The organism is Paenibacillus sp. Root52, assembly GCF_001426865.1.
Taxonomy (GTDB): Bacteria; Bacillota; Bacilli; order Paenibacillales; family Paenibacillaceae; genus Paenibacillus.
Genome location: NZ_LMFO01000015.1, coordinates 1 through 57,671, shown reverse-complemented (window position 1 = coordinate 57,671; position 57,671 = coordinate 1). Strand labels below are relative to the sequence as shown.

Genomic DNA, 57,671 nt, shown 5'->3' with positions numbered 1-57,671 from the left:
ATCAACTTAAATCTCTATCCAGGCGAGTGCCTAGGGATTGTTGGTGAAAGTGGTAGTGGTAAGAGCACCCTTGCCAAATGTGTGACACATCTGGAGAGAGTGAGTTCAGGGCAGATCAGGTATCATCAGCAGGATATTACTCGATTGAAGGGAGAGGCACTGAGGCTGCAGCGCAAGCAGATTCAGATGGTTTTTCAAGAGCCGTCGGCGATTTTTAACCCACGCTTGAAGATCGGAGCCTTTATTAGTGAACCTCTGGTGAACTATGGCATATCTAGACGCGGACAGGCTGGCGAAGAAGCACTTCAATTGTTAGAACGAGTAGGGTTACCGGTATCAGCTGCCAGTAAATATCCCCACGAGCTGAGTGGTGGTGAGCAGCAGAGGGTTGTCATCGCCCGTGCCATGGGGGTTCAACCGGATATCATTATCTTTGACGAAGCAACTTCGGCGCTGGATGCCTCCATCCAGCAGCAAATCCTCCAGCTGTTGAAACAGCTTCGTGTGCAGACGAATATCTCCACGATTTTCATCTCTCACGATCTAGCCGTGGTACAGCAGGTAAGTGACCGGATTGCGGTGATGCATCAAGGAGAAGTGGTTGAAGTGGTGGAAAGTTCGCAGTTGAATCATTCGGCTAATCATCCCTATACCCGTAGTCTAATGGCCTCAGTGCTGTCGGTAAGAGAGATCAGGCAGCAAATGCAGGTAGGCGTCCTCCAAGGTATTACAGGATAGAATGGTATTGCATTGGTTGAGCGAGATAGATGGAGCGATAACAAAAGGAACATAACAAAAGGGTTACCTCAACGTCATGTAATGACATCAGGGTAACCCTTCTTTATTGATTAAGTAGCTTCACCAATATTTAAGATTGATTCCAGTTCTCTCCGGTGAGGTATTTCTCGGTGAGGATGGATAACATCTGAATGCCGACTTCATTATGTCCACCTTCTGGAATAATGATATCTGCATATTTTTTGGATGGCTCGATAAAAGCATCATGCATAGGTTTTACGGTTTCGAGGTATTGCTTGTACACGGATTGAATCGTCCGTCCGCGTTCCTCGATATCCCGCAGCACTCTGCGCAGAATCCGTACATCGGAATCCGTGTCTACGAACACCTTAATGTCCATCAAGGCACGTAGCGTTTCATCGATTAGCACATGCAATCCTTCTACAATGACGATATGGTTCGGTGCCAGTTCAACCGTCTCATCGGCAGCACGGTTATCTATGGTGAAGTCATATACGGGAGCATACGCCGCTTGGCCTTTTTTCAACAGGGTGAGATGCTCAATTAACAGATCATTATCAAAAGCAAAGGGATGATCGTAATTGGTTAGTCGACGTTGCTCAGGGGTGAGCTGTGACTGGTCTTTGTAATAATTGTCTTGGGATATAAACGTTACTTTACCTGTTCCCAGACGGTCTATAACGGAGCGAGCTACCGTCGTTTTACCGGATCCGGTTCCTCCGGCGATACCAATGATGAGCATGGTTATTCCATAAACCTCCCTAGAATGGCAGCATGATCATGGATAAAGAGTGTGATATCTGATCTATTCATCACTCTTATCCACATGTCTGTCTGTGAATGCACAATTCCTTTATTGTACCATATGGCACTTCTTTTTTCACCTGAAGCAAGTGACCATGTTTTGCCTACTTGGGAGATTGTGCGCATACTGTCACGAATGGAACAATCCCTCTACTCCTCTACTCTTACGCCCTCAGGTTAATTTAACTCAATTTTCATATCCAACCCTGTGATGAATTGATCGTCCTGAATTTCTTCCGTAAAGTCGTCCTTGATCTCAAAGGGTTTAACCACCAAATATTGAATATCACCAGATGTGCTGGCATAGATACGTTCAGAAGTAAGCTGATTGCCCTCATACAAGCCCTCTCCACTAAGAGCAGTTAGTTGTCGGCCTTGATTATCGTAGATGGCAAAACCGATTTTACGCAATTGCTCCTCTTCTTTTGTCGTGAGCGTGTCTTTGTTGTTTAGTGAGATGCTCGTAGATACGCGTGTAGTGATCGGTGTAACCTCAGCTTCAGTAACAGACACGGTGAATAGTTCATTGGAACGTATGCTATCCGGTTGAACATGTTTAATATCTTGCGTTGATTTTGTAAAAGGAACGTTCAGTTTAAATTCATGGTCAATGCCCTGCAATGTTAATGTGATCTCTGCTTCAAATTGATCAGGTAGTGAGGCAGCGCCTTGATCGGCAGGAATAACCTGTTCGAATAAAAGGGTGTCCGGCTGCGTATTTCCTATGGAACTATAGAAGAGACCGCTATCCTGACTTGCTCCGTTGACTTGGAAAAAGACGTTATCGATTCCGTTACTCAGCTTCACAATATCTTTGCCGTTATCATATTGCCCCTGAACCAAGTTCGGTGCAGTGAAATGAACCAGGAATGCTGCACGAGTGCCGTCGTATACCGTCTCCAGTACTTCCAGCTTCACATCCTCATACGATACTTGGCTGTTCACAGCCTGGGTCAAGCCAGCTTCACCGGCCGTTCTTAGACCCATATCAGCCTCAATCGCACTGAAGAGACTGCCTACTAGCGGAATGTTACGCAAGGAGTCTGCCATGACAGGAGATACAAATCCAGAGGCGAACACCGTCAATCCTAATACTCCAGCTGCAATCGTTGCAGCTACGGTTCGACGCATACCCTCTGGAAGTCGAGTGGAGCGCATCGTTTTTTCTGTTCTATACGTAGAAGGCTCCGGTAATGAGTCCAGTGTGGCGTCAATTCGATTCCGTACGAGTTCAGACATGATGGGGCGCGCTTTCGCTTGATCCTTTAACTCTTGATCGATATTAAATGGGTTTGACATGTATATTGACCTCCCGTAAATTTTTGAATTTCTGATATAACTCCTGTCTTGCCCGAGACAACCTCATCTTGACAGCACTCTCGGAGATATTCAGCGCATCTGCGACCTGACGTAGGGTTAAATCTTCGAAGTAGTGCAATACAATGACCATTCGTTTGGATTCCTCCAGACGATCGACCGCTTCTCTCATATCCACCTCATCATAGGGACTGGAACGTCTCTGATGTGCTTCCGGTACTTCCGCATAGGATGTGGAGAGGGAACGACGGGATAACATGGTGTTGCATTCATTGATGAGTATGCGGAACATCCAGGTTCTGAAATACTGGGCTTCACGCAGCGTGTGCATCGATTTGTAGGCTTTCAGGATCGTTTCCTGAATGGCATCAGCCACATCCTCCTCTTTTCGCAGCATGGATTTTGCCGTATTGTATAGGGAGTTTTCGATTTCTCTAATGAGACTGATAAAGGCATCGCGATCTCCTGCTATAGCCTGATGAACGAGATCGGTTGAATCCATGGATAACAGCTCCTTCCTGGTAGCAGGGATATAAAGACAGCTCCCCGTTTGCTTAACCATGAATTAGACTTGCAGTCAGCATATATGGTCACAATTATTTTCTTATACGGAAAAAAGGGTGCTGTTATATATGACGTACGCATACGGCATGCCCACTTCAACAGCGAAACGATCCAATTTTTCCTAATTTTGAATGATTGACTTTTTTGAAGACAGGCCTATAATAATACATATATACTTAACACGGACTGTTACTGGGAGAGCCAGGCATGACCGAATTCGATTATTTAACTGTAATCGCTTTCGGTCTTTTTTTATTTCAGGCGGGGGGTGAGGGCATTGAAGGTTATTAAAAAGGTAAATAACAACGTGGCAATTGCCATTAATGATAAGAACGAAGAAGTATTCGTTGTAGGTAAGGGTGTAGGGTTTCTGAAAACCCCTTATCAGCTGACGGAGACGGATCTGGTAGAGAAGATTTTCGTGGCACCAAAGAACATCCGTATGTATGACCTGCTGAACAGCATTCCGATTGAAGATATATATCTGGCAGAGGAGATCATCAAGCTAGGCAGTCAGATTTTGAATAAACAATTTAACCCGAACCTGCTTCTCACCCTGTCCGACCATATTAGTTTTGCACTAACCCGGCATCGTGAAGGTGTGCATATCAAGAACCCGTTGAAATGGGAGGTTCGCACCTTATATCCAGATGAGACTCGTGTGGGTGAGGCAGCGCTGAAGCTGATTCAGGAGAAAACGAATGTGGACTTGCCACCGGCTGAGACGACACTGATCGCCCTGCATTTTGTGAATGCACAGGTGGGCTCGGGTGAGATGAGTGATACGACCAAAGTAACGACAGTGACGGGTGAAATTTTATCCGTGATCAAATATGCGCTCAAAATTGACTTTCAGGAAGACTCCATTCATTTCATGAGATTTGCAACACATATAAGGTACTTCATCATGCGACAGATGAGCGGCAAATCGCTGAAGGATGAGAATGAATCACTTTTCCTGATGGTTAAAGAGAAGTTTCCGAAGGAATTGGCTTGTGTTGAGAAAATCGCTGATTTTCTGAGTAACAACTATGGCTGGACCTGCTCTGATGACGAAAAGTTATATCTAATTCTGCATATTCAACGATTAATCTCGAATTAACTAACCGAATAACAACTTATGGACTGTTACTGATTCGATCAGGCATGACCAAGCGTAGGGAATGACGATTCCCCGGCTTGGTCATTTTTTATATACATTTAAAATCATGTTAATTTTCGATGTAGAGGAGAAGGGTCATGAACAACAAAGACTTAGCTAAAAACGTGCTTGATCTTGTTGGTGGGGAACAAAATATCTCGGGTCTGACACATTGTGCAACCCGGTTACGATTTGTATTAAAGGATGATAACAAGGCAGACCTTAAAGCGTTGGATCAGCTCGAGGGTGTGCTTCGCGCGCAGAACTCCGGCGGCCAGGTGCAGATCGTCATTGGTGCCAAAGTGGACGCCGTATACAATGAAGTGAGAAGTTTAACGTCTGACCGCATTGGCGGATCAGAACCATCCGCAGAGAACAGTGGACCGAAGAAAAAACGCAATCCGATCAATGTCGTGCTTGAAACGATCGCGGGTATATTTACGCCTGTATTACCGGCTCTTGTTGGTTGCGGGATGATTAAATGTTTGGCTACCGTTATAGCTGCAATGGGGTATCTAGAAGGTTCCGGCTTTCTGACGATCATTAATATGATCGGTGACTGTATCTTCTACTTCTTGCCATTCTTCCTGGCGGTTAGTGCTGCACATCGCTTCAAAACGAATCCATATCTGGCAGTTGCTCTTGCGGCAGGCCTGATGCATCCAACTATTCTGAACGCAGCATCCCAGATTGCCGAGACCGGTGTGAACAGCATTGATTTCCTCGGTATGCCGATTCTGCTCATGAAATACTCATCATCTGTCATTCCGATCATTCTGGCGGTATGGATTATGAGTTACCTGTATCCACTCGTTAACCGAGTGATTCCTAAGTTCTTGCAGGTCCTGCTTACACCCATGATTGTATTGTTCATTATGGTTCCAGTGGAACTCATCGTGCTTGGCCCAGTAGGATCACATATCGGTGACTGGCTGACCAATGGGATTAACTCACTGTTCTCAACCGCAGGTGTTCTTGCAGGTGCCATTCTCGGGTTCTTCAAACCAATTATGGTTATGTTCGGTATGCACTATGCAATCATGCCCATTCAGGTTCAACAAGTGGCTACACTGGGTGCAACGGTGCTGTTGCCAACTGCACTCGCGGCGAATCTGGCTCAGGCTGGAGCAGCCTTCGGTGTGTTTGTATTGACGAAGAGTAAAACGATGAAATCAGCGGCGGCTTCGAGTGGATTCACCGCTTTGTTCGGGATTACTGAGCCAGCGATCTATGGTGTAACGCTGAAGTACAAACGTCCATTCTTCGCAGGCTGTCTAGCAGCGGGGATAGTCAGTGGTTTCTACAGCCTGGTTCATACCTCAGCTAATGCGATTTCCCTTCCGGGTCTACTGGCATTAGGTACGTACACATCAGATCGTTATATCTATGTCGTGATTGGCTGTATCGCAGCGATTGTTCTCGGTTTTGTGTTTACACTGATGGCTGGCATCAAGGAAAATGTCGAAGGAACTCAATCGAAGCAGCAAGCTACAGATTCGGTGGCAAATATCAGTACTACGGTCGCAACTCCGGCAACTTCCGCACCATCTGTGTCAGAGGCATCCGCTTCTTCAGACATGTTGATCGTAAGTCCCATGACAGGAGAGATCAAACCGATCTCCGAGGTAGAGGATCAGGCTTTTGCACAAGAACTAATGGGTAAAGGCATTGCCGTGATTCCAACAGAGGGTAAAGTTTACGCTCCATTTGATGGTGTTGTTGAAGCACTTTATCGTACCAAACACGCCATTGGTTTGAAGGCGGCGAATGGGGTTGAGATTCTCATTCATATCGGGGTGGATACCGTCAGTCTGAAGGGGAAATATTTTAACGCTCATATTCAACAGGGTCAGGCTATCAAGGCAGGTGATTTGTTGGTGGAATTTGATCCCGAGGGCATTACGGCCGCAGGTTATAACACCATCACGTCTATTGTCGTAACTAATATGCAGCAGTATGGAGATGTTCTAACTACAGCAACCAGTGGTCCAATTCGGGAAAGTGAAGCGCTGATCAAGTTGATCCCATAACATTGTAAATAACTTAACAAAACGTAACAGGAGGAGACTGAAATGACAAATTCCAATTTTCCAAAAGACTTCTTGTGGGGCGGTGCCCTATCGGCCTGTCAGGCTGAAGGTGCATATAACGTAGATGGCAAAACGCTGACCATTCCAGAAGTGATGAAGTTTAATGAGAAGAATGACCGCAAGGTGACTAAGCAGATTCGGGTTAACCGTGAGATGATCGAAGAAGCTAAGAATGACTCGGATGTCGTGAAATATCCGAAGCGCCGGGGGATTGATTTTTACCATAACTTCCGGGAAGATATCGCCTTGTTTGCCGAGATGGGCTTCAAAGTGTTCCGTTATTCCATTGCATGGGCGAGAGTATTTCCTGGTGGTGATGATGCTGCTCCGAACGAAAAGGCGCTAGCATTCTACGATCAGGTCATTGATGAAGTTCTAAAACATGGGATGGAACCTCTGATTACGATTAGCCACTTTGACACACCGATTGTCCTGATGGACAAGTTCGGCGGATGGTATAACCGTAAGTTGGTTGACCTGTATGTGAACTACTGCGACGTGCTGTTCAATCGCTATAAGGGCAAAGTGAAATATTGGGTGACGTTCAACGAGATCAATATGAGTGTTAAAGCTTCGGCCAAGACGCTTGGAATTATTGATTATGATGCTCCTAATTATGAGGAAATGCTGTTCCAAGGCTTGCACCACCAATTTGTAGCCGCGTCCAGAGTGACTAAGATGGCTCATGAGATTGATCCGAATAATCAGATCGGCAGCATGGTGGCTTATTTTACAACGTATCCTTATACCTGTAAGCCGGAGGATGCGCTCCAGATGCAGCAGGATGATCAGATGAAGAACCAGTTCTATCTGGATGTATTAAATAAAGGAGAATATCCTTATTACAGCAAGACGTATTTCAAGAACAAAGGAATTCAGCTCAACATCGAAGACGGCGATCTAGAGGGCATTCGGGCGCATACGGCTGATTTCGTGGGTATGTCGTATTACAATTCGATGATATCCAGCAGTGATACCGAGCAGCTCGAATTAACAGCAGGTAACGTGCACAGTGTGTACAAAAATCCACATCTGCCTGCGAACGAATGGGGCTGGCAGATTGATCCGATTGGTCTTCGCTATACGCTCAATCTGGTCTATGACCGGTATCAGAAGCCTGTCTTCATTCTAGAGAACAGCTCAGGTTTTTACGATAAACTGAATGATGACGGAACGATTAACGATCCATACCGCATTGATTTTCTGAGCAAGCATATCGAACAGATGGGACTCGCTATTGCAGATGGGGTTGAGGTGCTGGGTTACACGATGTGGGGGCCAATCGACATGATTAGTTCAGGTACGTCTGAGATGAGCAAACGGTATGGATTTATCTATGTGGATCAGGACGACTACGGCAACGGTACGCTAAAAAGATATCGGAAGGATTCCTTCTTCTGGTATCAGAATGTGATCCGTACCAACGGAGCAGAACTGTAACCTCCCATGAATATTTTGGGTCGTATTAAGAAAATTCCGGGCGGCTTACTTATCGTTCCTATGATGCTTGCTGCTATAATCAACACGGTGTTCCCATCATTCTTTCAGATTGGCGATCCCACCACAGCACTGTTCACGTCCAAAGGCACCATGGTGCTCATTGGCATGATTTTGCTGGTATCAGGCACACAGTTGAACCTATCACAGCTTCTGGTGACCTTAAAAAGAGCAGGCGTGCTCTGTGCCTCGCGGATTATCATCAGTGTGTTGTTTGGCTGGGCATTCGTACACTTCTTCGGAATCAGTGGCGTTGGCGGCGTATCTGCGGTAGCCTTCATTGCTGTCCTGACCAGCTGTAATCCGGGATTATATCTGGCTTTGATGAACACATACGGAGATGATGTAGATCGTGCCGCGTTTGGCATTCTGAATCTAATCGCTGTTCCGGTTATTCCGGTCATGATATTGAATTCGGCGAGCGGAGTCGGTATAGATCTGCTCAGTGTGCTGGCTACACTGGTACCTTTTCTCATTGGCATTTTGCTTGGTAATCTGGACGCTAATATTCAGAAGATGTTCGCGCCGGGAACACTGATTCTGTTGCCTTTCCTGGGTACAAGCTTCGGGTCCAATATTGATCTTGGCATTGCATTCCAGTCCAGTCTGTCCGGCTTGCTGGTCACGGTGTTGTTTATGCTGATCTGTATGCTTCCGCTCATTGGAGTTGATCGGACAATCTTGAAACGACCGGGTTATGCTGCTGCTGCAACATGCTCGGTTGCTGGACTATCCATGGTTGTACCGTCAATGGCAGCAGAATTCAATCCGGCATATGCACCGTATGTGGACATAGCCATCGCTCAGGTCGCGTTTGCCGTGATCCTGACCTCGTTGACTGTTCCTTATATTGTGAAGCGATTGGCAGGAGCAGGAGTGAAGGCTTCGATAGCGGCGATTAAATCGAGCGATTAAATAAAAGCCAATAATTCAAGTTTATAAAATGAAACAGCACGTTATCCGTCTTGAGAAGACGGGCAACGTGCTGTTTGTCATTGGTTCATCTATATCAACTCATGGGGGAGATGAAGGTAAAGTATCGTTTTAAGACCTCAGATTTACAGGCCCAGCAATTCTTTGACGCTTTCGCCTACAGCTTTGCTGGATTGCGGGTTTTGACTCGTAACTAGGCGGCCGTCAGTAGTAACATAAGAGCTGAATGCAGCAGCTTTTTCGTAACGACCTGCACGTTCTCTCAGTGCATCTTCCAGAAGGAACGGAACGTAGTCGGTTTGTTGCACTAGCGCTTCCTCTTCATTGGTGAAGCCGGATACCGTTTTGTCCTTGATCAACAGCAAGCCATTGGACAGCTTCACGTTAAGCAAGGCTGTGACACCGTGGCACACGCCGGATACAACGCCGCCTTTTTCATAGATTTCACGAGAAAGCTCTTGCAGCTCAGCATTATCTGGGAAATCCCACATCGTACCATGTCCACCTGTGAAGTAGATCGCGTCATAGTCACTAGCTTTCACGTCGCTTGGCTTCAACGTATTTTTTAATTTGTTCATGAATGCTTCGTTCTCATAATAGGCTTTGGTACTTTCATCTAGCGAATCACCCAGACTTTTCGGATCGAGAGGTACATTGCCGCCGAGTGGGCTGACCAGGTCGATCTGAACATTGTCATTATGGTCGAATTCTTCAATAAAGTGAGTTGCTTCGCTCAGCCACAAGCCGGTAGGCTCATCCTTTGTTGCATATTTATCTACATTGGTCAGGACAACTAATATTTTTTTCATAAAGAAAACCTCCAGTGTAATTTGCAGTTATTTAAGTTGTGTAAAATATAATTTTGTAAAATTAATTGACCTAAATATAGCACAACCAAATTTCAAAGTAAACTAAAATGTCCAAAATAGTTTAGTTAGTACAATATATCTATTTCGTCTTCCGTGCTATACTTTATATATCGCCTATTTTGTGCACCGTGAATCAGTTGCTATTGGAGCAATAACAACAGGGATAGGAAATTGAATGTATATAGAGGAGGGCACTCCATGAAACGACTGGAGAACTCGCAGAAATTTTTGACCAAGATGATTCCCGTGCTACGTACAACACCCATCAGTTCGCTTCGAATGGATGACGTGGCCAGACATATGGATATTAGCAAGGCAACATTATATAAATACTTCTCTTCCAAAGAGGAAATTATCCAGAATATTTTGGAGGACTATATCGAAGAAATTCATGATTCCAGAGCTATGATGAAGGATGACTCGATCCCATTCGAACGTCGCTTCCAGATTGCGTATCAACATTCCATCTCGCATGTGTTATATCTGCCTGAATTTTTCTGGAGTGATGTGAGAAAGCTGTATCCTCCTATTTTTGAGGGGTTCTCGACTGCATTACGTCATCATAGTGAGCAGTTATGTCACTTTTTTGAAGAGGGGATGGAGCGTGGAGTATTTAATCGAATTAATCCCATTCTGTACATGATCCAGGATGAGGCAGTCATTCGCCGAGTGGCTGAGCCAACCTTCTCAATTACGTATGATATGACCATTCGTCAGGCGCTGTATGATTTTTATCTAATGAAGAAGAACCAGTTATTGAATCAAGAGCTCATTGCGTCTCTCGATGATCAGCCTGTAAAAGCACATATTCAAGAGTTGATTCAACAGCTATCACGAACGATGTAAGGCCAGGACTTTGGTAACCAATTGGGTTGAAATATATCTGAAAATGTAAGTGCAGGATGGTTACGGGATAGGTTGAACCCAACATTTCAAATTTAAAATGAAATGGATTGTACAACTAGGTCTTTTGATATAGAATATCGAAGAAAACCGTACCATATTGGTACATATTACATATCCAATCGGAGGACAACAGATGAAACGGACTGGCAAATTCTTCACTTCGACAATGGTTGCTGCTATTGCAGCAGTATCGATCGTTGGCTCGGCTTCAGCGAGTGCAATCATTAACTCGAACATCTCGTCGGGCATTAATGCGATCGACATCAGCAAAATGGACATCGAAACTGCGCTGATGATGGTTCAGCAAGAGCGTACTAGATTATTGGATACCCAATTGCAGACGCAAATTCAAGAAGTACAGAATCGGTATCAACAGATTACAGAATTGAACGCGCAATTACAGGCAGCGCAACAAAATGGTGATGAGGCTTTGGCTCAGCAGCTGAAGAACCAAATTGATGCAATAAGCAATACACAGCAAATGGACATGCTTCGTTTGCAATCCTTGTCGAATAAGCGGAATGAAGCTTTTGATCTGATGACCAATTTCGTTAAGAAAATGCAAGATTCCAGATCCTCCATCATCGGTAACATGCGTTAAGCTAGAAGCGTACCAGCAATAATATCTGTAGCTAGATGGGGTAGAGAATTCACAGCTCCGTTTTGGTTATAATCCAAAAGAGCGAAGACGGAATGGAATTCCGTGCTTCGCTCTTTTTTGGGATATATTCACGATGATAAATGCTACCTCTTCACAGGTTTCGTCAAGCTGAAGCTATATAAGTCCTACATTTCATCGTCTGATGTGAAAAGAAATGAACATAGCGATAGGTTATCCTGACCAGTCCCGCCGGCGAGTGAATAGATCTGTCAGCTCATCTGTCGAGAGCTCTGTTATCCAGTTCTCGGAGCTAGTAATGATATTGTCGCTAAGCTGCTGCTTGCTCTCGAGCATCTCGTCGATCCGCTCCTCAAGTGTGCCCAGGGAGATAAACTTGTGCACTTGAACATCCTTGGTCTGACCCATTCGGTAAGCTCGGTCAGTGGCTTGGTTCTCAACGGCAGGGTTCCACCAGCGGTCAAAATGGAATACATGATTGGCCGCCGTCAGATTAAGACCCACACCGCCGGCTTTAATCGAAAGAATAAAGACAGATGGTTGTTCTGCTGCAGGAAGTGTCCGTGACTGAAACTGATCGATCATGCGATCTCGTCCTGTTTTGGAAGTCCCGCCATGCAGATACAACACCGGTTCCTGTAGTTCTTGTTGCAGCACCTGTTGTAGCATCTGCCCCATACCAATGTACTGAGTAAAGATAAGGCAGCGTTCACCCTCTTCTCGCAGTTCACGGACAAGCTCCATCAACCGTTCCAGCTTAGCAGATCGGCTAATGAGCATTGCCATGTCTTGTGGGCTGTACACGTCATACGTTGCACCTGAGTCCTCCGATGTCACGGTCTCTGGAAGAGCTTCCTTGGTCAGCAGTAATGGATGATCACAGAGCTGCTTCAATTGCGTCAGCGCAGAGAGGATCGCACCTTTACGCTTAATGCCTTCCAGCTCTTTCATCTTATCCATCAGGGCTTGAACGGATTGGTCGTATAGAGCACTTTGTTCACCGGTAAGGTGAATGTAGGTTTTCATCTCGTTTTTGTCCGGCAGATCAAGCTGGATATTCGGATCCTTTTTCTTGCGGCGCAGCATGAACGGTTTCACTAATTGCTGTAGATCCTGCATACGCTGCTCATCCTTATCCTTCTCAATGGCACTAATGAACCGGGTCTGGAATGCTCGTGCACTGCCCAGATAACCCGGATTAATAAAGTCATAGATCGACCATAGCTCAGCCAATCGATTCTCGATTGGTGTACCCGTCAGTGCAATGCGGTGCTTCGCAGGGAAACTGCGGACGGCCATAGATTGCTTCGTTTGGGCATTTTTAATATTCTGTGCTTCGTCGAGGCAGATGGATGCCCAGGTATAAGACTGCAACATCTCCTGATCAAGCGTTGCTGTTGCATAGGATGTAATAATGATATCCACCTGCTCTGTAGCTGAGCGGAATGCTTCTTCACTAAGCCGTTTGGCTCCATAATGCAGCATCACGTTTATGGAAGGTGCGAATCGGCTAATCTCTTTCTGCCAGTTGCCCAGTACGGACGTTGGACAGATGAGAAGTGCTGGCGCTTGTCCTGGGGAACGTGGTTCATTTTCCTTCAGATGCAGCAGATATGTGATGAACTGGATCGTCTTACCGAGTCCCATATCATCGGCAAGACAAGCACCGAGTCCGAACCGGCGTAGGAATCCAAGCCATGCAAAGCCTTCTTTTTGATAGGAACGAAGCTCAGCCTGTAGCCCTTCCGGAATAGGTAGGGAAGGTGCACCACCTTGTCCGCCTCCGAGCTGTGCGATCACCCGGTGTAGATGTTCATTCAGTTCTACCTCCAGCTGAATGTTCTCATTCGCCTGAGGTTGCTCTTCTTCCTCAGCTTGCTGTCCTTCCTTCCATTTCTGATTGCGATATTCACGTTGTTCATTGTGCAACAGATGCAGGTGCAGAATATCTTGGAAAGAAAGACCTTGCTCCCGATCCACGCCGCCCATCGCTCTTCGAATCTGCTCAAGTAGAGCAGGGTCTAGAGGAACCCATTCTCCGCGAAAACGAACGAGCCGTTCATTACGAGCCACTAGATCAGCGAATTCCTCTTCCGTCAGATCTGAGTCGCCAATAGCTATGCGCCAGTCAAAATGAATGATGGAGTCCAGTCCGAAGAAGGACTGTCCGCGTTCACTGCCTTCCTCCGGCTTAACCTTCGCACGCAGCTTCGGTTTTTTCTTCCGCGCAGCTTCCCACCAGCCAGGCAGCAATACTTGCCAACCCGACTCCAGCAGTCGCCCGCTGTCAATTGTGAGGAACTGCCACGCCTCTTGATCTCCTAGCGGATCGCTGAGTACATCACGGCTACCACTGACCTCACGGCTAATGCGTGGAAGGTGTGCCCGCAATTGTTCCAGCCACGCGGCAGATCGATCTAGAATGAAGGCTGTCCAGCCCTCAGGCCATTCCCCCTCAAGCCGGCCGCGCGAATCCAGTCGAACTGGAATTAGTGAAGCGGCATCCAGCTTGTTTTGCAGCACCAATCGTAATCGCCATGAAGGCTCATCATCGTCTGGCTCCAGCAATTGCAGAAGTGGCCGGAAGGGTGCGGCATCTGCTTTCCAGCCGATAGAGACGAGCCATGATTGAGCATCCATGCCAAATGTTCGCGGAGGTTCTCCACTTTGCGGGAATAGCTGCGGGAACTCGCGTCTCAGATCTGTGGCTGCTTCCTCCGTGCTGTACCATCGCTGGAATACAGAAGCGGAGTAGGCAGCACCTAGACCTTCGGTATAGCTCTCATCGGTTTGTTCGATGGCTTTGCTCAGCGCGGCCCGGTCCTGTTGCTTCAAGCGGTCTGAATCCCAGATCCATTGCAGTTGCCCCGCGCGATGAGCCGCAAAACTAGGAATATATTTACGATCTTCAATCGTGGAAGCCAGCACTGGAGCAAGCTGAATCAGATGGGCAGCCTGCTCATCCCATCTCCATTCAATATGCAGTAAGGTGTGCATGTCTGCGAAGAAAGGAATCACTTCTTCTGCGGGCAGCACTACAAGTTCAATGTCCTCAAGCTGGCGGATTTCGAGCTCCGTACCATAGAACGAAGGAGCATGCCAAGCGAACAACCGTTGCTTGAGTGATTGACCGGATACAAAGTGGTGGGTATTGAGTGCACCATAGAACAAGGCATCTCCATATCCCGTAAGGGCAACGTGAACTTCAATGGTTTCGGTGTAAGGATGGTTAAGGCTCATGAGATTAATTTACCTTTCCGAAGCTCTTCCTGCAGAGCACGCAGTCTGCTATTACGAACTGCGAGAGCCGTGATAAACTGCTCCCAGCGTTCTTCTTGCTTCAATTTTTTGTATAGTTTCGCCAGTCGCTTTAACAACTTAACCGCTGCTTTATACCCGTCTCTGTTTTTGTGTCCGATATAACGTTCGACGGCTTGATGGTAGAAAGGTAGCAGCAGTTCGGGTGCATCTTTCTCGATGGGTTGAAGTACTGCGACACGGAATTCGAGTGGCTCCGCCCCCGTACTAAGTTGAAAATCGATCCAACGCCGCCACTGGCTGCGACGATGAAGAGCATCCTCATAGGCAGGCCGAGAATGGGGCAACATGCTAACAAGCGTATTCCACATCGTATCTTCTGTTTCGGGAAGCTCCTGAATAACGGTGTCCCACAATCGCATGTAATCATGCAATGGGTCATTGCGCCGATTCGCAAGCAACGGTCCGAGCTCTGCCAGCCAATGTCCGAGCCTATTCCAATCCAGTTGTTCCACCAGGACGTGCAGATAGTGCAGTACATGCTCTGGTGGAATGCCATAGGCTGAGCTTCCGCTCGTTAAGATCTGCCAAGCTTCGGAATCCCGTTTCAGGTGAAAGTATATCCAGCCCTGTGCCAACACCAAAGGGAGTGGAAGCGTGGAGGGTCTTCTATTAGATGTGCTGGTTCCTGTGCCTGAACTGCTAGGGTTCATATTCAGCACACTTCCAGTGGTTGTTTTAGTAGAAACGGAGTCATCACTTAATTTATGTTCAATGTCGCGTAGAGCTGTTAGTTCGGCTTCTAGCTCGTCTTGTCGGTGTAGAAGAGGCACAAGCCAGTTTAACCACAAGTCGCGATAAATGGATGTAAATGCCATGATGCTGGACGTTTCGGACATCATCTGCTTCCGAAGATAGGTCACCGTTTCCTCAAGCCGTTTCCAATGCTCTGCGTATTGCTCGTCATTCAGATTGGATAGGTCAAGTGGGCTATTTAGCTCTTGTTCTATGCTTCTCTGAAGGGCATCTACAGCAAGCTGCGCAGGATAACTAAGGTATACAGGCGAATTGGTGTTCGGATTACGGCCAGGAATACAGAAGCGCATAAGGTACATATGCACGTGTAGGTCGAAGATTTGATCCATGCCTAAAGATAGCTTGGGTTTGATGGCATAGAGCTCATCGGTTGCAGCCTGTATATAGCTTGTACTTGCTGTTCCTGTTCCCAGGCGGTTGAGACAGCTCCGAAACAGCTTATGCCATTCCGGAATAGGTAGCTGAGCAAGATCCATAGCTTGTTCCTTCATTTGGCTATATGAGTTGTCTGGGATTTCAAGCTCCTGTACATGAGTTTCAGAATCCGAGCGTACCGATGATATAGCAGAGGTAGGCTTCACCGATTGTTTCAGAGCAGTGCTCGAATGGGCGTTCACAATGGCATGGACAGGACGCCCTATGCTTTCAGCGTAACTCATAAGAACAGCGATCATATGTTTACAAGGGGAGTGTACCGGGCAAGGGCAGTAGCTTGTAGGTAAGGACTGCATACTCAGCAGCACTTCATATTCCTCTGTACCTTGTACCATCGCATGGATGCCTTGCTGCGCCGTAAATGTTATTGCTCCAACACGTTTCTGTTTATAATATTGGAATCCGCGCATAATGGTCAGGTTATCGAAATGATCCGCAATTTCACGAATCAATTGTTGCCACTGTGCATCATCCATGATCATTTCATTGGGTATGTTCATCATTCCATCTCCTGGAGAAATCATAGGTTCATCATTCAACGCGTTCTGACGTTAAAGGTGTGAATTTAATGTATATATCATATCAGTTATAGGACAATCCGTGCAGGAGTTCTGTGAATGAAACAAATTTTTGGTGGACTTATGTCTCCATGAAGACAAGTTCATCGTAGCCATATGTATGCGAAATGTGCGTGTATTGTGTATGCTTAGGGTATGTATTCTACTGAGGAACCATGCAAGAACAGGCGAGACCTAACATTAAAATCAGGCAGGAGAGAGTTTATGAAAATACTTACCTTAAACGCCCACGCTTGGGCAGAAGAAGATCAACTGAACAAGATCAGCCAACTGGCTGATTTTATTAATACACATCAATTCGACATCATCTCCATGCAGGAGGTCAACCAATCGATTCAGGAAGAGGCGTTAACTACGGCAGAGCTGGAACACTACTTTGCCACAGATTCAGACACGGTAGTCAAAAAAGACAATTATGCTTATGTGCTACTAACACAATTATCTGAAAAGTATTACTGGACCTGGGTTCCTACCCATGTCGGATTCCGCAGATATGATGAAGGACTGGCGATTCTAAGCCGAACGCCAATTACACAGGCATTTGGGGAATATGTATCCCACATGCGGGATTACAACAACTACCGAACACGCAAAATCGTCGGAATCCAGACGGTGGCGGATGGTGAAGAGGCATGGTTCGTGAATGGACATTATAACTGGTGGGATGACGAGCAGGAGCCTTTCAAGGGGCAATGGGATCTAACCGAGAGCAAACTTGCGCCGTATATGAAAGAACCTTTATATATGATGGGAGATTTTAATAATGTAGCCGAGATACGTGGACAAGGGTATGACTATATGATGAGTCATGGCTGGCATGATCTCTATACGACAGCAGCGCAGAAGGATGATGGCGCAACCGTTGTCAAAGCCATTGCTGGATGGGCGAATAACAGTCAGCCACTGCGCATTGATTATATTTTCTCGAATCGTCCTGTTCAGGCGAAGTCTTCAACGGTTGTTCTTAATGGCAAGAATGGGCCTGTTGTATCTGACCACTATGGTGTGGCTGTCGAAATTGAAATGAATACCTAAATTGAATCAAGCGAAAGCCTCCGCTGACTTCCAAATAAGGAATGAGGGCGGAGGCTTTTTGGTATTTAAACATATGTACGTAACCTTCAAGAAAATCCTACATGTCGGAACTCGGGTTATTCGAGCGACAACATCTTATGCACGAACGTTTTGAGATTGGCACTGGTGTGGCTCAGCTTATCAATACTTTCCATGAACTCACTTACGAGCTGTGCTTGATCTACCGTTGCTGTCGTAATCTGACCAATCTCTTGTTCCATATGTTTCATGGACTGCTGAACACTACCGAGGGAGGTTTCAATATCAGCCGCCGCTTGTTTCGTATGATCGGACAGTTTGCGTACTTCGCTCGCAACAACTCCGAAGCCACTCCCCAGATCACCTACGCGAGCAGCTTCAATCATAGCATTCAAGCCGAGCAGGTTCGTTTGTTCAGATACTTCACGAATCACGTTGGTTACTTTGGTTACACTGACCGAGTTCTCTACCGCTTGCTTGGAGTTGCGCAGAATTTCTTCTGATGTCGCGGATAGTTCTTCTGAGTGTGCTGCGATCTGTTGAATGCCACCAACGAGGGCGTTAATCGTGCTTTCATTTTCAGTAATTAGTGACTCTAGCGTAATGTGGTTATCCAGTGCATAGTTTACACCGAGGATACCTACAACCTGATCATTCTCTTTAATGGGAATGAGAATCGCGTCGAACGGTCTACCTTGCAGATCACCAGGCATCCGTGCCACGGTACGTGTATCTTTGTTAACTAACATTTTGAAATTCTTATAATCATCATGCAGCTCATCGCCGACTTTCACACCAATATCCAGACTTTTTGCTTCGGAAAAGTATAAAACTTTCTCATGATCATTAATAGAGATGGATACATCATCACGAAACATTTGACTGACAAAAGGCATTGCATTTACCAAAGATTCAAGCATATTCAAATTTCATCTTTCCTTTCCAATACAAAAAGTGGAATTTCCAGTCTAATACCTATATCGGCAAGGCATTCCTTTTTTTAAACCATTGTTTAAATATTTATAGAAAGTAATATTGTAAGCGCAAACAAAAATCTGTAGCCATGAGCAAACATGTCAGGTATACTGGGGTTAATATTCAACTACCACCAAACGAAAAAGCAATCTAATGTATCCATAATCAAGGGGATATCCTACTTAGGTTAAGCGCTATACTTAGCGTGTTATTCCCCTAGCATACTTATTATTTTACTCCATGGGAGAGGAAAGTGGGCATTTCATGACAACCTATTTCAGTGAACCACAGAGCATGTACTATCGTTTCGGGGATGATCAGGATCAGGTATTGAAGGTGCTGGCTGAGCGATATATCGGAGCCAATGCCCAAGCTGATTTCGTATATCGTTTATTTCAGAAGTCGGGCATTATGCAGAATGACAAAGGCTTGTATGATCTGAATTTAGGTAAACGCTTTCCAGAAGCTGAGAAAGGGCAGACGGTTTACGCTGCAGCGCTCGTCTGGGGAGATGAAGACCGTAATCTGGATGTGCTGATCCGGTGTTATGGCCCCGTACGGTTTTATTTTAATGATCAACTCGTGTACCGCTCTACCGTTATAGATGAAATTACCCCAGACGCAACGGTGAAATTGGGAATTGATATTAAACCAGGTTGGAATACGTTGTTGTTACAAATGAGCTGCACTCCTGCTGGTTTTGGGTGTCAATTCGGATCTGACGAGGGTAAGGTTCGGATTCTGAATGTACTTTCTCCTTTTGAAGAAAGACTGGGGCAGGCAGGCTGGGTATATTCCAATCTCTCTAACCAAGATATCTCGTTAACACTCCATCCATCCGGTGGTGGGCAAACTGCGCTGAATTTAATAGGAAAAGAACAGGATACGGGGCTGACGTGGTTCCCTAACCCAGAGTGGTCTGAAGCACAACAAGCTGTGCCTACTCTGGAGCGTATATATGGACATCTCCCAGGCCATAAGGTATATGCAAGAACTCATCTGAACAACAGCGATGTGACAGGAGCGAAGGTTCAATTATCTGGAACCTGCTCTGGTCCGATTCAAGTGTGGTACCAAGGTGAGGAAGTGATCCGGCTCTCCGAAGCAGGTTCATTTACGGAGGAAGTGGATGCTTCCTTTGGACGGAGCGAATTGTTGGTGTGCAGTGAATGTAGCGATGCTGAGACGCCATGGCAATTTACATTAACTGCCTCGGTAAATGGCAAAGAATTAAAGTTCGAACTGCCGCAGCGCGTACACGGTGTATCTGGAGAATCATGGTTATATGCTGGGCCGTTCAAGGCTGGAGCTGAACCAGCGGCGCAGGATATGAACCGATTCGATCGGGTCTATGCTACGGGAACAACGGAGCCATCGCCATCCCATCCTTCATCAGAGGAGAAGACGTATTGGCGGCTGGATCTTCCAGATGCTTGGGTACGTCCGTACTATGAGAATGCGATGCTTAGCAATAAGTGGACGGTAGGTAGCGTGACCAACTATGGGCGTTGGGATTATCCACTTGGTGTAACCGTGTATGGCTTGTTACAGGCTGGCCGTCATTTACGGCGACCGGATATTACGCGGTATGCGGCTGAACATGTTCGGACATGTACTCGGATGTATGAATATTCGTTGTGGGATCGGGAGCAGTACGGATTCCCGGCAGTGAACCAACAGCTGGTGATGCTCAAGATGTTGGACAATTGTGGTTCGTTTGGCTCAGCTATGCTGGAAGCATATTCAGAGCATCAGGAGCCGACAGCTTTGCCGATTGCTGCACGGATTGCTGATTTTATGTTATCTCGATTGGAACGCCAAGAGGATGGTGCTTTTTACCGCGAGTGTACTGGGGAATATGCCGAGAACACGATGTGGGCGGACGATCTGTATATGAGTACACCGTTTCTGGTTCGTTATGCCCGCTTGACGGGAAATACAGCAGCTCTGGATGAGGCGGCGAGACAGTTCTTGTTATACCGAAAGTATCTATTTATGTCTGATTACAAAATCATGTCCCATGTCTATGACTTCAAATATGGGCAAGCCACACGAGTACCGTGGGGGCGGGGAAATGGTTGGACACTATTCTCGTTAACGGAGGTGCTGGAGGCTCTTCCTGAAGGGCATGCGGATTGCCCAGCTTTGATTGATTTTTATAATGAACTATGTGAGGGGTATGCTGCACTTCAAGATCCGAGCGGGTTATGGCACCAGGTATTGAATGATGCAGATACGTATCTGGAGGCATCGTGTACAGCTATGTTTACCTACGGATTTTCCCGGGGTGTTCGATTCGGATGGTTCCGTCATCCTGAACGTTATATTGTGGCGGCGGAGCAGGCATGGAGTGGGTTAACGAAGTATGCGATTGACCGTCAAGGTAATGTACATGGGGTATGTAGTGGATCGAGATACGCATTCACAGCAGAGTATTACAACAAGGATCTCCTGACAGTCACCAACGACAACCATGGTATTGGAATTATGATGCTTGCGGGTACAGAGTTAGCGCGAATGAAAGAGCATTTGAGTCAATCTGCTGCGAGTCAGACGAAGACCGCACTGCATTCCTAGTTTGTTGATGTGATACGTCCTATGCATCTATGCTTGTTATCTCAGTTTATGCGCTCCGTGTAGCTGTATATGTTCTGTGTAGCCTGGTTACGGATTCTCTATTGGAGATCGGTGATCGGGCTATTTTTATAAAATAATTGACAAATTGTTCCATGAGTTGATATGATGCTTCCAACACGATTTAGATTTATAAATCGATTTAAACGCTGATTTAATTACTATATAGATTGACTAGACATTTACACAAGAACGAAGAGGACGGAAATAACGTGAAGAAGCGGAGCGTTCGCCTTTATCCCCGGATTTCCCCCTTTGGAAAAGAGAATCAGAAAAATCTGGGGATAACAGCGATCGGAAGGTTGTTCTGTCATCGGAGTGGTCAGTGTGAATCTTTTTAGTTCAATTTATATAGTTTAATTACTGCTTTTCACATTATGAAGGTTATAGAGGTGAACGACCATGTCAGACGAAGCATTGCAGCCGATGGATATCACATTGGAGCAACAGAAGATTATTTCGCATCCGTTCCGGGTTGAGATCATTATTTTGTTATCCGAGCAGCCGATGACGTCCAAGCAGGTGGCAGACCGGTTGGATAAAGACCCTGGTACAACGTATTATCACATCCAGCAATTGTTTAAGCATGAGATTTTGGAGCTGGTACATACGGAGGTTTCGAGAGGAATTGTTGAGAAATTTTACAGAGCCAAAGCGACGTTGTTTCGAGTCAATGATTCAGAACTTAAGGTGAAGCAACAATTTCGGGCTAAGCGTGATAACTACATCATGCTGTCCGAGGCAGAATTGGCTGCTTTAAGTGACGAAATCTCAGAATTGTTCTACAAATATACACAGCAGTCACTCACGTCTAAGCAAGATAGAACGGCGTACCAGATCAGTTTCGAAGCAAAAGAGTATGATGAGGGGGAGATCACTTGAGTACGCGTTTGTTCAATCGGAATTTTAATATTCTATTGTCTGGTATGTTCGTCAAAGGCATTGGAACGGGTGTGTACGAGGTGGCTGGCATGCTGCTTGTCCTTGCGATCAGCGGCAATGTATTTTATTCAGGATTAGCCTATTTCGCTATCAGTGCTGCGGATTGCTTGGGCTTCCTGATTGCCCCTTTTGCCAATTACGTATCGTACAAAAAAAGTCTCGTGTTCTGTGAATTTCTAAAGTCAGCCTTATTGTTCTCGATTCCGCTCTTTGCTGTGTTGTTTGGATTGAACGTATTTTATTGCATTCTCGTATTGTTCATCGTAGCGATGATCTCACAGTTTACCTACCCCGTAGAATCTACAGTCATCCCCAGTATCGTACCTCAGGATAGCCTGGTACAGGCTAACTCATATCTGAACACACTCCGGGAAAGTATGAACATCGTATTTCTCGCTGTTGCGGGCATCGTGGTTGCATTCATCGGCCCCGTGCAAGCGATTCTTATTACGGCTATATGCCATTTGTGTACGTCCTTAATCTATACCCTGTATCGCTTTGATTTTCAAAATACCGATGAGAAGGAGCAGCCGGAGATCAGTAAATGGCTCCAAAATTACAAACAAGACTTTATGGCTGGAATCCGTTATATCACAGGTTCATCGATTATCCCTCATCTGGTCGTTGCTTGCTTCTTTGTTAACTTTTTCATTGCTGCGATGTTCGCCACACTTCCGGCATTTGCCCTGATGCAAGGTGGGAGTGAATCCTACTATGGGTATTATATGGCGGCAATGTCCGTAGGACTGTTATGTGGAGCGGTCATTACACCGCGTGTTGGTAAATTCCCTTTTGGTAAGCTCACCGTGCTCTGCGGCGTATCTTCAGGGTTATTATGGGTCGGTGCAAGCCTGTTGCCGGTAATCCCATCTATTGCACTCTATGGCGCAGGATTTGTAACGATTGGAATTTTCAATGTACTGATGTTCTCCGCAATTCAAAGACAGATTGAAACCTCAATGATTGGTAGAGTCATTACCGTTGTATCCAGTGCCGCAGCGTTTAGTATGCCGATTGGAGCTTTGGTGGGTGGAGCGATTGGTTCGATAAGCCCTCTGTATTCCATTTTACTTGGTGGCATTGCCATGGTGATCTTTGGTGTGTATTGGCTCGTTAGCGGTGTGCTTCGGAGGTTACCGTCCATTGATCAGCTGGAATTATCAGAAACAGCAGCTATTCCAACCTCGTATCATGAACCTGTGAAGGATGCACATGCCTAATCAAGTTTACCTTCATTTATCTTCTTGGTACCAAAGCGGGATGCTCTGAACACGAATGATAAGTCAATTGCGAGTAATATGTAAAATTAAGTAATCAATAATATAAAATTGTAATTTTCTATTTCAATTATAGCAAAATATGGTTACAATAGTCCTTAAAGATATATTTGTATATTATTTCAAATAAATCTTATAGAGTGCATCGTTGATGTTTGATGTACTCTGGTGTGCGTATGAAAGTAATTGTGAATGCACTTATGAATGCACAAGGGAATTTTCGATGTTTCTGTAGAGTAGTCGTAGTCTTCGATGCTAAGTAGTCATGAATCACATAACTAGGTATGGTGAAGGGGAGAGATGTTTTTGTACACTCAACGTGAAATGCCAGATAAAACCGCTCAGCACAGAAGACACTATCAGGAAGTCGAATTATGGGAGAACGTCGAAGAGAAGGACTGGAATGATTGGATATGGCAACTGACCAATACAATCAAAACTGTGGATCAACTCAAGAAAGTTATTCGTCTAACACCGGATGAAGAAGATGGTGTTCGGATTTCCGCTCAGACGATTCCACTCAATATTACGCCTTATTATGCTATGTTAATGGATCCAGATAACCCCGATTGCCCTATTCGTAAGCAGAGTGTTCCGATATCCCAAGAGATGAAGATGATGAGTTACGACCTCGAAGATCCTCTTGCGGAAGATGATGATTCACCGGTTCCAGGGCTAACCCATCGTTATCCTGACCGGGTTCTATTCCTCATTACCAATCAATGCTCGATGTATTGCCGTTATTGCACGCGAAGACGATTCTCTGGTCAGATCGGCATGGGAGTTCCCAAGAAACAGATGGAAGATGCGATCGCTTATATTCGTAATACACCAGCTGTACGCGATGTGCTTCTATCTGGAGGCGACGGATTGCTGGTCAATGACAAAATTCTAGAGTACATCATCAGTGAGCTACGCAAAATTCCACATGTCGAGATCATTCGAATCGGCACGAGAGCCCCAGTTGTATTTCCACAGCGCATTACCGAGAATCTGTGCAACATGCTTAAGAAATACCATCCTATCTGGCTTAACACCCACTTTAATACACCTATTGAAATTACAGAGGAAGCCAGAAGAGCCTGTGAGATGTTAGCAGATGCAGGTGTTCCATTAGGCAATCAGTCGGTATTACTCAAAGGAATCAATGATAGCAGCCATATTATGAAGAAACTAAATCTGGACCTCGTTAAGATGCGAGTTCGTCCTTACTATATGTATCAATGCGACTTATCGGAGGGAATTGGTCATTTTCGGACAACGATCTCCAAAGGAATTGAGATTATGGAATCGCTCAGAGGGCATACTTCGGGTTATTCCGTACCTACCTTTGTGGTGGATGCTCCAGGCGGTGGTGGTAAAATTCCGGTTCAGCCTAACTACATCGTTTCTCAATCACCTGGCAAAACCATTCTACGGAACTTTGAAGGCGTAATTACAGCGTATCCTGAACCTCGCAACTATGAAGAGGGGACTGCAGATCGTTACTTCGATGCTTATTATGGCAATTCAGTTGCCTATCGAACCACAGGTGTCTCTAACTTTTACCACGGGGATGAACAGGAGAGTCTCGTTCCAGATGAGCTGGAGAGATATTCCAAGAGGGAAGCCTTTAGGAACAGTGGAGCTGAGACCTTGAAGGATAAACGGGAAAATCGTGATCGACTTAAGGAGAAGAAGATGAATAAAGATCTTCGTCCATCAGGCGAACATATCCTTGCTGATTAATGTCGGTAAATTTCAATGAGACAGGCACCTCCATTCATGCAATGGATCATCATAGTCAAGGGAGAGGATAGAGTTGATTTATTCTGAACGGAGCATCTCCTTTCTGGATGTGGATCATTCATTAATACAAGAGCTGCGGGGGATATGCCGGGCACAGGATACCTCTATGAGCATGATGATACTAGCAGCTGTACAAGTTCTCTTACATCGATATTCCGGTAAGGATGAGGTGGATATCGCCCTCGTTTTCCCGCGGGATGAAGCAACGGAGCATACCTCGCATTCTGGAGACGATTTGAAGGATGCAATTTCGGTAAACACCGTTTTTACACCGGCGCTTCCCTTTTCGAAGCTATTAACTCAAATTCATGATCAATTTAGAAAGATTGCTGAACAAGCTAGCCTTTGTCTGGAGTCATGGACAGAGGGGATGGCTACAACGGAGAAGTCTTCAGACAATTGGACGATGCGAATATTTTTTAACATAGAGGATGCGCTAGGGTTAGTCAGAAAAGAGGAGAAGCAAGAAGTTCAAGCTAATACGCTACCATCGCTTGAAGATTCGTTCTCCACTGAGCTGATATGGAGTGTGACAGGGGCTTCATGTAACGTCCAGCTATTAAGTCATGATATCACGGTTGATGAGGACAAGATAAGCGGTATGCGTGAGCATCTTGTATCGTTGCTTGCTCAGATTGCTGAGCAGCCTGACCTGGATGTAGATACAGTATCTTTTCTGACCCCATACGAGAAAGAACAGCTATTATCGGAGTGGTGTGCGCCGCACCTTGAGTTTCCTCAGGAGCAATGTGTGCATGAGCTTTTCGACCTTCAAGCCCAGAGCACACCGGATGCGATAGCGGTGGAATCATTGGATGCCCGCATGAGCTATCGTGAGCTTGCAGAGGCATCTAACCGGCTAGCGAATTATTTGGAGACCAGGGGTGTGGTTCCCGGCGATCATGTTGGCATATATATGAGTCGATCCGTACATATGGCTGTGGCCAAGCTGGCTGTTCTGAAATGTGGTGGAGCCTATGTACCACTTGATATCAGTTACCCTGTAAGTCGGCTGGAATATATGGCTGGGCAAGCTGAGCTAGGATTTTTAATTATAGATGAGGCAGACCTCGAACTGGGAAGTGACGTAACCAAGATTCATTTAGGGACAGAACAGGACAGCATTGCTTCTCAAGCTATGACCTACCAACAGAGGGCACACGCTGATCTGCTTGCTTATGTTATTTTCACGTCGGGATCAACCGGATTTCCTAAGGGTGTGGCGATTCGTCACCGCTCATTGACCGGTTATCTGTACTCCATTATTCATGCATTGGACATATCATCAGCGGATCGAGTTTTACAATTTGCACCGATTAGTTTTGATGCCACGATTGAAGAGATCTTTCCGTTCTGGCTGAGTGGTGCAACGGTTGTATTTGTCCCTGATCCATATCGCTATCCAGATTCAGCTTTTACAACATATATCATCGAACAGCACATCAGCGTATTAAGCTTACCTACTGCGTTCTGGCATAGTTGGGTTGAGGACTGCGGAGAGTTCGGATTTCCTTTGCCTGATAACCTGCGCATGGTGCTGCTTAATGCCGAACAACCTTCTATGCTCATTTACGAAAAGTGGCTTCAGCTAGCCGGAGATCAGATCCGGTTGATCAATACGTATGGTCCCACAGAGGCAACGGTTACGACCACATTGTTTGACATGAGCCAGATGAAAGAGGAATATGGCCGCATTCCAGCAGGATACGCTATTCCTAACGCTCGGATGTATGTGCTTGATGAGCGCCAGCAACTCATGCCACCGGGGTTTGCCGGGGAGCTTTATATCGGCGGAGAGGGCGTGGCGTATGGATACTTGCAACAACCTGATCTGAATCGTTCTGTTTTTCTGGACAACCCTTTTGAACCGGGGGCTCGCATGTACAAGACCGGTGATCTAGTACGTTATCATCATGATGGCTGTCTAGAGATCGTAGGTCGTATCGATAATCAGGTCAAAATTCGGGGATTCCGCATCGAGCTGGGTGAGATTGAAGCTTTATTATCCCAGCATCCTTTATTGAAGAATAACGTAGCGATGGTTCACGAATTTTCGCCGGATGACAAAAGAATTGTGCTCTACTATGTTCCCAAAATGCCCCATACCGGTGCAGTGAGTACAGAAGAACTATATGCTTTTTTAAAAGATCGCTTACCAGAGTATATGATGCCTTCCTTCTGGATTGAGCTAGATAGTATCCCATTGTTGCCTAATGGCAAGCTGGATCGAAAGTCACTGCCATGGCCTGAGAGAAAGCATGAGGATTCCTCGGATCTAGACCTCTCGGAGTATCAGCCTACGGAGCGACAGGTGCTTGCCATATGGTCTGATGTCCTTGGACTGAGTGAGATTGGGCTACATGATCCGTTCTTCATGCTTGGAGGGCATTCTCTATTAGCTACAAGAATTATTTCTCGTATTCGACAGTCCTATCCTATTGATATGACGATCGCAGAGTTCTTTGAGCGACCAACCATTGCGGGCTTATCAGCGCTTATTGATGGCAGACTGCTGAACGGTAATGAATCGGAGTTACGACCAGCGCTGCTACCCCAATCTAATTTAGCGAAGCCAGAGCCTTCTTTTGCCCAAAAGCGCTTCTGGTTCACACATCAGCTTCATCAGGATTCCTACAGTGATCATATGCCCTATGTATGGGATGTAAAAGGTTCGCTGAATCTGGATGCACTGGAACGAGCAATTCATCAGATCCTATCACGGCATCAAATCCTTCGAAGTAAGTATCCGAATATCGGCGGAGAACCTGGTTATGCAACTGTACCTATATCTGCTGACGATTCAATTCTTACGTATGAAGATAAAATTGTTACTCATAGTGAAGCCCTACAATGGATGAAGCAGGAGGTAAAGCGTCCTTTCGATTTGACCTTAGGACAATTAGTTCATATACGTTTGTTCCGACTGGGGGAAGAGGAGTACCTGCTGTTCCTCAATATGCATCATATCGTATCCGATGAATGGTCCGTTCAGTTGTTTGTTAGGGAACTAGGTTTGCTGTACGGAGATTACCTGCTGGGCCGTCCTACGTCGCTTGAACCGTTAAAGGTGCAGTATGAAGACTATGCCCAGATTCAGAAGCAATGGTTAAGTGGCGATGTTCTTCGCAGACATGAGGAATATTGGGTGAAGCAGTTAGCTGATCTGACGCCTTTATCCCTGCCTACAGATAGAAGTAAGTCTAAGCAGCAGAATAAGCGAAGTGGGAAAACACTTGCATTTCATATAGAAGATTCATTAAACAACGATTTGAAGCGTATATGTGAAACGGTAGAAACGACTTTGTATATGACGCTGTTATCTGCTTTCAATGTACTGTTGTATCGCTATACCTATCAGGAAGATATAGCGGTCGGTTCTCCCATTACGAATCGAAACTGGCCTGAGACCGAAGAGCTCATCGGACTTTTTGTGAATACACTTGTTCTCCGCACACATGTGTCGCCAGAGCAGTCATTCTTGGATTTGTTAGAGCAGGCGAAGAAGGTATCCATTGAGGCTTATGCCCATCAGGAGTATCCATTCGAGCAACTAGTTGAGAAGCTGCAACCGGAACGGAAGAGAGAGACCTCACCGCTCTTTCAAGTGTTTTTTGCACTTCATAACACGCCGGACGAAAAGGTGATTATGCCTAATCTGAATATGGAATTATACGAGATGGATTTTGGCATTGCTCAATTTGATCTATCCCTCACATTTAAGGAAACCGAGCACGGATTAACAGGGGAATGGGTGTACGATACGGATCTGTTCCATGAAGCAACCATTGTAAGAATGAAGGATCATCTCGTAACACTGCTGGAGGCCGTTGTTGCACAACCTCAGCTTCAATTGAAAGATATTTCGATTCAGTCAGAGGCAGAGCATCAGCTTATGATTCAGGAGTGGAATCAGACGGAACGGAGCTTCCCGGGAAGAGTTGCATTGCCGGAATTGGTCAGTTTGCAGGCTATGCAGACGCCAGCTCAAACGGCGCTTACCTTTGGAGAAGACAGTATATCCTATCAGCAATTAGAGAGCTGGAGTAATAAGCTAGCATTTCGATTGCTTGAGCATGTGCAGCCAGGTGACTGTGTCGCTCTGTATATGGAACGTTCCATGGAGATGATGGTTGGCATACTTGGCATTATGAAATCAGGTTGTGCTTATGTTCCTATTGATCCTGCTCTCCCGGCAGATCGGATTAGCTATATGTTAAGCGACAGTGGAGCCAGTCTCGTGTTATGTGATAGTTCGATGCAGGTTCCACAGGATTACGTAGGTCACATCATGTCAGTGCCGCCTATGGAAACGAATCAAAAGGATGAGGAACGTCTTTCATTCACGAACCTGCAAGATTTGGCTTATATCATGTATACCTCGGGTTCGACAGGCAGACCTAAGGGTGTGGAAATCACTCATGAAGCACTTGTTAACTTTGCACATAGCATGATCCGACTGCTTGATTTCAAGGCTGGAGATCGCATTGCAGCGCTAACGACCGTATCATTTGACATATTTGCTCTAGAGGCACTCGTGCCCCTTATTGTTGGAATGGAAGTAGCTCTAGCTTCAGGTAGAGAGCAGACGGATGTTCATGCGCTGAACCAGTTCCTAGCGCGTACGTCACCAGACTGGATGCAACTTACGCCTTCACGTCTGCAACAGATATGGGTGGATGAGCAGATGGAACAACGGTTAAGTGGAATGACCGGAATTTTGCTAGGCGGGGAAGCACTACCGATGGCTCTGCTGCAACAATTACAAAGTCGATTCCAAGGTAAAATCTTCAACCTTTATGGTCCTACAGAAACCACAGTCTGGTCACTTTCTCGTGATCTGACACATGCAGATACCGTAGATTTGGGTCGGCCGATTGATAATACAGAACTGTATATTCTTGATCCGTATTTGAATCCGGTTCCGATTGGAGTAGCTGGGGAGCTGCATATCGGAGGAAAAGGGCTTGCACGAGGGTATCACAACTTGGAACAGCTCACATCCGAGAAGTTTATAGCGCATCCCTATAGATCGGGAGAACGTGTCTACAAGACGGGTGACCTAGCCAAATATCGTGCAGACGGACATATAGAATACTTGGGGAGAGCCGATTATCAGGTGAAAGTTAGGGGATTCCGCATCGAGCTACATGAGATCGAGCAGTACATGCACCAGCATGCTGCAGTGGATTCCATGGTGGTCACTGTGAACGAAGCGGTGCCTCGGGACAAACAGCTCGTAGGTTATTTTGTAGTCAAAAGTGGATTGCAGGTTACGGTGTCTGAGCTAAGAGAGTTCGCACGTCAATCACTGCCTTACTATATGATCCCCACACTTTGGGTCGAACTGGAGTCTATGCCGCTCTCGCCAAGTGGCAAAATCAATCGTAAAGCATTGCCGGAACCTGATGACTCACATGTTACGCCTTCGAATGATTATGTTGAACCAACCACAGATTTGGAGGCAGTGCTATGCCAGATATGTGCTAATGTGCTGTCACTGGAACAAGTGGGAATCCATGATCACTTTTTTGAGATCGGCGGACATTCGTTGAAGCTTACACAATTCCTGTTCCAGGTAGAGCAGGCTTGCCATATCTCGATTCCGCTGGGTGATATTTTTGACCATCCTACCGTCCATGAACTGGCAACATATATCGAGGAAACGCACCCTGACTGGCAATTGACGTCAAAACCGCTCACAGCAATCCAACGCGAGGAAACTGCGGATATCGTTGTGGATGCATTAACCGAGAAGGAAGTCGAGGAATTACTCGCAGCTCTATTAGAGGAGGATCAGCATCTTGGATAAAATTGAAACCTCAATGGAACAAAAGAGAGAGCTACTCAAAGCGCTTTTGCAAAAGAAAGGGGAGAAGAAGTACTTCCCACTTTCATATACACAGCAGCGAATCTGGTTCATACATCAATTCGACCCTGTGAATGTCGGTTATAACATTTCATTAAACTGGCGTATTCGTGGTTCATTGGATTGGCAGGTGCTTGAGCGGTGTTTTCAGGTGATTGTGGATCGCCATGATTCGCTCCGCGCTACGTTTCACAATATGAATGGTCAAGTCGTTCAATCGATTCAGCCTCAGCCACAGTTCAAGCTGGAACGATTATCTCTAGATAAGGAACAAGAGATTGAACAGGCTATCATGGAGCGTGTGGAGCAGGAGAAGAATCGTGTCTTCGATCTTGGACAAGGTCCGTTGTTCAGGGCTGCTGTTCTACCGGTTGGCGAGAATGATCATGTACTACTCATCAATATGCATCACATCATATCCGATGGCTGGTCGATCCGTCTGCTGTCCGAGGAGTTAACAACGCTATACTCCGCGATGGCAAAGGGAAGTTCGTATACACTTGCACCGCTCGATATCAAATACAGTGATTATGTGGTCTGGCAACGAGACTGGCTACAGAGTGAGCAGGCAAGTGAACAGATGAAGTTCTGGAAGGAGCGGTTGGACGGTGTACAGATGTTGCAGCTTCCAACTGACCTCCCCCGTCCTTCTGTGCAGACGTATCGGGGAGATCACGCTAGATTTACCCTGTCATCTACACTGGAGAGGTCTCTCCAGCACTACAGTCGTGAGCACAAAGTGACACTCTACATGATTTTTCTATCTGCGTTCAAAACCCTAATGTACCGTTACAGCCAGCAGGAAGACATTGCTGTGGGTACACCTATTGCCAATCGGGTACGACAGGAAGTCACACCTCTCATTGGATCGTTTGTGAATACACTCGTTCTGCGAACGCCGCTTCAAGGAAACACAAGTTTTGCTGAAGTGGTGCAGCAAGTGAAGAACGAGGCAATGTTAGCTTATAAAAATCAGGATTTACCGTTCGAGAAGCTGGTCGAGGAGCTTCATCCCGATCGAGATCCGGGTATATCGCCACTGTTTCAAGTGTTGTTCACGATGGAAGAGAACGATGATGTCACCCTACAGTTGGACAAGCTTGAGGTGGGTGCAATAGAGGTGAATTGGAGAACGTCTTTGTTCGATCTGTCACTGACGATGGAGCAGAATCAGGACGGACTTCGTGGCTTATTCGAATATAATACCGACCTGTTTCATGAGGAAACGGTGGCTCGCATGGTAGGTCATTTCCAGCGACTTCTGGAACAGGCTATGGCTAATCCAGAGCAGACGTTGGATCAGTTTGAGCTATTGTCTGCCCCAGAACGCCAGCAGCTACTGGTCGATTGGAATGAGACAGAGCGAGCCTATAATTGGAGCTGTCTTGTACACCAGCTGGTAGAAGAGCAAGCGGCTAAAGCGCCCGAAGCACTCGCTGCAACGGACGCGGATCGACAGATTACGTATGGTGAGCTGAATGAACGGGCGAATGTCTTGGCGCATAATCTCCGTAAGCGGGGAGCACGTCCGGGGAGTTATGTAGGGGTCTGCACGGAACGTTCGGTTGACTGGTTGGTTGGCATGCTTGGGGTGTTCAAATCAGGAGCCTGCTATGTGCCGCTAGATCCGACCTATCCAGAGGAAAGACTGGCATATATGATGGCAGATGCCAATGTTCCGCTGTTGGTGACCCATTCGAAAATACTGACCCGGTTGACCGTAGAGCCAGCGGTTCAGGTGGTCTGTTTGGATCAGGAATCAGATTGGGGGACGTTGGATAGGGGCGAGAACGGTGAGCGCAGAGCTAATCCGGAGCCATGGGCGACTGCGCAAGATCCAGCCTATGTGATCTATACATCGGGTTCTACAGGACAGCCTAAGGGTGCAATCCTTCGTCATCAAGGCTTGCTGAACGTTGTTCTGTGGCACCAAGCTCGATTTGGAACAAGCCCAGCAGACCGCGGGGCTCAGATCGCGCGGATGGGCTTCGATGCTTCCTTGCTAGAGACTTGGCCGCTGCTCTGCTCCGGAGGCAGTGTGCACCTGATGGAGCAAGAGATCGTGCTGAACCCTGAGGGATTGCAACACTGGTTGCTGGATCACCAGATCACCCTGAGCTGCTTCCTGCCTCCTGTGGTGGCAGAGCAACTGCTGCCGCTCAACTGGCCGAAGGATGGGGCATTGCGAGCACTGCTCGCAGGGGGTGAACGACTGCAGATGCGTCCACCAGCGCATCTCACCTTTGATTACGTGAATATCTATGGGCCAACGGAATGTACGATTCTCAGCACCGTGTCTACGGTGGAGGCGGAGGATGGTAGCTTTAGCCCTCCATCGATTGGTGGAGCACTTCCGAATACGCAATTGTACGTATTGGACGCCCACCAAAATCCAGTACCTCGCGGGGTACCAGGAGAGTTGTACATTGGCGGTGTTGGGGTCGCTATCGGGTACTTGAACCGGGAGGAGCTGAATGCCGAGAAGTTTGTGGCACATCCGTTTCGGTCAGGGGAGCGTTTGTATCGAACGGGTGACTTAGTGAAATACAACCCGGATGCCACCTTGAGCTACATCGGTCGTGCGGATCATCAGGTGAAAATCCGAGGATTCCGCATCGAATTAGGTGAGATCGAGTCGGTGTTAGTGGGTCACCCAGCAGTGCATAGCGTCATTGTACAGGCACGGGAAATCGGCGAAACAGGGAAGCAATTAGTTGCCTACATTGCGACGCAGCCGGAAGCCTCCCGTGGGAAAAGCAATGCTGTACTTGTCAATGAGCTGCGTGAATATATGAAGCCGAAGCTGCCGCAATTCATGTTGAACGGCAAGGTGGATCGGAAAGCCCTGCCTGAACCAACGCCGAGTGAGCTGTATAGCGCACAGGACTATGTGGCTCCGCGTCATCCGGTGGAAGAGATACTGGCGGGAATCTGGTCAGACGTGCTGGGGTTACAGCGAATTGGTGCGCATGATCATTTCTTCGAGCTCGGGGGTCATTCCCTCTTAGCCACCCAGATCGTATCTAGGGTGAAAAAGCTGTTTGGCATTGAGTATCCACTTGCTCAAGTCTTTCAACGTCCGATGCTCTCTCAGATGGCGAAGTCCATTCGTGAGATTCAGGAAATTCAGGAAGAACGAATTGCTCCTGAAGAGATTGTTAGGGTTTCTCGGGAGCGGGAGTTGCCATTGTCCTATGCACAACAACGGATGTGGTTCTTTGAACAGATGTATCCAGGCAATCGCAGTTATCATATCCCTTCCCTTTGGCGGATTCATGGTCAGTTGCGACCAGATCTGCTTGAGAATAGCTTAGCGAAATTGATACAGCGGCATGAATCGCTCCGTACCTGTTTTTTATCTGGATCAAACGGTGATCCGATGCAGCACATTTTACCGACATTACCTTCTGTGTTTACTTATCTGGATTGGCAGGATCATTCTAACCCGCTTGAACAGGCACTTCACAGGATTGATGAAGATCGCGATCAAGCCTTTTCACTGCAGGGAGGCCCGCTGCTGGGCGCATTGTTAATACAGATTGCACCGCAAGAATATCTGTTTAGTGTGAGGATGCACCATATTATATCGGATGGCTGGTCTATGAGTATTTTTGCCCGGGAATTGGGTGAAATATATTCGGCTTTGAATGATTCGGATGTATCCGGTGGGTCGAGTAATGCAGTAGAACGGGTGCTGCCAGAGCTACCTATTCAATATGCTGACTTCGCGGTGTGGCAACGAAAGTGGATTGCGGATGGAATATTAGAACAACAGATGCAGTACTGGAGGCAGCAATTGCAGGGGGTATCTGTACTGCAGTTGCCGACAGATTACCCGCGTCCTGCTGTACAGACATTTGAGGGAGCGGCGGAGCGTTTCACGCTAGCACCTTCTCTACTTCAATCCTTGCAGCAGCTAAGCCGCCGTGAAGGAGTCACGTTATACATGCTGTTGCTGTCTGCGTGGAATGTGCTCTTATACCGTTATAGCCAGCAAGAGGATATTACGGTGGGTACACCGATTGCGAATCGAAACCAGGAGGCAACGGAGGGGCTGATCGGTTTCTTTGCGAATACACTCGTGATGCGTGCACATCTGTCGGATGATTTACGTTTTCGAGAGTTGTTGTCCCAGGTGAAGGAAATGGCACTGGGAGCCTACATGCATCAAGATGTACCGTTTGAGAAGCTTGTAAGCGAACTCCAGCCTGATCGGGAACCGAGCTACACCCCGCTGTTCCAAGTATTTTTTGCATTACAGAATGCACCTGGAGACGATATCCGACTTCCGAACATGAAGGTAACTTCGGTAGAGCAGGCAAGCACAACTGCATTATTCGACCTGTCTCTGATTATGGAGGAAAGCGGCGAAGGTATATCGGGAGAATTGATCTACAATACAGGATTGTTTGATCAGCAGAGCATCCAGCGGATGGTAGGGCATCTACACATTTTACTGGAAGGTATCTCAAGTGCTCCGGAACAGGTTATTAGCCAGCTACCTTTGTTATCCAAGGAAGAAGAGAATCTTCTGTTAGTGGAATGGAATCAAACTGAGCGGGATTATTCCCTTGAGCAATGTGTACATGAACTATTCGAGATACATGCGGCGAGTGCACCAGATCAACTGGCAGTAGCTTACTTGAATGAGCAGTTAAGTTATGGAGAGATGAATCGTAAAGCGAATCAACTGGCTCATGAGCTTCGTAGACGAGGCGTTGTTCCTGGTACCAATGTAGGTGTCTATATTGATCGTTCTCCTGAATGGCTGACTGCGATGGTTGCTGTATTCAAATCTGGAGGATGTTACGTTCCACTCGATCCGAGTTATCCCGAAGGAAGACTGGAATATATGATGCAGGATGCTCGTGTTCCACTACTGATTACACAGTCTGGTCTGATGAATCGTTTGCAATGGACGGCAGAAACGATCTGTATTGATCAGGAGGAAACGTGGCTCAGGAGTGGTAATGACAACAATCCTTCAATAACGACAACGCCGGACGATGCAGCCTATATCATCTACACATCAGGCTCTACAGGCCTGCCCAAAGGTGTTGTGCTCAAGCATCGCGGTCTCCTCAATGTTGCACGTTGGCATCACGAACGGTATGGCGTAATCCCGCGTGATCGCGCCGCACAAGCTGCGCGGATGGGCTTCGACGCCTCGATTCTAGAGGTCTGGCCATTCCTAAGCGCTGGGGCGAGTATTCATATTTTGGAGCAGGATATCGTTGCGGATGCAGAGGCGATTCGAGAGCGGATTAATGCCGAAGGTATTACCCGTTGCTTCTTATCTCCTATTATTGCAGAACAGCTCTTGGATCAACGCTGGCCGTCCCATGGATCACTGCGCACGATGATGACTGGTGGGGATCGGCTTCAGGTTCAACCGCCAGCCGGTCTGCCCTTTGAATATACAAACCATTATGGCCCAACAGAATATACCATTCTCTGTACAGCAGGAACGGTAGCTCCGAAGAAGGCAGATACACTAAATGTGGCCCCTTCCATCGGGAGTGTTCTGCCCAATACCGAGTTATACGTGCTGGATCGCCAGCGTAATCTAGTACCGGTTGGTGTACCGGGTGAGTTGTATATCGGTGGTGTAGGGCTGGCCTTTGGTTATCTCAACCGCGAAGAGCTAACAGCAGAGGCATTTATTCCACATCCGTTCAAGGCTGGAGAAGAGCGTCTGTATCGAACGGGAGATCTGGTTCGTTATCGAACAGATGCTACATTGGAATTTGCTGGGCGAGCAGATCACCAGGTGAAGCTTCGTGGCTTCCGAATTGAACTGGGTGAGGTTGAGTCCGTGTTGGCAGGGCATCCAGCCGTGAATTCTGCCATCGTGCAGGTAAGAGAGACTGCAGGTACAGGCAGACAATTGGTCGCTTATTTTACATTACAGGGTGAGCAGGAGCAGATGGTGTCAGAGCTTCGGAACTATATGAAGCAAAAGCTGCCACAGTATATGATCCCAGCCGCTTGGGTTCATCTTGATGAGTTGCCTCTTACACCGAATGGAAAGGTAGACCGCAAAGCATTACCTGAACCGAATACACAAGAGAATGACAATAAGGAGAATCATGTAACGCCTCGTACACCTGTCGAAGAAGTGCTGTGCGAGATCTGGAGTGAGGTTCTGGGAGTTACACAGATCGGTGTGGAAGATAATTTCTTCGAACTGGGCGGTGATTCTATTGTCAGTATCCAGATGATTTTCAAAGCGAATGAGCGTGGCATTGCTCTCAAAAATCAGCAGGTCTTCCTCTACCCTACCATCGCCGAACTTGCTGTTCGAGCTGGGGAGGTACGGAGCTTAAATGAAGATCAGGGATCGGTTACTGGAACAGCGCCGTTAACTTCGATCCAGGAATGGTTTTTTGCACAACAACATGCGAGTCCGAATCACTGGAACCAGTCCGTGGTGATCAAGGTCGGAGAGCCATTGCAGCTGGATATTCTGCACCAGACGCTAGAGCTGCTGGAATCCCATCACGATGCATTGCGTATGACGTTCAGCTTGGATGACCGACAACAAGTATGGACACAGACCTGCCGTGACTCGGGTACCGAGGTACAACTTACGATTCGAGATTTATCTCATGTACAGGATACGGATATTCAAACGACCGTAACGTCTGAATTGAATCAGATTCAGTCCAGCCTGGATATTGAAGCAGGCTCATTGTGGCATTCCCTTTACATGCGTATGGGTTCCACGCGGCCAGATCTACTAGCGATCGTCATTCACCATCTGGTCGTGGACAGTGTATCGTGGAGAATTTTGATGGAGGATCTGGAGAATATCTACACGAAGCTGGTATCTCAGCAGAAAGTTCGTCTTCCGTTAAAAACGACGTCGTACCTGAAATGGTCAGAGCGACTGGCTGACTATGCAAGCCATAACATTCCCGAACAAGTTGAGCAGTATTGGACACATGTCAGTGAGCAGGTTAAGCGTCATGAATTCCAGCTTAAATTAGACGATGCACAAGGTAGCAATCAGGTAGCAGATACAGCAGTTGTCCTCAGAACGTTGAAGTTGGAGACAACTACTATATTGCGAGAAGAAGTTACTCGGCAGTTGCATGTTCAGGTTAATGAGGTTTTATTTGCTGCTTTTGCCAGCACGTTAGCGAATTGGAGTGCAAGCGACTACGTATGGATTCATCTTGAAGGGCATGGCCGTGAAGAGATCGCCGAGGATCTGAACCTAAACCGTACGATTGGATGGTTTACCAGCATGTATCCTGTGTACGTGAATCTCAGTGGTGTTCATCAAGTAGACGGACTGATCAAGCATGTTCAGGAGCAACTCCTCCGTATTCCGAACAAAGGCATGGATTATGGTATTTTGCGCTACTTGAAGCGCCATCCGGTGTTAACTCAGAATGCTGTAGCACCCATAGCCAGCTTTAATTATCTGGGTCAATATCAGACGTCTGGCAAATATTCCGGATTCGAGGAAACGGAAGAGTATACGAGCCTTGACTGGGGTTCAGATAATGAACGAGGTCATTTGATTGATGTGGTGTGCTGGATTTCAGGTGGAGAACTTCATTTGAAATGGATGTATAGCAGTCGTCAGTTTTCACAGAGTAGCGTGGAAAGGGCAGCAGATTATTTTAATGAAGTGATTCAAGAGGCCGTGGCACTAGTCCAACATACCGGAATGGTCAATAAGCTGTCCCAAGTGCTCCAAGATAACCAATTATCCGAATTCGAACTGGAGAGTATTGCAAACGAACTAGAGGAGGAGTACTGACCGTGAAGAACAAAGATGTTGTCGATATCTATCCTCTGTCGCCGATCCAACAGGGAATGCTGTTCCATTCCCTGTACGATCAGGGTATACAGGCTAACGATACGTACCTTACTCAGATCAATCTTGAAGTGGAGGGTTCACTGAACCTGGACATGATGGAGGAAGCTTGGAACATTTTGATTGAGCGGCACTCGGTTTTCAGAACCCGATTTCTATGGAATAGCACAGCAGAACCTTTGCAGGCTGTATATCGCCAGGCACGGATCACACTTGAACGGCATGATTGGCAAGCGCTTGAAACTTCAAACAGAGAAGCTACTCTGGCACGTTTTCTTACCGAGGATCAGGAGCGAGGTATTGATCTAAAAAAGGTTCCTTTAATGCGTGTATCCCTCATTCAGTGGGAAGAAGAACGCTACAATATGGTGTGGATGTGCCACCATCTGTTATTTGACGGGTGGAGCTTCTCGGTAGTACAGGCAGAGTTGCTTCACATATATCAATCATTGGTACGTGGGCAACAGATGCAGTTACCAGAGGTGCGTCCTTATAGAGACTTCATTCAGTGGCTTCGAAATCAGGATGCTGGGGCGGCTGAATCGTTCTGGAAACAGGAGTTACAGGGCTTTGATTCACCAACTCAGCTCGGAATGAAGCTGGGCGGAAGTGTGGAAGAAGAGACTTCATCCGCTCAGCATGACTTAATCATTCCGGAGGAGTACACTACTGCGATCAAAAAACTAGCTACAGAGAGCCGTATCACGGTGAACACCGTGCTTCAAGGTGCCTGGGCTCTTATGCTGAGCCGGTACAGCCAGGAATCGGACGTGCTGTTTGGAGTAACTAGTTCAGGACGTGGAGCAGAGCTTGAAGGTGCTGAGCATATGGTAGGCCTCTTCATTAATACGTTACCATTACGTATCCAAGTAGATGGAGAGCAGGTTGTCCGTGATTGGCTCCAATCTGTCCATCGTAGACAGTCGACTATTAGACAGTATGAGCATACCTCTCTCGTAGATATTCGTAATTGGAGCGCCGTACCGCAGGATCAACCGTTATTCGAGACATTGTTTGTTTTTGAGAATTATCCTACACCGATTGACGACCAGCCAGGTGAGGAATTGGTAAGGATTACGGAAATCAAGGCTGCGGAGAAAACGAACTTCCCGATCACCGTATCTCTCTCACCAGCAGAGTCGGAGTTACATATGAAGGTGATGTATAAAAGCGACCGATTTGATGCCGAATGGATCGAGCGTTTATCCGGTCATTTCATGGAACTGCTGCGCCAAATGGCGGCAACGCCGGATCGTTCACTTGCTCAGTTAGGCATGGTGACTGCTGCAGAACGCCAGCTGCTACTGGTCGATTGGAATGAGACGGATCAAGCCTATGATTGGAGCTGTCTTGTGCACCAGCTGGTAGAAGAGCAAGCAGCTAAAGCGCCCGAAGCACTCGCTGCAACGGACAAGGATCGGCAGATCACGTATGGTGAGCTGAATGAAAAGGCGAATGTCTTGGCGCACACTCTCCGTAATCGGGGTGCACGTCCGGGGAGTTATGTGGGAGTCTGCACGGATCGTTCCGTTGACTGGTTAGTTGGCATGCTGGGGGTGTTCAAATCAGGAGCCTGCTATGTGCCGCTAGACCCGACCTATCCAGAGGAACGACTGGCTTACATGATGGCAGATGCCAATGTTCCGCTGTTGGTGACCCATTCGCAAGTACTAACTCGGCTAACCGTAGAGCCAGCGGTTCAGGTGGTCTGTTTGGATCGAGAATCAGATTGGGGGACGTTGGATAGCAACGAGAACGGTGAAATCAGTGAGTACAGAGCTAATCCGGAGCCGTGGGCAACTGCGCAAGATCCAGCCTATGTGATCTATACGTCGGGTTCTACAGGACAGCCTAAGGGTGCAATCCTTCGTCATCAAGGCTTGCTGAACGTTGTTCTGTGGCACCAAGGTCGGTTTGGGACAAGCCCGGCAGACCGTGGTGCTCAGATCGCCCGGATGGGCTTCGATGCTTCCTTGCTGGAAACCTGGCCGCTGCTCTGCTCCGGAGGCAGTGTGCATCTGATGGAGCAAGAGATCGTGCTGGACCCCGAGGGATTGCAACACTGGTTGCTGGATCACCAGATCACCTTGAGCTGCTTCCTGCCTCCAGTGGTCGCAGAGCAACTGCTGCCGCTTACCTGGCCGCAGGATGGGGCATTGCGAGCACTGCTCGCAGGGGGTGAACGACTGCAAATGCGTCCACCAGCGCATCTCACCTTTGATTACGTGAACATCTATGGGCCAACGGAATGTACGATTCTCAGCACTGTTTCTACGGTAGAGGCGGAGGATGGTAGCTTTACCCCTCCATCGATTGGTGGAGCACTTCCGAATACGCAATTGTACGTATTGGACGCCCACCAAAACCCAGTACCTCGCGGGGTACCAGGAGAGTTGTACATTGGCGGTGTTGGGGTCGCTATCGGGTACTTGAACCGGGAGGAGCTGAACGCCGAGAAATTCGTGGCACATCCGTTCCGTTCTGGGGAGCGCTTGTATCGAACGGGTGACTTGGTGAAATACAACCCGGATGCCACCTTGAGCTACATCGGTCGTGCGGATCATCAGGTGAAAATCCGGGGATTCCGCATCGAATTAGGTGAGATCGAGTCGGTGTTAGTGGGTCATCCGGCGGTGCATAGCGTCATTGTACAGGCACGGGAGATCGGCGAAACAGGGAAGCAACTGGTCGCCTACATTGCAACTCAGCCGGAAGCCTCCCGTGGCAAAGCCAATGCTGTCCTTGTCAATGAGCTGCGCGAATATATGAAGCCGAAGCTGCCACAATTCATGTTGCCTAACGGCAAGGTGGATCGGAAAGCCCTGCCTGAACCAACGCCGAGTGAGCTGTATAGCGCACAGGACTATGTGGCTCCGCGTCATCCGGTGGAAGAGATGCTGGCAGGAATCTGGTCAGACGTGCTGGGGTTACAGCGAATTGGTGCGCATGATCATTTCTTCGAGCTTGGCGGTCATTCGCTTCTAGCCACCCAGATCGTATCTCGGGTGAAAAAGCTGTTTGGCATTGAGTATCCACTTGCTCAAGTCTTCCAACGTCCGGTGCTCTCTCAGATGGCGAAGCGGATTCAGGAGCTCCGCAGTACCGAAGGTGGGCAGGATGTTGCTGCGACATCCAGTATGGTGGATGTCACACGTGAACAGAATGTACCGTTATCCTTTGCACAGCAGCGGATGTGGTTCTTCGAGCAAATGTATCCAGGGAACCGAAATTATCATATCCCTTCCCTCTGGCGTCTGAATGGTTCTGTTCAACGGGAGGTACTGGAGCGTAGCATCCATGATCTGATCCAAAGGCATGAGTCACTACGAACCTACTTTCTTTCGGGAGAAGGAAACGAACCGCTACAAGTGGTGCAGCCTGAGATCCCATCGGTGCTGACCTATATGGATCTGCAAAATCACCCGGATGCTCTCCAACAAGCAATGAATTGGATTACAGATGAAGGAGACCGGGAGTTCTCGCTGCGTCAGGGACCGTTGCTGCGTGCAGCTTTAATTCAGCTAGCGCCTCAAGAGTACGTGCTGGGGGTGACTATGCACCATATCATCTCCGATGGATGGTCTATGGGTGTCTTTATCCGTGAGTTGAGTGCATTATACACAGCTCATTTGCTCGGAGAGGCTGCGCCACTTGCAGAACTTCCGATTCAATATGCAGATTATGCGATCTGGCAGCGGAAGTGGCTTGGTGAAGGTGTGATGGATCGCCAACTGGACTATTGGAGGCAACAGCTACAGGATGTATCCGTTCTTCAATTGCCAACGGATTATCCTCGTCCGGCTGCTCAGACATTTGAAGGGGCAACGGAACGATTCCATATTGCAGAGCCCCTCCTGGCTGAACTTAAGAAGCTGAGTCGCCGTGAAGGCACGACGTTATATATGACACTTTTATCTGCATGGAAGATTCTACTGCACCGGTACACCCAACAGGAGGATATTGCCGTGGGTACGCCGATAGCCAACCGGAATCAGGAGGAGACAGAAGGGTTGATTGGCTTCTTCGCCAACACACTTGTACTCCGATCTCAATTTGCAGGTAACATAAGCTTCCGCCAATTGTTAACCCAAGTGAAGGAAACGGCGCTACAGGCTTATATGCATCAGGATGTTCCTTTTGAGAAGCTTGTTGAAGAATTGCAGCCTGATCGAGATACCGGTCATACGCCATTATTTCAAGTACTCTTTACTTTGCAAAATACGCCTGCAGATGAATTCAGTATTCCTGATGTTCAAGTGCATTCCATTGAGCTTCAGGGGAATACAGCACTGTTTGATCTTTCTCTTATTATGGAGGAGAAGGAGCAAGGGCTGGGTGGTGACCTGATCTATAATACGGCTTTGTTTGCTGGCGCAGGAATGAAGCGACTCGTACAGCATTTTCACATTTTGTTAGAAGGAATTGTGGCGAATCCGGATCAAGCAATGAATGAGCTTCCACTTCTATCCAAGGAAGAACAGCATCAGCTCATTGTTGAATGGAATCAGAACCAACGTGATTATTCCTGGGAACGTTGCGTCCACGAACTGTTTGAAGCACAAGCCGCTACAGCACCTGATGCGCTTGCCGTGTCGGATGGAGACGAGCAGCTACGTTATGGGGAATTAAACCACAAGGCGAATCAACTGGCTCATGAGCTGCGTAACAGAGGTGCTAGACGGGGAATGAATGTCGGCGTTTGCATGGAGCGTTCTACAGACTGGCTGATTGCCATGATCGCTGTATTCAAATCTGGTGCATGCTATGTACCGCTGGATCCAACCTATCCAGAGGATCGGCTTCGTTTCATCATGGAGGATGCCCAGGTAGGGATACTGATTACAGGAACGACCCTGATGGATCAGCCTTCGGCAACTGTATCTGAAGTCATCTACGTAGATCAAAGTGAGCCATGGATGCAGGGGAATCAAGGAAATCCTGTGCCAGCGTCCACTGCCGATGACATTGCTTATATTATTTATACCTCAGGTTCAACGGGCAAACCGAAGGGAGCTATGCTGAAACACAAAGGGTTGCTAAATGTGATCTTCTGGCATCACGAACGCTTCGGTATTACACCTGCGGATCGAAGTGCGCAGGTTTCACGGATGGGTTTTGATGCTTCGTTGCTGGAGGTGTGGCCGTTCCTCACCGCGGGTGCCAGTGTTCATCTGATGGAGCAGGAAGTTGTTATGGATGCACAGGTATTACAACAGTGGTTTCTGTCCAAAGGCATCACGATAGGTTGTTTTTTGCCACCGGTTATTGCCGAGCAATTGCTTGATTTAACGTGGCCTCAGGACGGTGTATTCCGGTCTATTATGGTTGGTGGAGACCGTCTTCAGCTTCGTCCACCTGCAGATCTTCCGTTCGAATATATCAATATTTATGGGCCAACCGAGTGTACTATCTTTAGTACCGAAGGGCGTGTGGCTAGTCGAGAGACCAATAATCAAGCTCCATCCATTGGGTGGGGATTGCCGAATATCACGTTATATGTGTTAGATCCACAGCGTAATCCGGTTCCGATTGGTGTTCCTGGAGAGTTATACATTGGTGGAGTTGGTGTTGCTGCCGGTTATCTGAACCGTGAAGCGTTAACTGCCGAGAAGTTTATTCCGCATCCATTCCAGATTGGAGAAAGACTGTACCGGACAGGTGATCTGGTGAAATTGAATGAAGATGCTTCCCTTGAATTTGTCAGCCGGGTAGATCATCAGGTGCAGCTTCGAGGGTTCCGGATAGAGCTTGGGGAGATTGAGTCTGTTATATCTAGCCATTCGTCCGTGCAGGCAGCTCTCGTATTGGTGAAAGAAACCAAGCAGCATGGTTCGCAATTGGTCGCTTATTTGACGGGAAGGGATACTCAGGTTCCTGTTATTGAGGATATAAGAGATCATGTAAAACGCAAGCTTCCGCACTTTATGATTCCATCGGCATGGGTGGTAATGGATGAGTTCCCATTGACTCCGAACCGGAAGTTAGATCGCAAAGCATTACCTGATCCAGTTGGTGATGAGGCTTATGGCGTGAAGGAATACGTCGCTCCCCAGAGCCCGTTGGAACAGGTGATTGCCGAAATTTGGACAGAGGTATTAGGTGTATCCAGAATAGGGATTCATGATGACTTCTTTGCACTTGGGGGACATTCGCTTCTTGCTGTACAGATGATCTCCAGATTGAATGCCAGACAGGGCACTGACGCCAAGTTAGCCGATTTATTTGGTCAGCCGATTCTACAAGCGTTCGCAGGTAAGGTAGAGCAACAACCTTCTGCCTCCAGCACACTTACTCCAATCAAACGCATATCACGGAAAGCCCAAACTGTTCAGCCTTAAAGTGTATGTTCGAAAAGTCCGCCAAAGCGGACTTTTTGAATAACCTTCTAAACCTAGCGACAGGAGGAACTGTATTGAATACACATCTGAGTGATGAAGTGCATGATGATGTCTACGTCTTTCCACTATCCTTTGCCCAGCAGAGACTATGGTTTATTCAACAGCTCGACCCGGATAGCTCCGCTTATCATATGAATTCGTTATGGAGACTAGAAGGAGAGCTTGACCTAGATGTGCTACAACGCAGTGTTCAAGAATTGGTCGATAGGCATGAATCACTAAGGACGTTTTTTCGAGAAGAAGAAGGAACGGCTGTCCAATGTGTGGCGGAACGACTTCACGCTTGTGTCGATGTCATTGAATTGGCTCATGCGGATGAGCAGGCTGCTGTGGACTGGATATCGAGAAGAGCGGCTGATCCTTACGAGATGTCGGAGGGGCCACTGTTCAGAGCGGTGCTTATCCCATTGGAGCCTAAGCAGTTCGTTTTCTCAATAATGATGCATCATATCATCTCTGATGGCTGGTCTATGAATGTACTATTGAATGAATTGAGGATTATATATAGTTCGTTCCTTCATCATCAGCCTTCACCGCTCCCTGATCTACCCTTACAGTATGTGGACTATACGATGTGGCAACGTGAATTATTAGAAGGAACATTATTAGACACCCAGTTGGACTATTGGAAAAATAAGCTCAAGGGAGCCGAAGTGCTTCAGCTTCCAACCGATGCACCTAAACTTCCTTTTCAGTCTGCCCGTGGCGGAAAACTGGAATTTACCGTTGATTCATCTCTGATTCAATCGCTAAGACAAATAGCTCAACAAGAAGGCGCAACGCTATATATGGCTATGTTGACAGCCTTTAAGCTACTACTTCAGCGGTATAGTGGGCAAGTTGATATTTCGGTGGGTACAGTGAGTGCGAATCGGAATCGGGAGGAACTCGAAGGGGTATTCGGCTTTTTTGCCAATACACTTGTTATTCGTTCGCTACTCTCTGCGGACACCAGTTTCAGAGCGCATTTGCGGCAGGTGAAGCAGAATACGATTGAGGCTTATGCCCATCAGGATGTTCCTTTTGAGAAAATAGTAGAGGCACTGCAGCCGGATCGTTCTATGACCGATAATGCGCTGTTTCAGGTTTTTTTCAGCATGGCATCCTTTGCCGAGGCTTCGATTGATATGGCAGGCGTAGCGTTGGTTGAGCTTGAACCGGAGGTCGATACGGTTTCCTTTGATCTGACGTTAAGCCTGCAGGAGCAGGGCGATTGTGTAAAAGGCACTTTTTTATATCATGCTGATCTATTTAAAGAGGCGACCGTAGGTAGAATGGCTGATAGTTTTGGCGTGTTGTTACAGAGTATTGTTCATTCGCCTAATGAGGCAGTCGGTCATCTCCCTATACTATCTGAGCATGAATTGCATAAGCAGCTTGTGGAATGGAATGATACGGAGCGTGATGTGCCAGAGATCAGCATTCATGAGTTGTGGCAGCAAAAGGTGAACGAAACTCCGGATGCACTAGCCGTGACGTGTGGTGCAGTGCAACTAACCTATATTCAATTGAATCAGCAAGCCAATCAATTGGCGAGGTATATGCAGGAACGTGGTGTGCGTGAACATGCTCTTGTAGGGATATGTCTCGACAAATCTGTGCAGATGGTTGTATCCATTCTGGCTGTTCTCAAAGCGGGTGCAGCTTATGTGCCTATAGATCCTAGTTACCCTCCAGAGCGATTGTCTTACATGCTTCAGGACGCTAGTCCACATACGATGGTGATCAACAGTGCTGGTCTGGAGCATCTATCAATGGATTCGATGAACGTCATTTGTCTGGACCGTGAGTACGAGCAGATTAGTCTGGAGTCTACCAAGGATATAGAATCTACGGTGGCTTCCGACAGCATGGCGTATGTGATCTATACCTCAGGTTCAACAGGGAAACCGAAGGGTGTAATGATTGCTCATCGGGGTGTTGTTAATCTAGCGCTCGAAAATATCGAAACCTTCGCAGTGACACCTGCGGATCATGTTATGCAGTTTGCATCATTCAGCTTCGACGGATCGGTGTTCGAGACGATGACGGCTCTACTGTCTGGGGCAAGTCTTCATATCTATCAGCGGGGTGAAGATCTGGGAGCATTTTTGCAAAGACAGCATATTACATTCGGGGCATTCCCACCCTCTGTTCTTGCCACATTGGAGGAAGAAGAGGTTGCGAATCTACGTGTGATGATTGTAGCTGGGGAGAAGTGTCCCGCAGAGCTGATTGAAAAATATAACCAACATAACCGGATGTATAATTCATATGGTCCGTCTGAATCAACTGTAGCAGCCACTGTATATCAATACCGAGTGGAACAGCCGGATTCCATCGGACGACCGATTACCAATAGTCGTGTATATATATTGGATCAGTATCTTCAACCTGTGCCTGTAGGTGTGCAGGGTGAGATCTATATCGCTGGTCGGGGACTAGCTCTTGGGTATCTGAATAAACCTGATTTAACCGCTGAACGTTTCGTAGAGTCCCGCTTTCATACGAATGAGCGGTTGTACAAGACAGGTGATCTGGGGCGTTATTATACGGATGGAAGTATTCAATTCTTAGGAAGAACCGATTATCAGGTGAAAATTCGTGGATTTCGGATTGAACTCGGTGAGGTGGAAGCAACGCTCGCAGAGCATCCCCATGTGGATGAGGTGTTGGTGGATGCGCGAGCCAACCATCTGGGAGATCAGACATTGGTTGCTTACCTGGTGCTTAAAGAAAATTATGCGTGGGATTATGGACCGCTGGAGAAGTATGTACAGGAGCGATTACCTGTTCATATGGTGCCAAGCCATTGGGTGTTTGTGCCAGGATTTCCGCTCACACCGAATAATAAAATTGACCGTAAAGCATTGGCCGACCCTGTATGGGAAGATGAAGCTACGATGGATACAGAGCTAACCCAAGAAGAGGCGCGGTTACGTGACTTATGGGTGGAGGTACTCGGGTCAGGCAACCCGATTGGGTCGAATAGTAATTTCTTTAAGTTAGGCGGGCATTCCTTGAAAGCCATGCAGCTGATTAGCAAAATCAATAAATCGTATGGTGTGCAACTGGCAGTGAAGCAGCTATTCATGTACCCAACATTGTCTCAATTGGCAGTCAGTATTCAGAAAGGGATCATCCACGAAACGAATCAGATTCGTATTCCTTTGCAGGCAGGAAGAGGGGAGAAAACCCTCTTTGTGATCCACCCCCAAGGTGGGGATGTGCTTGGTTATCTGGATCTGGTACGTCAATTGGAGGATGATGTAACGGTCTATGGCCTACAGGCTCGGGGGTATAACTCGGAAGAGACACCTTTAACGACAATTGAAGATATGGCTCAAGCCTATCTGCAAGAAATGGATCAGGTTCAATCCCGTGGACCGTATCATATCTTAGGTTGGTCATTCGGCGGTTACATTGCAGTAGAGATCTCCCGACTGCTGGAACAACGAGGGGATGAAGTGGCACTACTGGGTATCGTCGATGTCCCTGCTGAAGCGATAAAAGCAGGAGCAGACTCTCGATCCACCTCAGTTCCATCGCTCAGCATGTGTGCGGCAACACAACTTGGATTGACCATGGAAATGCTGGATGGCGAGGTCGAGGAACATGATCTGGAGCAGATCCATGCACTTGCCAAGAAGTGGAACAGGCTTCCGCCAGGTTTGACAATGGAGCAGATGACACGCAATGCACGGATTATGGTTGTGAACCAGAGAGCGATTGAGAAGTATATATTGAAAGGCAAACTACGGACTGATATTCATCTATGGTATGCTTCGCAGCCGACAGACACGCATCAGGTTATTCATCCCTCGGGGTGGCATGGTTTGAGTCTAGGCAAGGTGTACGCACAGGAAGTGGCGTGTAATCATTTTACGATTGTAACCAACCCGTATGTCCATGTTATCGCGGAAAGACTGAATCACTTTGTTATGATGGTGCACTCGTGAGCACTAGGTAGGTTAGGATACTCAGAATCCTGTAAGGTATCTTAGATATTATTGAATATACTAGATAAATAGAGATTTCTGAGATAATAGATCCCTAGTCACCTATGTAATCTATGTTTATCTTTTAATTTCACTAAGTCACCTAAGTCACCTAAATTAACTGAATTACCTGAATTATCTCAATTACCAGAGATATTCATAGCCCCTTAGTATTTTCTACGGCGGCTGTGGGTATCTTTGGTTTTCTATTTTCGGTTACCTATCTCTTGAAAATATTTTGAACCTATTGATTAAATGAACCTGCTATAATACCATATCCATGAAGATTAACCTCCGCCTAAATACTCATGCTGATCTTATCAGAGATGCAGAAGCTCATGTGTGATTTGAAATTCCACTTGGTGTAACAACCCCTTACTTTTTTGACAGGAAAGCTTACTTTTGTTTATGTCATGTGCGGCAATGGATCGTTACAATAGGTTTTGTAAGCGATTTCATAAATGCAAAAAGGGGAGGAATTTCATTCATGATGATTACGAAAAAGTGGGTAACCCTGTTCTGCCTGTCCCTGTTATTGTTCGCTACAGCCTGTTCTGGAGGGTCTTCCGGTACAACGGCTTCTTCTGATGAAGGAGGCAAAGGAGACACCTCAGGTAAGATTGAACTTCGTATGACCTGGTGGGGATCACAGACCAGACATGATCTAACAACCAAAGTGATCAAATTGTTTGAAGAGAAGCATCCGGGCATCACCATTAAACCTGAATATTCAGGCTGGGATGGTTATTTTGATAAGCTGACCACGCAGGTAGCCGGTTCTAACGCCCCAGATATCGTACAGATGGATTACGCGTTTCTGACGGATTTTGCTCGGCGTGGTGCCTTGCTTGACCTGACTCCGTATGCAGAGAGCCAAGAGCTACGGACTAAGGATCATGATCAGAGTATGATCACAGCCGGATCGATTGATGATAAATTGTACGCAATTACCCTAGGAGTCAACGCACCGGGTGTCATTTATGACGCTACTGTATTCCAAGAGTTAGGTATTGAAGAGCCTCAGGAGAGTTGGACATGGAAGGACTTTGAAGATATTGCGACTAAGATTGCTGCAGCTAAAGGGGATGGATTCTACGGTTCAGCAGATATTTCTGGAGCAACGAATATGTTTGAGGTATTTATCCGGCAAACGGGAAAAGGATTGTTTGACGGAGGCACAATCACAGCGACGAATGAGGAGTTACAGCAGTGGTTTGAGATGTGGGCTGCCCTACGTGAGAGTGGAGGCGCAACTTCTGCGGAGGTGACGGCTTCCACGACGAATGCACTGGAGACACGACCGATTTCACTCGGAACAGCGGCAATGGATTTTGCATGGTCTAACCAATTGCTGACGTTCCAGCAGGTGAACAAAAATCAGGATCACAAACTCGCCATCCAAGTACTTCCTCACGGTGTGAATGAAAAGCAAATCGGCGAATATCTGAAACCAGGTCAATTTCTCTCCGGTTATGCCAAAACGAAACATCCAAAGGAAGTCGCTATGTTCATTGACTTTATGGTAAATGACCCGGAGGCAACGGCAATTCTAGGCTCAGAACGTGGTGTGCCAGTCAACGCAAGCATTCGTGAGCAGATGCAGCCAACTTTGCCAGAAGCAGAACAAGCTATTTTCCAATTCATTGATACCGTATCGAAGCATTCCAGTGAGATTGACCCGCCATACCCGCAAGGATTTGCTGAGGTGGACACAAGCTTCAAGAGCACAAGCGAGCAGATCGCCTTTGGTCAGGGCAGCATGCAGGATGTCATTGCCCAGTTTATTGAAGGTGCCAAAGCTACGCTTGGATCGAGTCAATAACGAGTGAAGCTGTTCCAGACTTTCTAATTCTGCGGGGAGGTTGCGATAAGATGACTACATCACAGGTCAGTCAAGCTCGAATCGAGAATGTAGCCACCCGGCGAGTGAAACGAAGATACGCGCATAACGGAGCTGCCCTTCTGTTTCTCGCCCCATGGCTTGTTGGACTGTTATTTCTGACCCTAGGTCCCATGCTGGTATCGTTGTATATTTCGTTTACCGATTATAGTATCCTGGCCGCCCCTTCCTGGGTCGGTCTGGACAACTACATGACGATGTTTACATCAGATAAGCTGTTTATCCAGTCGCTCAAGGTCACGTTTACGTATGTTGCCGTATCGGTACCGGTCAAGCTTATTTTCGCATTACTTGTTGCCATGCTGCTCAACAAAGGCATACGTGGACTCGGCATTTACCGAACAGTGTATTACATCCCGACGCTGCTTGGAGGCAGTGTGGCGATTGCCATGTTATGGCGCAAAATGCTAGGCGGCGATGGGTTGCTTAACGGTGTGCTTGCCATGGTGGGCATTAAAGCCCCGGATTGGGTTGCTAATCCGAAGTATGCTCTATATTCAATCGTACTGTTATCCGTATGGCAGTTCGGTTCATCCATGATTATTTTCTTGGCAGGCTTGAAGCAGATTCCACCTGAATATGATGAAGCTTCAGCAGTGGACGGTGCAGGGCCTTTACGGAGATTCTTCTATATAACACTGCCGATTCTATCACCTGTCATCTTCTTCAATCTTGTCATGCAACTCATCACATCCTTTCAGTCATTCACACAGGCCTTCGTTATTAGTAACGGTAGTGGAGGACCGGTGAATTCAACATTAATGTACTCTCTGTACTTATACAAAAAAGGATTCTCCTTTTTTCAAATGGGCTATGCTTCCGCAATGGCATGGGTGTTGGTTGTTCTGATTGGGATATTTACATTGCTGGTATTCCGCAGCAGCAAGCTGTGGGTGCACTATGAGGATGGTGGGAAATCATGATCGGACAACGTACTTCTGTTACTTGGGTGATTGCCAAACATGTGCTGATCTCAGGCATCGCTTTTGTTATGTTGTACCCCATCCTCTGGATGCTGGGCAGTTCGTTCAAGCCAGGACATATGATTTTTACGGAAACCTGGTTTTGGCCGAAGGAATGGAACTGGCAAAATTATATGACTGGATGGTCTGGAATTCAGGGCAATCCATTCTCGCGCTTTTTGACCAACTCCATCGTGCTGTCGCTGGGTGCTGTGCTCGGGAATGTGATCTCCTGCTCCATGGCAGCATATGCTTTTGCCCGGCTGAACTTTCGTTTCAAAGCGATCTGCTTCGGCTTGATGCTCATGACGATTATGTTGCCGCATCATGTCACGCTGATCCCACAATATATCCTTTTTAATCACCTGGAGTGGGTGAATACGTATCTACCTCTCGTTGTGCCCAAATGGCTGGCAACGGATGCGTTCTTCATTTTCCTCATGGTTCAGTTCTTCCGGGGGCTTCCCAAAGAGCTGGATGAGGCGGCAACTATTGATGGATGTGGCCCTGTGAGAATATACACCAAGATCATTATTCCACTTGCGTTTCCAGCACTGGTCACCACGATGATATTTACATTCTTATGGACATGGGACGACTTCTTCAGTCAGTTGATCTATCTAAGTGATGTAAGTAAATACACGGTGCCACTAGGTCTGCGTCTGTTCCTGGATTCCAGTTCCCAATCGGATTGGGGTCCGATGTTTGCCATGTCAGTGCTATCACTAGTGCCGTGTTTTATCGTATTTATCGTGTGCCAGAAGTACTTCGTGGAAGGAATCGCAACCTCCGGGCTTAAAGGGTAACTCCAAGACGAAAGAGTGATTCCATGAGGAAACGAGCATTATCCAGATGGTTTAATCAGAAGCTGCAACAAAGCAAGCTCTCCACGTTGATGGTGACTTGCTTTATTGCATTTAACCTGTTGCTGGTGTCTGTCATCGTGTGGTTGGCATATCAATCCTTCTCCGCAGTCACGTTTACCGAGATTAGCAAGGCGCGGTTAGCGCTTCTTAATGAGAGCACCCGTCGAGGATTTGATTTTATAACAGGGGTGACGGGCACTGCATACTCACTTACCAGCAACAGGGAGCTGTCTGCTCTCTTGGAGACGTCTGGCAAAGGACGATTGACCCAAATTCATCAGCGTCGCGAAGTCTCCAAAATACTGGATCACACGGTTGTCGTTAGCGAGGGCATTACGTCGGTAGAGTTGTACACGGATGCCTTTAACGGTGTGGCGATAACAACTGAGGATCGGATCTACCCAGTGAATACGATTTCTGATTCCGAATGGTTTGTGGCGCTGGAGCAAGCTGATGGAGCCTGGGTGCCGCTTAGGGAAAATGAATCTGGCCACTCGTTGATCGGGTATGCTCAGCGGATCTTTAACAGCCGTGGTAACACTGTAGCTTATGTTCTTATTCGGTTAAGTCGTGCCGATATTGTGCGCCGATTCGCAGATATGCCCATGGTGTTGGATGGCCAGGTACTGCTGGTCGATACCGCGGGTAATGTGATTATGCATATGGGTGATTCTGCACCTGAGGACCAGGCTTCTTCCACAGTATCTGCACAGAACGTTATACCGTTAGTCGACAGTGCCTGGATTCAAGAGTATGCCGAGCGTGGAGATGACGGATTCGAAGTTGTATCCGGGCAATCTGGTAGCGCGCAGCTTGTACTGTATTCCCGCCCAGCGATGCTTCAATGGCGTCTGGTACAGACCATCCCTGTTCATATGCTGTTATCTCCAGTTAGAGAGGCAGGGTGGAAAGTGCTTGCGATTGCAGTGACAGGTCTGCTGTGTTCAGCGATACTTGCATGTTTATTCGTGCGGCGTATAGTTCACCCGATTCGTCAATTGATCAAACGAATGCGGCAATTAGAGAAGGGTGACTTTGAGACCCGGGTACAGCTCTCATTTACGGAGGAATATGCTCATTTAGCATATGGTTTTAACCATATGGCATCCCAACTGACAACGCTGATGGAGCAGGTGAGGGAAGAGAGTCGTGCCAAACGGGCAGCACAGACAGGTTTACTTGAAGCACAGATCAAACCTCATTTTCTGTACAATACACTCGATATGATCCATTGGCGTGCACTTGATTATGAAGCGAAGGATATCAGTCGTATGATTGTACAGCTTAGCAAGCTGCTGCGAATCGGACTGAGTGGAGGGCGGTTGTTTATTCACGTGCGAGATGAACTAGAACATGCCCGTTGTTATGTTAGCATTCAGTCAGAACGATTACCGTTCTCCATCGATTATCAGGAAAGGATCGACCCGCGGGTTAGAGGTTATTACATTCCGAAGATTATTTTGCAGCCCTTTATTGAGAATGCCGTGATCCACGGACATCCTAAGGAAGACATGCTGCGAATTCGAGTGCATATTCATGAAGAGATTGGAGACGAAGGAACCCGGGTTCCATCAGGTATCGTAATTCGCATTTTAGATAATGGGCAAGGCTTGCCGGAAGGTTGGAGGATGGAAGATACGTCTGGAATAGGCGTACACAATGTACATCAGCGAATCCAGCTTTACTGCGGGGCGCATTACGGGGTTCGTATAGGTGCTGGTGAGCTCGGTGGAGTCGAAGTGATCATTACGTTGCCGCGCATCGAAATCGAAGAGCAGCTAAATCAGTGGTTGGGTGGTGAAAACAAATGAAGACGATCATGCTCGTAGACGATGACCCTCATATTATCAAAGCCTTAACAGAACACATTCATTGGTCTTCCCTCGGTCTTCGTATTGCCGGAACAGCTTCCAACGGGTTAGATGCGCTGGAACTATTTCATTGTCTGCATCCTGATCTAGTGATGACGGATGTGTATCTGCCTGGAATGACAGGGCTTGAGGTGACGCAAGCGTTGCGGAAAGAACACCCTCATCTGCCGATTATCATTCTGAGCGGATACGATGAATTCGAGAACGCCCGAGCAGCTATGCGCTGGGGAGTGAATCACTTTTTGCTAAAGCCTGCAGAGGTAGAGGAGATTGAGTCTGTGCTGCGTGATGTATTGCTGGAGCAGGATGTACGGGAGCGGCATGAGCGGCTAGAGCGGACATACAAACAGGAGATAGGAAGAGTGCTTCCCTATTTGCGCAAACACTTTCTGCATGAATTGTTAACGACGCGGTATCGAGCAGACGAGCTGCCAGATGAACGTATAAGTTATGTAGGGATTCGTAAGGGCTCCCCAGTACGCGCCATCAGCCTACAACTTAATCGACCTGGATTTCTAACGCGGATGAAAGAGCGGGATTGGCAGTTGCTACGCTACGGGGCAGCAGACATTATTCAGGAGACCATCAAGGCACAGATCCCGCATATGCCTGATTGTCAGGTAGAAATTGTAGACTATTCCGATCGTTTATTTGTGCTACTGTTATTTGCCGAGAATGATGACCATGAACAGGTTCAATCCCTCGTGGAGCAGATGATCGATCAGATTTTCACGTACCTCAAGCTAGAATTGAGTGCTGGAATTGGTAGTGTGAAGGGTCACTTGTGCGAGGTGATGGATTCTTATCTAGAGAGTAGAGAGGCGCTGGAAGCAGCAGAATTTCAGGGAGGCAGCCGTGTATATCGTTATCAATCGTCAGAGGCAGCAGAAACTAGTGTGACGGATTATTCGCTTTTGTTGCGACAATGGAATGAAGCGTGGGTGGATATCCGGCCTGATCTGGCAGAAGAGGTATGGCATCATATCCGTAGTTTGCTGAATGGAGGGAGTTGTAATGGGATTCAGGATGTGCAGGTTGTGGCCGTGAGTTTGTTTGATACGCTGATTCATAGTTGGAATCGACATTATCCGATGCTAACACCTCCGCTCGCCATGAGTGATTTTTTGCAAGAAATTCAATACAAGTATGCTCTGCAGAACCTGATAAGCTGGCTAGACGACATTATTCATAATTGGCTAGAGCAGACAAGGAAAGAGATGGGCGAGAAGAAGAGTAATAAACTCGTAGAACAGGTCAAACGATACGTGGAATTGCATTACGTTGAAGAGATCAGCTTTGAAGCGATCGCTAAGGGTCTGTTTGTGCATCCTAAATATCTGAGCCAGTTATTTAAAAGGGTGAGTGGAGAAAACTTTGTGAGTTATCTGAACGGGTATCGAGTCCAGAAGGCAATGGAACTGTTGCAGTCGGGGAATTACATGGTGTATGAAGTTAGTGAGATGACGGGATTCCGGAATGCGACGTATTTTAGCCAGGTGTTCAAAATGCTCACAGGTAAGAGTCCATCAGAAATTGGCTAGCGTGTACAAATAACGAATGTGAATGCAGTGGAGAGGAAGGGTTAGTTTTTATGCTTCTTGAACAGCAGGTATTTAACGTAAAAGGAATGAACTATTCGATCAGATCGGCAGAGGAAAAAGATGCTGGTGAATTATCCTCACTTCGTGTGCAGATTGATGGCGAAACCGAGAATATGGATCGCGAGCAGGGTGAAGCGTACATTGATGAGGCAGGATTTGCGGGTATCATCCGAGTGGATGCACAGAAGCCAAGAAACTTATTTCTCGTGGCTGTGGTACAAGGTCGAATTGTAGGCTATGCGAGATGTGAGGGAGTGGGCTTAAAACGCTTTGCTCATAAGGTTGAATTCGGCGTATGTGTTGCGAGGGAATTCTGGGGGTACGGGATAGGGAAGAAGCTATTGGAGATATCTATTCATTGGGCAGATACGGCGGGTGTCGAGAAAATGACGTTGAACGTGTTAGGTACGAACGAAAAAGCAGTAGAACTTTATAAGAAAGTAGGTTTTGAAGTCGAAGGAATTATGAGGAGAGATCGAATGCATACAGACGGGCAGTTCTATGACACTATTGTAATGGGTAGGTTTAGATCTCGAGCGTAAGAGTAGGTGTGTTGAAAATGAGAAGCTAACAGGATGTGTGTATAGGAAGCAATAGAAAACGAAGTCTAGTAGGGTCTATTATAGTACTCAGTAAAGTGTATTGAAGTAGAGCGGTCTAGTGGAGTCATAGATTAGCTCGACCTGGTCTAGCTTAGTCCAGATTAATGTGAGAAAAGTGTGCTTCTTCTATTATTCTCTCTATTACCTCTATAATGAGGATTACATGGTGAATATGTTGTAGTCACTAAGTAGAGACATATTAGTGGATTGAGTTGATAGGTTCTATTACGAAGATTATATTAAAATAGAGATTGATAATGTTGTTGAAGGGTAATACGTTAGAACACTCTTAAATAAATAGTAGGCTTATATCTACTAATATAGGCTGAACGAGAGATGTTTAGGTACATGCGATCTATGATCTAGTTGAGAGTAAGCGAAGTGGAACTAAACTCAAAACTCAAAAGATAAATAAATTTGAAAAAAGAGTTGCATTAATTAAACCAGCATGGTATATTCTAATTCCGGCCAAGAAAACACGAGAAACACGGTGCGGCAAGCAAACAAAATAAGCTTCGAAAGAAACTTAAAAAAAGAGCTTGCAA

At 46.9% G+C, this 57,671-nt stretch carries 29 protein-coding genes (1 of these 29 running past the window's edge); 22 read left to right on the top strand and 7 right to left on the bottom strand.

Going from position 1 to position 57,671, the window contains the following annotated elements:
- Positions 1 to 738, top strand: the 3' portion of a protein-coding gene (locus tag ASD24_RS15645) for an ABC transporter ATP-binding protein (RefSeq protein ID WP_056697339.1). It extends 93 nt beyond the left edge of the window; 738 of the gene's 831 nt are visible here — the last part of the coding sequence; its start codon lies off the left edge, out of view; the stop codon is at positions 736 to 738.
- Between the two features lie 130 nt (positions 739 to 868).
- On the opposite strand, the gene udk is transcribed toward ASD24_RS15645, so the two are convergent.
- From udk to ASD24_RS15625, 3 genes are all read right to left on the bottom strand, one after another.
- Complete coding sequence (gene udk, locus ASD24_RS15640; RefSeq protein WP_056697338.1) at positions 869 to 1,501, bottom strand: uridine kinase; 633 nt, start codon at positions 1,499 to 1,501, stop codon at positions 869 to 871.
- Positions 1,502 to 1,740: 239 nt separating this feature from the next.
- Positions 1,741 to 2,862, bottom strand: a complete 1,122-nt coding sequence (locus ASD24_RS15630; protein WP_056697330.1) for a DUF4179 domain-containing protein — start codon at positions 2,860 to 2,862, stop codon at positions 1,741 to 1,743.
- A complete protein-coding gene (locus tag ASD24_RS15625; RefSeq protein ID WP_056697328.1) occupies positions 2,846 to 3,382 on the bottom strand; it encodes a sigma-70 family RNA polymerase sigma factor in 537 nt (178 codons plus the stop codon). The genes ASD24_RS15630 and ASD24_RS15625 overlap by 17 nt, the downstream gene beginning before the upstream one ends.
- 330 nt (positions 3,383 to 3,712) lie before the next feature.
- Here ASD24_RS15625 and ASD24_RS15620 point away from each other — a divergent pair, with 330 nt between their 5' ends.
- The 4 genes from ASD24_RS15620 (at position 3,713) to ASD24_RS15605 (ending at position 9,087) form a co-directional block, all read left to right on the top strand.
- Positions 3,713 to 4,546 carry a PRD domain-containing protein gene (locus ASD24_RS15620; protein WP_235540609.1) on the top strand — a complete coding sequence of 278 codons (834 nt, stop codon included), beginning with the start codon at positions 3,713 to 3,715 and terminating at the stop codon, positions 4,544 to 4,546.
- 137 nt (positions 4,547 to 4,683) lie between these two features.
- Positions 4,684 to 6,615 carry a beta-glucoside-specific PTS transporter subunit IIABC gene (locus ASD24_RS15615; RefSeq protein WP_056697325.1) on the top strand — a complete coding sequence of 644 codons (1,932 nt, stop codon included), beginning with the start codon at positions 4,684 to 4,686 and terminating at the stop codon, positions 6,613 to 6,615.
- Positions 6,616 to 6,657: 42 nt separating this feature from the next.
- Positions 6,658 to 8,115 carry a glycoside hydrolase family 1 protein gene (locus ASD24_RS15610; RefSeq protein ID WP_056697323.1) on the top strand — a complete coding sequence of 486 codons (1,458 nt, stop codon included), beginning with the start codon at positions 6,658 to 6,660 and terminating at the stop codon, positions 8,113 to 8,115.
- Positions 8,116 to 8,121: 6 nt separating this feature from the next.
- Positions 8,122 to 9,087, top strand: a complete 966-nt coding sequence (locus tag ASD24_RS15605; RefSeq protein WP_056697321.1) for a 2-keto-3-deoxygluconate permease — start codon at positions 8,122 to 8,124, stop codon at positions 9,085 to 9,087.
- A 143-nt stretch (positions 9,088 to 9,230) separates the two neighbouring features.
- Here ASD24_RS15605 and ASD24_RS15600 read toward each other — a convergent pair whose 3' ends face one another.
- Positions 9,231 to 9,914, bottom strand: a complete 684-nt coding sequence (locus ASD24_RS15600) for a type 1 glutamine amidotransferase domain-containing protein (protein WP_056697318.1) — start codon at positions 9,912 to 9,914, stop codon at positions 9,231 to 9,233.
- Between the two features lie 258 nt (positions 9,915 to 10,172).
- Here ASD24_RS15600 and ASD24_RS15595 point away from each other — a divergent pair, with 258 nt between their 5' ends.
- The gene (locus ASD24_RS15595) at positions 10,173 to 10,820 is read left to right on the top strand and encodes a TetR/AcrR family transcriptional regulator (protein WP_056697316.1); all 648 of its coding nucleotides are present in this window, start codon (positions 10,173 to 10,175) and stop codon (positions 10,818 to 10,820) included.
- A 193-nt stretch (positions 10,821 to 11,013) separates the two neighbouring features.
- Complete coding sequence (locus ASD24_RS15590) at positions 11,014 to 11,481, top strand: hypothetical protein (protein WP_082560432.1); 468 nt, start codon at positions 11,014 to 11,016, stop codon at positions 11,479 to 11,481.
- A gap of 231 nt (positions 11,482 to 11,712) precedes the next feature.
- On the opposite strand, the gene ASD24_RS15585 is transcribed toward ASD24_RS15590, so the two are convergent.
- Together ASD24_RS15585 and ASD24_RS15580 are read right to left on the bottom strand one after the other, a co-directional pair.
- Positions 11,713 to 14,739 (bottom strand): DEAD/DEAH box helicase, encoded by a 3,027-nt coding sequence (locus tag ASD24_RS15585; protein ID WP_056697306.1) that lies wholly within the window; start codon positions 14,737 to 14,739, stop codon positions 11,713 to 11,715.
- A complete protein-coding gene (locus ASD24_RS15580) occupies positions 14,736 to 16,508 on the bottom strand; it encodes an SWIM zinc finger family protein (RefSeq protein ID WP_056697303.1) in 1,773 nt (590 codons plus the stop codon). The genes ASD24_RS15585 and ASD24_RS15580 overlap by 4 nt, the downstream gene beginning before the upstream one ends.
- Positions 16,509 to 16,790: 282 nt before the next feature.
- Between ASD24_RS15580 and ASD24_RS15575 the strand changes: the two genes are divergently transcribed.
- The gene (locus ASD24_RS15575; RefSeq protein ID WP_056697301.1) at positions 16,791 to 17,621 is read left to right on the top strand and encodes an endonuclease/exonuclease/phosphatase family protein; all 831 of its coding nucleotides are present in this window, start codon (positions 16,791 to 16,793) and stop codon (positions 17,619 to 17,621) included.
- Positions 17,622 to 17,737: 116 nt separating this feature from the next.
- Here ASD24_RS15575 and ASD24_RS15570 read toward each other — a convergent pair whose 3' ends face one another.
- Positions 17,738 to 18,559, bottom strand: coding sequence for a methyl-accepting chemotaxis protein (locus ASD24_RS15570; RefSeq protein ID WP_235540607.1), 822 nt, complete (start codon positions 18,557 to 18,559; stop codon positions 17,738 to 17,740).
- 295 nt (positions 18,560 to 18,854) lie between these two features.
- Here ASD24_RS15570 and ASD24_RS15565 point away from each other — a divergent pair, with 295 nt between their 5' ends.
- The 14 genes from ASD24_RS15565 (at position 18,855) to ASD24_RS15500 (ending at position 57,066) form a co-directional block, all read left to right on the top strand.
- Positions 18,855 to 21,191: a glycoside hydrolase family 88/105 protein gene (locus ASD24_RS15565; RefSeq protein ID WP_235540605.1), complete on the top strand. Its 2,337-nt coding sequence runs from the start codon at positions 18,855 to 18,857 to the stop codon at positions 21,189 to 21,191.
- 459 nt (positions 21,192 to 21,650) lie between these two features.
- Complete coding sequence (locus ASD24_RS15560) at positions 21,651 to 22,130, top strand: ArsR/SmtB family transcription factor (protein ID WP_056697298.1); 480 nt, start codon at positions 21,651 to 21,653, stop codon at positions 22,128 to 22,130.
- Positions 22,127 to 23,410, top strand: a complete 1,284-nt coding sequence (locus ASD24_RS15555) for an MFS transporter (protein ID WP_082560431.1) — start codon at positions 22,127 to 22,129, stop codon at positions 23,408 to 23,410. Before ASD24_RS15560 ends, ASD24_RS15555 begins: the two co-directional genes overlap by 4 nt.
- Before the next feature lie 381 nt (positions 23,411 to 23,791).
- Positions 23,792 to 25,195 (top strand): lysine 2,3-aminomutase, encoded by a 1,404-nt coding sequence (ablA, locus tag ASD24_RS15550; protein WP_056697359.1) that lies wholly within the window; start codon positions 23,792 to 23,794, stop codon positions 25,193 to 25,195.
- Between the two features lie 73 nt (positions 25,196 to 25,268).
- Positions 25,269 to 31,064 carry a non-ribosomal peptide synthetase gene (locus ASD24_RS15545; protein WP_056697297.1) on the top strand — a complete coding sequence of 1,932 codons (5,796 nt, stop codon included), beginning with the start codon at positions 25,269 to 25,271 and terminating at the stop codon, positions 31,062 to 31,064.
- Positions 31,057 to 38,892, top strand: coding sequence for a non-ribosomal peptide synthetase (locus tag ASD24_RS15540; RefSeq protein WP_056697295.1), 7,836 nt, complete (start codon positions 31,057 to 31,059; stop codon positions 38,890 to 38,892). The genes ASD24_RS15545 and ASD24_RS15540 overlap by 8 nt, the downstream gene beginning before the upstream one ends.
- Positions 38,893 to 38,894: 2 nt before the next feature.
- Positions 38,895 to 45,287 (top strand): non-ribosomal peptide synthetase, encoded by a 6,393-nt coding sequence (locus ASD24_RS15535; protein WP_082560430.1) that lies wholly within the window; start codon positions 38,895 to 38,897, stop codon positions 45,285 to 45,287.
- 74 nt (positions 45,288 to 45,361) lie between these two features.
- Positions 45,362 to 49,285 (top strand): non-ribosomal peptide synthetase, encoded by a 3,924-nt coding sequence (locus ASD24_RS15530; protein WP_056697294.1) that lies wholly within the window; start codon positions 45,362 to 45,364, stop codon positions 49,283 to 49,285.
- A 526-nt stretch (positions 49,286 to 49,811) separates the two neighbouring features.
- Positions 49,812 to 51,146, top strand: coding sequence for an ABC transporter substrate-binding protein (locus tag ASD24_RS15525; protein WP_056697293.1), 1,335 nt, complete (start codon positions 49,812 to 49,814; stop codon positions 51,144 to 51,146).
- Between the two features lie 50 nt (positions 51,147 to 51,196).
- Positions 51,197 to 52,147 carry a carbohydrate ABC transporter permease gene (locus ASD24_RS15520; RefSeq protein WP_082560428.1) on the top strand — a complete coding sequence of 317 codons (951 nt, stop codon included), beginning with the start codon at positions 51,197 to 51,199 and terminating at the stop codon, positions 52,145 to 52,147.
- A complete protein-coding gene (locus ASD24_RS15515; RefSeq protein WP_056697292.1) occupies positions 52,144 to 52,992 on the top strand; it encodes a carbohydrate ABC transporter permease in 849 nt (282 codons plus the stop codon). Before ASD24_RS15520 ends, ASD24_RS15515 begins: the two co-directional genes overlap by 4 nt.
- Positions 52,993 to 53,015: 23 nt before the next feature.
- Positions 53,016 to 54,863: a cache domain-containing sensor histidine kinase gene (locus tag ASD24_RS15510; RefSeq protein ID WP_056697291.1), complete on the top strand. Its 1,848-nt coding sequence runs from the start codon at positions 53,016 to 53,018 to the stop codon at positions 54,861 to 54,863.
- Complete coding sequence (locus tag ASD24_RS15505; RefSeq protein WP_056697289.1) at positions 54,860 to 56,464, top strand: response regulator; 1,605 nt, start codon at positions 54,860 to 54,862, stop codon at positions 56,462 to 56,464. The genes ASD24_RS15510 and ASD24_RS15505 overlap by 4 nt, the downstream gene beginning before the upstream one ends.
- A 50-nt stretch (positions 56,465 to 56,514) precedes the next feature.
- Complete coding sequence (locus tag ASD24_RS15500) at positions 56,515 to 57,066, top strand: GNAT family N-acetyltransferase (RefSeq protein WP_056697288.1); 552 nt, start codon at positions 56,515 to 56,517, stop codon at positions 57,064 to 57,066.
- The last annotated feature ends 605 nt before the right edge of the window (positions 57,067 to 57,671 follow it).

Excerpts from the sequence above, each read along its gene's own strand:
- ASD24_RS15585 (WP_056697306.1), bottom strand. The coding sequence starts at position 14,739 with ATGAGCCTTAACCATCCTTACACCGAAACCATTGAAGTTCACGTTGCC.
- ASD24_RS15560 (WP_056697298.1), top strand. The coding sequence starts at position 21,651 with ATGTCAGACGAAGCATTGCAGCCGATGGATATCACATTGGAGCAACAG.
- ASD24_RS15570 (WP_235540607.1), bottom strand. The coding sequence starts at position 18,559 with ATGCTTGAATCTTTGGTAAATGCAATGCCTTTTGTCAGTCAAATGTTT.
- ASD24_RS15600 (WP_056697318.1), bottom strand. The coding sequence starts at position 9,914 with ATGAAAAAAATATTAGTTGTCCTGACCAATGTAGATAAATATGCAACA.
- ASD24_RS15595 (WP_056697316.1), top strand. The coding sequence starts at position 10,173 with ATGAAACGACTGGAGAACTCGCAGAAATTTTTGACCAAGATGATTCCC.
- ASD24_RS15590 (WP_082560432.1), top strand. The coding sequence starts at position 11,014 with ATGAAACGGACTGGCAAATTCTTCACTTCGACAATGGTTGCTGCTATT.
- ASD24_RS15525 (WP_056697293.1), top strand. The coding sequence starts at position 49,812 with ATGATGATTACGAAAAAGTGGGTAACCCTGTTCTGCCTGTCCCTGTTA.
- ASD24_RS15505 (WP_056697289.1), top strand. The coding sequence starts at position 54,860 with ATGAAGACGATCATGCTCGTAGACGATGACCCTCATATTATCAAAGCC.
- ASD24_RS15515 (WP_056697292.1), top strand. The coding sequence starts at position 52,144 with ATGATCGGACAACGTACTTCTGTTACTTGGGTGATTGCCAAACATGTG.
- ASD24_RS15520 (WP_082560428.1), top strand. The coding sequence starts at position 51,197 with ATGACTACATCACAGGTCAGTCAAGCTCGAATCGAGAATGTAGCCACC.
- ASD24_RS15580 (WP_056697303.1), bottom strand. The coding sequence starts at position 16,508 with ATGAACATACCCAATGAAATGATCATGGATGATGCACAGTGGCAACAA.
- ASD24_RS15575 (WP_056697301.1), top strand. The coding sequence starts at position 16,791 with ATGAAAATACTTACCTTAAACGCCCACGCTTGGGCAGAAGAAGATCAA.
- ablA (WP_056697359.1), top strand. The coding sequence starts at position 23,792 with ATGCCAGATAAAACCGCTCAGCACAGAAGACACTATCAGGAAGTCGAA.
- ASD24_RS15625 (WP_056697328.1), bottom strand. The coding sequence starts at position 3,382 with ATGGATTCAACCGATCTCGTTCATCAGGCTATAGCAGGAGATCGCGAT.
- ASD24_RS15615 (WP_056697325.1), top strand. The coding sequence starts at position 4,684 with ATGAACAACAAAGACTTAGCTAAAAACGTGCTTGATCTTGTTGGTGGG.
- udk (WP_056697338.1), bottom strand. The coding sequence starts at position 1,501 with ATGCTCATCATTGGTATCGCCGGAGGAACCGGATCCGGTAAAACGACG.
- ASD24_RS15605 (WP_056697321.1), top strand. The coding sequence starts at position 8,122 with ATGAATATTTTGGGTCGTATTAAGAAAATTCCGGGCGGCTTACTTATC.
- ASD24_RS15510 (WP_056697291.1), top strand. The coding sequence starts at position 53,016 with ATGAGGAAACGAGCATTATCCAGATGGTTTAATCAGAAGCTGCAACAA.
- ASD24_RS15630 (WP_056697330.1), bottom strand. The coding sequence starts at position 2,862 with ATGTCAAACCCATTTAATATCGATCAAGAGTTAAAGGATCAAGCGAAA.
- ASD24_RS15610 (WP_056697323.1), top strand. The coding sequence starts at position 6,658 with ATGACAAATTCCAATTTTCCAAAAGACTTCTTGTGGGGCGGTGCCCTA.
- ASD24_RS15565 (WP_235540605.1), top strand. The coding sequence starts at position 18,855 with ATGGGAGAGGAAAGTGGGCATTTCATGACAACCTATTTCAGTGAACCA.
- ASD24_RS15500 (WP_056697288.1), top strand. The coding sequence starts at position 56,515 with ATGCTTCTTGAACAGCAGGTATTTAACGTAAAAGGAATGAACTATTCG.